The following is a 56,102-nucleotide window of genomic DNA, read 5'->3' as shown; positions in this document are numbered from 1 at the left end:
CGCAACCCTCGTGCTATCGGGGACCCGATCCTCGTGCTATCGGGGACCAGAATCAAGCCTAAGAGCTTGTTTCTCCGCGCTTTCCGGCCGCTCTAACTTTACTAACCAGAAATCCTTCGGATTTCTTCTAACGGACGAGACCACAAGCCGCATTCGAGGCGACTGGCAATGGCGGGCCGTCAGTCCTGTTCGCTTTCAGAAGTCGCACACGATCTCCACCAACCCCAAAGCTCACGGCTTCCGGTTCCAGCTTCACGGAGCGGCGGCATGAGCGATCTCACCGAAGTGGAAGTGTTGTGGCTCGAGAAGCGCATCGAAAATCGCATTCGGTTCGGTCGCGTTGTCGAAGAACGGAAGATTGATCGTCACCGGCGTGTCCTGTCATTTGCACCCGGCAGCATCTTTGCGTTCGTCCGTTGGACCTCCAATGACTTTGGCACGATCATTTCGCGGATCGACATATTGCGCGCGGTCGCGGCGGGACAGCGCTGCTCGACCGTGCCGTATGTGAAGCCCGGCGGAGCGATTTTGTTGCGACTCTCAGGTTGGCCAAAAGTAGAACGGGTGCTGCAGATGACCGACTCCATCGAGGCGCTGGGCATCGATCCGGCTGATGTCGCGCCTGATCATTGGCATCACGTTCACAACCGCCTGTCCGTCAACGAAAACCCGCGCACCTACACGAAAGCCCGCCACCAGGCATGGCTTCACCGGCAGAGGGTGATGCGATGACACCGCGGCTCAACACGTTGACCACGATGCTGTGCGGTGCCGTCGCACTTTTCGCACCAATCGTTCTGGAGATTACGCCGGCCTACATCTGGAATGCATCCGAGAGCGTACCGATCGGGCTCTATCGTGTGCAGCCGGCGGACAAACTATTCGTTACGGAACTCCTCGCGGTGCAGCCACCGGAGCCGCTCGCGATCTTCCTCGACCTGAACGGCTATCTGCCAGCCGGATTGCCGATGCTCAAACGCGTGCTGGCGCTTCACGGGCAGACCGTTTGTCGAAGTGGGCTCACCATTTCGGTTGACGCCATCGAAATGGGCGAAGCCCGAGATCGCGACGGCCGTGGTCGCCCCCTCCCGATCTGGCAGGGCTGCCGCGTCGTCGGAGACGGCGAACTCTTTGTCATGAACTGGCAGTCCACCAGCTCGCTGGATGGCCGCTATTTCGGGCTCCTGCCGGCATCGGCTGTCATTGGCCGAGCGCGGCCGGTGTGGACCTGGGAGGATTGATGGTGCCCGTATTGAGCTTCCGAGCAGCCATTCCTCCGTTCGGCCGAGTGCTGCACCATTCCTCCGTCCCGACCAACGCTTGCGCGGCCGTTGCGCGCAGCAGCGGTCCAGGGCGGCCGAATGGCCAGCGCGAAGCGGCTTTACCCTGGATGGGCGCGAGCACGGCGGCACGCATGCGTTTGTTCGGGGGGAGCCTGCGCGCTGTCGTATTGTTGTTCATTGCGCTGACCGTGAGTAACGCCGCCGCTGCCGCCGAGACGCGACCCGCGGAGCCTTCAGCGAGTCATCGAGCTGCCGATCCGTTTGCGGAGTTTGTCGAGCGAGCCTCGCGTCGCTTCGGCGTGCCGGTGCGCTGGATACGCGCAGTCCTGGACGTCGAAAGCGCCCAAGACGTGCGTGCCAGGTCACCGAAAGGTGCCATGGGGCTGATGCAGATAATGCCAAAGACATGGGCAGAGCTACGTCTGCGGTACGACCTTGGCGACGATGCCTACGATCCCCATGACAATATTCTTGCTGGGACAGCGTACCTTCGCGAGCTGCACGACCGGTACGGTTCACTGGGCTTCCTCGCGGCCTACAACGCAGGACCTACTCGCTACGAACAGCATCTCGCAGGCCGTCCATTGCCCGCTGAAACCCAGATCTATCTGCAGAAGCTAGTGCCGATCATCGGTGGCGCCATTGTAGGTTCCGGTGCAGTTGCAAGTCTGCGGCCATCGGGGGGAGCGCTCTTCGTTGCGCGGTCTGAAAGTTCAAGGACCGCGGCCCGGCTGCAGCTTGGGCGCCCAACGAACCGAGCTCCAACGGCCGCCTCCGTCCACGACATTTCGGCCATTGCGCCACAGACAACAGGATTGTTCGTCCTGAGATCTGACGCGGGAGGCTCGCGATGAGCGAATGCGCAAGCTCGCATGCATTAGCGCGGCCTGGAGAAGACTGGGCGGAAAGGCGCGCGCAGTGGGGAGGCATGGCAGTATGCGTCCGGGGGCTGCACATGACGTCGGGCCTTGACGTGCCTAACGGCCTCCGGCGGCAATGCACCGACTCAGATAACCCCTACTCCGTGCTGGACTTGGCTATGGCAGCTTCCGCCTTCGCGATCACTGCTTCGGCACGCTCAATCGCAGCACGGAATTCCTTGCTCTTCCAAGTATCAACCGAATGGCCGTCGTCAAACGACTCGTCTGTGGCGTCTTGTGCGCGTAAGACCAACTCACGAAGCGCCGCAATCGCCTCGGAGAGCAGCTTGGCATCCGCCCCGTCTCGGGAAGACTGCGTCACCTCTATAACCCCATCACATCGCAATTTTGGAACGTCATGTAATATCGTTACAAAGGACGACAATTGCAATTACCCGCGGTCTCGTCGTTTAGCGCGAGTCTGGCCTTGCTCAGACGTTGGCGGCGGGTCCCGCGGAGCTCCAGTTCCACGTCAGAAGTTCGCCGAGGCGGTTGATGGGATGTCCGTCGCCCATACGCTGCAGCACGTCGCGCAGGTATGCGTAAGGCTCAACGTCGTTGAACTTGCACGTCTCGATCAGCAAACAGAGGATTGCCCATCGTTCTCCGCCGCCGTCGCTACCGCCAAAGAGATGGTTCTTGCGGCCGAGCGCCACAGGTCGGATCGCCCGCTCGACAGGGTTCGTGTCGAGCTCGATGCGGCCGTCATGGAGGAAGCGGGTCAATCCATCCCAGCGCGACAGCGCATACCGGATCGCTTCGGCGAGACTGCCGCGGCCGGGCAGCTGCGGGAGCTGCACCTCGAGCCAAAGGCGAAGGCTGTCAACGATCGGCTTGGCGAGTGCGCGCCGCGTGGCCATCATCGGGCGCTCTCCCGCTCAATAACGCGGCGACGGACTGCATCCGGATCGCTGCCGATCGGTGCGAAGACGCGACGCCCTTCGTCCAATTCGATAACCGTCATGCCGTCGGGCGGCTGCAACAGATCGTTCAGGACGAGCGTTTCGGATTGCGCTCCGGCGACCTTCACAGCCGCCAACTTCGTCCGCACTCTTGTTGAACCCGAACTGGACCCGCCAGCGGAACAACATGCTGCTGACGATGCCGTGGCGCCGGCAAATCTCGGCGGCGGTGGCGCCAGGGAGCTGGGACTCGCGCATGATCGTGAGCTTTCCTCGTCACTGAAGCGACGGCGGTTGGCGCGTACATCGCTCGGCGGTTTCCCGATTGGCGCATCTGTCAAGTGCGTTCCGGTGACGGACTGCTTAGCAGCGCTGCTAGCACTAGTGCTTATTGGTGGGCGGGCACTCGGATGAAGATGCGCCCGCCAGTCGATTTCCACCTCATTCGAGTCGATCAGATCGCGCCACCGCCTCAGGCTGTGCTGCGATATGCCGTGAGCCCGGGCATAAGCCTGCATGCTCAGACCGCACCATCCCATCGCTTCAACATGCATCGCTCGGAACGCTTGGACGGCTCTGCAGCGCTGGTCCTTGGACACCGGACTCCGCTTCTTGCGGAGCCGCTCCCGACGTTCCTCGCGACGCAATTCCGCACGTATTTTCAGCGGTTCAGCATCGGTCCGCAGCCAACGATCGAATGTGCCGCCATTTAGACGATGCTGACGACAATTTTTGCGCTTGCTGAGACCGCTTCGCCGCCATGCTTCAACGTGTACCGACCAAAAAGAACGACGCGCTTCGTTCTTGAAATATTCCGTACCCACCGGAGATCCTCCAATGCAGCAAGGAACCCGATATGGAACGACAGCGCGCTCTCGGAAAGTCGTGCAGGATTCGGACGCTTACGGCACGACAGCACGACGGCGAGATAAAAGGGGCTCGCCGGTCGAACCGCAAGCCATTGACATGGCTTGGGTTCGGGCGTGCCGGTCGGTCGGGGCGCGTGCCGCGCCGCGCATTTTGACGAACACAATCAAAGGCGTTTTCGGCACCGTGAGCGCTTTTGATCTCTGGGGAGCTCTGCCATGACGGCAGGCGACAGCGACCTGCGTATTCGGCCTGGGCGCATCCGCAGTACTCGCGCGCCGAAGCCCAAGAGCTTCATCAACCAGGTGCTGCGGGCGGCGAATGAAGCGGGACACACGTCGGGGCAGACTCCGACTGGCAGGCGTTCGGCGGCCTATGGGCGCTCGACGTTCGGGCGTGGGCGCCTCGCCTTTAGCCGCGCCAGATTGTTCAGCCCGGCGCGGCGCGTTGTGGTGAAGGCGCGTGTGGTTCGGCACAAAGGACGTGCCTTTCGTTCAGCACCACTAACCGCTCACCTCTCATATCTGAAGCGCGACGGGGTGACCCGGAGTGGTGAGCGTGCCGAGATGTTCGATGCCAGCAGCGACCGAGCCGACAGTGCGGCTTTCGCAGAAAGGTGCAAGGACGACCGGCATCATTTCAGGTTCATCGTCTCACCCGAGGACGCCGGCGAGATAACTGACCTCAAGGCCTTCACCCGCGATCTCGCCCGGCAGATGGAGACCGATCTCGGTACGCGGCTCGATTGGGTGGCTGTCGATCATTGGAACACCGACAACCCTCATGTCCATCTTCTCCTTCGGGGAGTAGACGAGGAGGGGACGGATCTCGTGATCTCCCGCGACTACATCAGCCAGGGCCTGCGCTCACGCGCCGAGGAACTGGTCGCCATCGAACTGGGTCCAAAACCGGAGCACGAGATTCGCAATTCGCTGGAGAGGGAAGTTACGGCAGAACGATGGACGCGGCTCGATCGGGAGATCCGGCTGGCGGCAGATGAGACCGGCTATATCGATCTTCGTCCAGAGAATCCCGGCAAGTCTGATCCCGAGATCCGGCGCCTGATGGTCGGTCGCCTTCAACACCTGGAGAAGATGGGCCTTGCCGCATCCGCTGCAGCCGGGGAATGGATGGTCGGGCTCGAGGCCGAGCGTAGCTTGCGCGATCTCGGCATGCGCGGTGACATCATCAAGACCATGCACCGCGCCTTTACCGAGCGTGGGGACACGCGCGGCGTTGCCGACTTCGTCATCGAAGGTGGACAACCGACGTCCCAGATTATCGGACGACTGGTCGACCGTGGATTGCATGACGAACTGACTGGTGAGGCCTACGCCCTGATCGACGGAACAGATGGACGCGCGCATCACGTGCGCTTCCGAGGGGTCGAGGCTTTTGAACAGGCGCCACCGCTCGGCGGCATCGTCGAAGTGCGACGCTTCGGTCAAGCCGACGATCCTCATCCCACCGTGGTGCTCGCCACCCGTTCCGATCTCGATCTCCGTGAGCAGACCACTGCGAGAGGGGCGACCTGGCTCGACCATCGGCTGGTCGAACGCGACCCCATGCCGCTCGCCATCAGCGGATTCGGCCGCGAGACCCGCGACGCCATGGAAGCCCGTGCCGAGCATCTGATCCAGGAAGGCCTGGCGCGGAGGCAGGGCCAACGCATCACCTTGCAGCGCGACCTCCTGAACACATTGCGCCGACGTGAACTGGACGAGGTGGCCGCAAGAGTCTCGGCCGACACCGACCTGCCTTACGTGAAGCCTGACTCCGGGGAGCATTTGGCGGGCACGTATCGCCAGCGATTGACACTCACCTCGGGACGCTTCGCCATGATCGATAATGGGCTCGGCTTCCAGCTCGTGCCCTGGTCGCGCGAACTCGAAAAGAGGCTCGGCCAACACGTCACCGGCGTCGTGAAGGATGGCGGTGGCATTGAATGGGACTTTGGTCGCAAGCGCGACCTCGGCCTCTAGCAATCTCTCCAATTCTGTTGCGGAAGGGTGTTCGGGATGTCCGGAACCAAAATCCTCTGGGGACAGGTGATCGTTGTCGGTCTGATCGTTTTGCTGGCCATCTGGGGCGCAACCGAGTGGACGGCCTGGCGGCTCGCCTGGCAACCGGAGCTTGGGCGCCCCTGGTTCGAACTGTCGGGCTTCAAGGTTTATTACCCGCCCGTCTTCTTCTGGTGGTGGTTCGTCTATGACGCCTATGCACCCCACGTCTTTGTCGAAGGCGCCTTCATCGCGGCGTCGGGGACCGTCGTTTCGATCGCGGTGGCCATCGGCATGTCGGTTTGGCGCGCGCGTGAAGCCAAGAATGTCGAGACCTATGGTTCGGCGCGCTGGGCTGATCGGGAGGAGGTGAGGGCGGCTGGCCTACTCGGTCCGGACGGTGTGGTGCTGGGCAAGCTCGACCGCGACTACCTCCGCCATGACGGACCGGAGCACGTATTGTGTTTTGCACCAACCCGCTCCGGCAAAGGCGTCGGTCTTGTCGTCCCCTCATTGCTGGCTTGGCCCGGCTCGGCCATCGTTCACGACATCAAAGGCGAGAACTGGCAACTGACCGCTGGGTTTCGCTCGCGGCATGGCCGCGTCCTATTGTTCGACCCCACCAACCCGAAGTCCTCAGCCTACAATCCGCTCCTCGAAGTCCGGCGCGGGGAATGGGAGATCCGCGACGTTCAGAATGTGGCCGACGTTCTGGTCGACCCCGAAGGCTCGCTCGACAAGCGAAACCATTGGGAGAAGACCAGTCATTCGCTCCTGGTCGGCGCCATACTCCATGTTCTCTATGCCGAGGCCGACAAGACCTTGGCCGGCGTCGCAGCTTTCCTATCCGATCCGAAGCGGCCGATCGAGGCGACGCTGAAGGCGATGATGACCACACGGCACCTTGGCGAGCAGGGTGCTCATCCCGTGGTCGCCTCGACCGCGCGCGAACTCCTCAACAAATCCGAGAATGAACGGTCCGGCGTCCTGTCCACCGCGATGTCGTTCCTTGGGCTCTACCGCGATCCGGTGGTGGCCCAGGTGACCTGTCGCTGCGACTGGCGGATTGCCGATCTGATCGCAGATAGCCGCCCGACGACGCTTTACCTCGTGGTGCCACCGTCGGATATTTCTCGGACCAAGCCGCTGATCCGTCTGGTGCTGAACCAGATTGGTCGTCGCCTGACCGAAGATCTGCACGCCCGCGACCGTCGGCATCGCGTTCTGATGATGCTCGACGAGTTCCCCGCACTCGGGCGGCTTGATTTCTTCGAGTCTGCGCTCGCTTTCATGGCGGGGTACGGCATCAAGAGTTTTTTGATCGCGCAGTCGCTCAATCAAATCGAGAAGGCCTACGGGCCGAACAACGCCATTCTCGACAATTGTCACGTCCGCGTCAGCTTCGCGACCAACGACGAGCGGACCGCCAAGCGGGTGTCCGACGCGCTGGGCACGGCGACCGAGATGCGGGCGATGAAGAACTACGCCGGGCACAGGTTGAACCCTTGGCTGGGTCACCTTATGGTCTCGCGGCAGGAGACGGCCAGGCCGCTCTTGACCCCGGGCGAGGTCATGCAGCTTCCGCCGATGGACGAGATCGTCATGGTGGCGGGCTCGCCGCCGATCCGGGCGAAGAAGGTCCGCTACTACGAGGATCGGCGGTTCACCGAGCGGGTTTTGCCGCCGCCCGATCCGGCGAGCGCCGGCCGATCATCGCGAACGGACGGATGGTCAGCGCGCGGAACGCTGAAGCCGGCGCAGCCTCCAACCGACAGGGGGCAAGGAGAGGAGGACACGGCGAACAGCGGCCTGCGCCGCGAGCCCGAACTCCCTGATCACGTGGCGATCGTCAAGGAAACAACCGAGCCGACGCCCGCAGAGGAATTTGCCGCCGTGCTTGACGACGACGAAGATGCGGTCCGCCGGTCTCGACTTATGCGTCAGCAGATGCGCGGTGTCGCCCGTCAAGTCGCCATGGACCCGAATGACGGTATGGAGCTCTGAGGCGATATGCGCGACCGGATGAACGTCTATTTCCCGCCAGAGCTTCTGAAACAAATCGCGGAGCTCGCCGATCGCAAGAAGGTTTCCCGGTCTGCAATCGTGGAAGCGGCTGTCGTTTCGCTTCTATCGCCGGATGGAGCAGACAGGCGGGAGGCAGCGTTTACCCGTCGCCTGGATCGGCTGTCGCGTCAGATGCAGAGGCTGGAGCGTGACGTTGGTTTGACGGCGGAGACCTTGGCCCTCTTCATTCGCTTCTGGTTGACGATCACGCCGCCACTACCCAACGACGCACAGGCGGCCGCGCAGGCAAAGGGGCGGGAGCGCTTTGAAGGATTCGTCGAGGCGCTCGGGCGCCGTTTGCAAAAGGGGCAAAGCTTTCTGCGCGAGATTCCAGAAGATATCCGCCGTCAGGAACCGGCCGATGAGACCTGATTGAACCATGTAGGAGGCCCTTCCGCCGGCCCTTCTTTTTCTACGCCAGCCTACGACCGCAGCGATTTAGCCGAACTGACAAAAGCTGGACGCGCTATCGGCTCGAGCGACTGAGAGCAAAGGGGCCAGCATGCAAATCTCAACAGCATGGCGTCGAATCGCGCGCGTTTTTCTCCCGTTTGCTGCCGGATACTATCTTTCGTACCTGTTTCGGACGATCAACGCTTTGATCGCCAGTCATCTCAGCTCGGATACCGGGCTTGGGACTGCCGACCTCGGATTGCTTACCTCGGTCTATTTCCTGGTTTTCGCGGCGGCTCAGATCCCCATCGGAGTACTGCTGGACCGCTTTGGCCCGCGGCGCGTCCAAAGTGTCTTGCTCTTGCTCGCAGCAGTGGGCGCTGGTCTGTTCGCGGTATCGACTGACTTCCTGTCACTTTTGATCGCCCGTGCAATGATCGGGCTCGGCGTGGCGGCGGCGCTCACAGCAGGGCTGAAGTCCATCGTCCTTTGGTTCCCCAGGGAACGAGTTGCCTTGCTGAACGGCTACATGATCATGCTGGGATCGCTAGGAGCGGTGACCGCCACGGCTCCCGTCGAGCACCTGCTCGCCTGGATGGGCTGGCGGCAGCTCTTTGAGGTCCTGGCGGCCGCTACCGCTGCGACGGCCATTCTCATCTATGTCGTCGTGCCTGAGCGAGGCATCGCCCTGTCAACAGCGTCCACCAGCCTGAGCTCAGTTTTCAGCGATCGACGGTTCTGGCGAATGGCCCCGTTATCGGCGACTTGCATTGGATCATCTTGGTCTCTGCAAGGCTTGTGGGCGTCGCCGTGGTTGATAGAAGTAGAAGGGTTTGATCGCGCAAGTCTCGTCAGACAGCTTTTTATGATGTCTGTCGTACTGAGCGGCGGTGCCTGGTTGTTCGGTATGGCCGTCCATCACATCAAACGCAGAGGAATCGGCGCGGAGGTGATATTAGCGATGGTTGCAGTGCTGTTCATCGCAGCCGAGTCAGCCTTGATCCTGCGAGCGCCTCTCCCGTCCATCTTGCCCTGGTCCGTTGTCGCAATCGTCGGAACGGCAACCGTGGTCAGCTTCGCGGTGATAGCGGATTACTTTCCGCCGGAGCTTGCTGGTCGTGCCAACGGCGCTTTGAACGTCTTGCACTTTGGTTGGGCATTTCTGGCACAATACGCGACAGGCCTGATCTTGGAGCAATGGCCTGCAAATGATAGCCATAGGTCCATCCAAGCCTATCAAGTGGCGTTCGGTCTCAATGTAGCACTGCAGATCGCGGCGTTGGTCTGGATCGCGCTGCCTTGGCGTCGATACTTCGTTTCATGGATGAGTTCAATCCTCGTCTTCAAACCGGCTGATACTTCCTATGCTGTCGAGTCAGTTGGGTTGTATGAGGATTCGGACATCCTCCTGCCCGCGGCCGACGATGCGGATTGGTGAGCAGGCCACTTCTTGCGAACCGACACGATTGAGTAGGCCTCAAACATCAATTCTCAGTCCTTCTTTTTCTACGCCAGTCTACGATCACCGAAAGCGCTTGTTGCGCCGAGTCCATTGGTGCCTTTTCTAATTGTCCCCATCTGAGGGCGCTCTTTCGACGTCCTCATTCGGTGGGGATGAACGGTGGCAATCCATTCCATTCAATCGGACGCGAGTTCGCGCGGCGCGCGAATGCTGCGCAGCGCTCTTGGCGCGGCGATTGCGGGCTACCTCGAAGACGAAGCGATCATCGAGGTGATGCTCAACCCAGATGGGCGCCTGTGGATCGACCGGCTGTCGAATGGCCTGATCGACACAGGCGAAACTTTGTCGGCTGCGGATGGTGAGCGCATCGTTCGCCTGGTCGCGCATCACGTCGGTGCCGAGGTGCATGCCGGCTCGCCGCGGGTCTCGGCCGAATTGCCTGGGACCGGCGAGCGCTTCGAAGGACTGTTGCCTCCGGTCGTTGCGGCACCGGCCTTTGCTATCCGCAAACCGGCCGTGGCCGTGTTTACGCTCGACGACTACGTCGCCAGGGGGATCATGAGCTCGGAGCAGGCCAGGACCCTGAAGGACGCGGTCGCCGCACGGAAGAACATCCTCGTCGCCGGCGGGACATCGACCGGCAAGACAACCTTGACCAACGCGCTCCTGGCCGAGGTCGCGAAGAGCTCCGATCGGGTCGTGCTGATCGAAGATACGCGCGAACTCCAATGTAAGGCGCCCAATCTCGTAGCCTTGCGGACCAAAGACGGCGTGGCCACACTATCGGACCTCGTTCGCTCCTCCCTGCGACTGCGTCCGGATCGCATTCCGGTTGGCGAGGTTCGCGGTGCCGAAGCGCTCGACCTGCTCAAGGCCTGGGGCACCGGTCATCCTGGCGGCATCGGCACCATTCATGCGGGCACCGCGCTCGGCGCACTGCGGAGGCTCGAGCAACTCATCCAGGAAGCCGTCATCACGGTTCCGCGTGCCCTGATCGCCGAGACCATCAACCTCGTCGCCGTCCTTGCGGGGCGCGGCGCTGACCGTCGCCTCGCTGATCTCGCCCTCGTCACGGGGCTCGGCGGGGCCGGCGACTACAGCCTTTCATCAGCAGGAGACTGACATGCGTCTGAAACTTCGTGTTCTTTGGCAAACCGCGTCGCTGGCCGCCTCCGGTTCAGTTCTGTCGATGACGGCGCCGGCATGGGCTGCTGGCTCGAACATGCCGTGGGAGCAGCCACTCAATCAGATACTGCAATCGGTCGAGGGGCCGGTCGCCAAGATCATCGCCGTCATCATCATCGTCGTAACTGGGCTCACGCTCGCGTTCGGAGATTCGTCGGGTGGTTTCCGAAGGCTGATCCAGATTGTGTTCGGCCTGTCGATCGCGTTTGCCGCCTCAAGCTTCTTCCTGTCGTTCTTCTCCTTCGGCGGCGGCGTGGTGATCTGATGGATGATCAGGTGGCAGGCTTTGTGGTGCGCGTTCACCGCGCACTCACTGAGCCGATTCTGATGGGTGGCGCGCCGCGGTCCGTCGCGATCGTGAACGGCACACTGGCCGCGGCCCTTGGACTTGGATTGCGGCTCTGGATCGCGGGTCTCGTCCTCTGGTTCATCGGCCACATGGCCGCCGTCTGGGCCACCAAACGCGATCCCGCCTTTGTCGATGTGGTGCGCCGGCATCTGCGCATTCCCGCACATCTCAACACCTGAGTCCTCTGTCATGATGAACCTTGCCGAATATCGCCATTCCAGCGCGCGCCTCGCCGACTTCCTGCCCTGGGCAGCGCTCGTCGACGAAGGAATTGTCCTGAACAAGGATGGCTCGTTCCAACGGACGGCGAAGTTCCGAGGGCCTGACCTCGATAGCGCAGTGCCGGCCGAACTCGTCGCCGTCGCCGGTCGCCTGAACAACGCCCTGCGCCGTCTGGGATCCGGTTGGGCGGTCTTCGTTGAAGCGCAACGCCATTTTGCGGGTGCTTATCCGCCGAACACCTTTCCAGATGTCGCGTCTGCACTGGTCGACGCCGAGCGCAGAGCTCAATTCGAAGAGGCGGGCGCCCACTATGAGTCTAGCTACTTCTTGACCTTCCTCTATCTGCCGCCGGAGGAGGGAGCCGCTAGGGCAGAGCGATTGCTATATGAAGGTCGCGACCGCACAGTTGGAGCAGATGCCCGGGAGGTGTTGGGCGCGTTTGTCGATCAAACCAACCGCGTGCTTCAACTCGTCGAAGGGTTCATGCCCGAATGCGCCTGGCTCGATGATCAGGATACGCTGACTTACCTGCACTCGACGATCTCGATCAAGCGCCACCGCGTTCGAGTGCCCGAAATTCCCATGTACATCGATGCGCTGTTAGCCGACCAGCCGTTGACCGGCGGGTTAGAGCCGATGTTGGGCTCGGCCAATCTCCGGGTCCTGACGATTGTCGGCTTTCCGGGCGCGACGACGCCGGGAATCCTGGACGACCTGAATCGTCTGGCATTCTCGTATCGCTGGTCAACCCGAGCGATCATGCTCGACAAGACCGATGCCACCAAGCTGCTGACCAAAATCCGCCGGCAGTGGTTCGCGAAGAGAAAATCCATCGGCGCCATTCTCAAGGAGGTCATGACCAACGAGGCATCGACGCTGCTCGATACCGACGCTCACAACAAGGCGATAGATGCCGACTCGGCGTTGCAGGAACTGGGGTCGGATCAGATCGGACAAGCCTTTGTCACGACGACCATTACCGTCTGGGACCGCGATCCCAATACTGCCGATGAAAAGCTCCGTCTGGTCGAGAAGGTCATTCAGGGTCGCGATTTCACCTGCATGATCGAGACGGTGAACGCCGTCGAAGCCTGGCTCGGAAGTTTGCCCGGGCATGTCTACGCAAACGTACGGCAGCCACCGATATCGACCCTCAATCTTGCACATATGATTCCGATGTCGGCCGTGTGGGCGGGCGAGGCGAGGGACCTGCACTTCAAGGGTCCGCCGCTTCTGTTCGGCAAGACCGAGGGATCAACACCGTTCCGAGTCTCGCTCCACGTCGGCGACGTCGGCCATACGCTTGTGGTCGGACCGACGGGGGCTGGCAAGTCGGTGCTGCTCGCGCTGATGGCACTCCAATTCCGCCGTTACTCGAACTCTCAGGTCTTTGCATTCGACTTCGGTGGTTCGATCCGGGCGGCCGCGCTCGCCATGGGTGGTGATTGGCATGATCTCGGCGGTGCATTGTCTGACGGAGGTGAACAACTCGTCGCCCTGCAGCCGCTGGCCTGGATTGATGATCCTTGCGAGCGCGGATGGGCGACGGAATGGATCGGCGCGATCCTCGCACGAGAAAAGGTCGAGATCACTCCTGAGGTCAAGGATCATCTGTGGTCGGCGCTGGCATCTCTCGCCTCGGCGCCGAGGGAGGAGCGCACCCTGACGGGCCTGTCAGTCCTACTCCAATCGAATTCTCTGAAACGCGCCTTGCAACCTTATTGCCTGGGCGGTCCATCCGGGCGCCTGCTCGATGCTGAATTCGAGCGCCTTGGTGAGGCGTCGGTCCAGGCGTTTGAGACGGAAGGCTTGATCGGAACGAGTGCTGCGCCGGCCGTACTGGCGTATCTCTTCCATCGTATTGGAGACCGTCTCGATGGTCGGCCGACGCTCCTGATTGTCGATGAGGGTTGGCTTGCCCTCGATGATGAGGATTTCGCTGGTCAGCTCCGGGAATGGCTGAAGACACTTCGGAAGAAGAACGCGTCCGTCATCTTCGCCACCCAGTCGCTTTCGGACATTGATGGATCTGCGATCGCGCCGGCTATCATCGAAAGCTGCCCAACGCGATTGTTGCTGCCGAACGAACGGGCAATCGAACCGCAGATCACTGCCATCTACCGCCGCTTCGGCCTCAACGACCGCCAGATCGAGCTTCTGAGCCGGGCTACGCCAAAGCGCGACTACTACTGCCAGTCCCGTCGCGGCAACCGGATGTTCGAGCTTGGGCTTGGCGAGGTGGCACTCGCCTTCACCGCCGCCTCTTCAAAGACAGACCAGGCTGCCATCACGCAGTTCCTGGTTGAGCATGGACCTGACGGCTTCGTGTCGGCCTGGCTCCAGCACCGTGGCGTCGCCTGGGCCCTGGACCTGATTCCCAATCTTCTCAATCTGGAGAAATCCCTATGAGGCGTCTTGGCCTATTGGCGGCCGCTGGCACGGTCGTGCTGATGCTCGGCGTAACCATGCCCGCGCGAGCGCAGTGGATTGTCTTTGATCCCAACAATTACGTCCAGAATGTCCTGACCGCTGCGCGGGAGCTCCAGCAGATCAACAATCAGATCACCTCGTTGCAGAACGAGGCTCAGATGCTGATCAATCAGGCGAAGAATCTGGCAAGCCTGCCGTATTCGTCGCTGCAGCAACTGCAATCCTCGATTCAGCGGACCCAGCAATTGCTGGCGCAGGCCCAGCGCATTGCCTACGACGTCCAGCAGATCGATCGCGCGTTCTCGACGAGCTACGCGCCGGCCGCTGGCAACCAATCCAGCCAATTGCTGGTCACCAACGCTCAATCGCGGTGGCAAAATACTTACGCGGCAACACAAGATGCGCTTCGCGTCCAGGCCGGCATCGTTGGCAACCTCGACAGCAATCGTATCCAGACGTCCGCGCTCGTAACGTCCAGCCAAGGCGCCAGCGGCGCTCTGCAGGCAACGCAGGCTGGCAATCAGATTCTTGCGCTGAACGCGCAGCAGCTTGCCGACCTTACCGCTGTCGTGACGGCGCAGGGCAGGGCGCAGAGCCTCGAAGCGGCTCAGCGCGCCTCGGCCCAGGATCAAGGACGAGAGCAACTCAGGCGATTCCTGACGCCAGGACAGGGCTATCAATCCTCCAACGTGCAGATGTTCCACTGATGACCGACGTAAAGGCATTCAAGGCGCTGTCGCTGCTTACGACAATCGGCCTAGTGGCCGTCGCTGCCTGCACGATTCAGCTTCGTGGCGGAGACGATCCTCCTCCGCCGCCGAAGGCGGAGCAGACGACAGGAGCAACCAGCTCTGACCTCGCGCGCTGCCGCAGCGTCACTGCGGAGGAAGCAGCGGGCTATCAGCATTGCAAGCAAGTTTGGGCCGAAAACCGCCGTCGCTTCTTTGGCAAGAAAGACGGTGGCGCAGTTCCTGGCCACGACGATTCCGCCGCCGGCGTGGCGCTCGCTCCAAAGGATCAGAGCCGGATCCCGCAAGGATATCCGCAACCGGCGACGCCCGAGGCGAGCAAGCCATGACGGGTACGGGGGTCATCGACCAGTTTCTGGAAACGTTCACGCGTTATATCGACAACGGTTTCGGATTGCTCGGTAGCGACGTCGGGTATCTCGCAGCGACCCTTGCCGCGATCGACATCACGCTTGCTGCGTTGTTCTGGAGTTGGGGGCCGGACGAAGACATCATCGCGCGCCTCGTCAAGAAGACGCTCTTTGTAGGCGTTTTTGCCTACCTTATTGGCAACTGGAACAGCCTGGCGCGCATCGTCTTCGAGAGCTTCGCCGGTCTTGGGCTGAAAGCATCGGGTGCAAGCCTGTCCGCTGCAGATTTTCTGAGACCCGGAAAGATCGCTCAAGTCGGACTCGACGCCGGCCGACCGCTGCTCGATTCGATCTCCGACCTGATGGGCTACATCAGCTTCTTCGAGAATTTCGTCCAGATCGTCGTTCTCCTGTTCGCCTGGGTCGTGGTGTTGCTTGCCTTCTTCATTCTGGCGATCCAACTCTTCGTCACCCTGATCGAGTTCAAGCTCACGACGCTCGCCGGCTTCGTGCTCATTCCCTTCGGACTGTTCGGCAAGACCGCCTTCGCGGCGGAGCGGGTCTTGGGTAACGTCATCTCTTCAGGGATCAAGGTCCTGGTCCTGGCCGTCATCGTTGGGATCGGCTCGACCCTGTTTTCGCAGTTCACCGCAGGCTTCGGCCGCGCTCAGCCGACCATCGAAGACGCGATGACGCTGGTGCTCGCGGCGCTCTCCTTGCTGGGTCTCGGTATCTTCGGTCCGGGTATCGCAAACGGCCTGGTGTCCGGTGGACCCCAACTCGGCGCCGGCGCCGCAATTGGAACAGGCCTTGCTGCCGGCGGCATTGTTGCGGCGGGGGCGGGTCTTGCCGCCGGTGGTACTGGTCTCGCTGGCGGCGCGATGGCAGGCGCCTCGCGCGGTGGCGGCGCTGTCATGAGCGGAGCATCAGCCGCCTACCGAAGCGGCGGCCTTGCCGGCGTCGCGGACGCCGGCGCTTCCGCTGCTATGAGCCCGTTGCGTCGTGCAGCGGCTGCGCTCGGCGGAGGTGGGCAAGCCGGCGCGCAGGCCGCAAACACTTCTGCCGAAGGGCAGCCCAACTGGGCGCGGCGAATGAAGCGTGCCGAGACCATTCGGCACGGTGCATCGGCTGCCGGCCAGGCGGTCCGCTCAGGCGATCACGGTGGCAGCGGCTCTTCCGTCGATTTGTCTGAAGGAGAGCGCTGACACGAAACACTGCGCCTTCGCCACCGCGGCGGGGGTCTCAAACGCAGATACCGCACGACTAGAAACCGATCACTTGATCTTAGGGGCAATCATCGATGTTCAAACGACCATCAGTTCACTATGGGCGCATGCCCGAACCGGTCACACCGTATCAGAAAGCAGCGCAAGTCTGGGACGAACGCATTGGATCAGCGCGCCTGCAAGCCAAGAACTGGCGCCTGATGGCGTTCGGCTGCTTGATGCTTTCAGCCGGTCTCGCTGTTGGGCTTGTCTGGCAGTCAAATCAAGGATCGATCACGCCCTGGGTGGTCGAAGTCGACCATCTCGCCAGGCTCAAAGGGTTGCGCCGGCCAACATCGACTATCAGCCCACTGATGCGCAGATCGCCTACCATTTGGCGCGCTTTATCGAGGATGTCAGAGGTCTGCCGGCCGACGGCATCGTTCTGCGCCAGAATTGGCTCCGGGCCTATGATTTTACGACCGATCGCGGCGCCGCTGCGCTCAACGACTATGCGCGCAATAATGACCCCTTTGCCAAGCTGGGCAAGGCCCAAATCTCAGTGGACGTCTCGAGCGTCATTCGCGCGTCGTCGGAGAGCTTTCGCGTCGCGTGGACCCAGCGCGTCTACGACAACGGCTCGCTGAGCTCGTCTGAGCGCTGGACTGCGATTCTCTCGATCGTGATCGAGACACCCCGCGATGCCGAACGCCTGCGCAAGAATCCCCTTGGCGTCTATGTCCGCGCCATCAACTGGTCAAAGGAGTTAAGTCAGTGACCGAGACGCCGTCTGACATTCATTCGAAGCGTTCCCTCCCGCGCAGTAAGCTCAATTCGCCTCGGTCCGAGTTCGTGGGCTCAAAGCGAGCGCTCCTGTCCGTGCTCTTGCTTTGTTCATCGGCGCTCGGCGGGTGCGCGACTTATATACCGCCGGAGATCAGCTATGACGCGGAGGTCCCGGCGCTGCCGGCGGCGCCAGCGGCCCTGGACGACAGGTCGCGGCCGCTTCACGTTCCACCGCTCTGGAAGCCAACTCTCGGCGGCAAGTCGGCCGGAAAGGAAGAGCCCGAACCCGTGAGCCGGGTTGAGATGGCAAACAGCGCAGCGCGGGTCGAGCCGCGCAAACGCGGGTATTTCAATGCGGCGCAGATCTACGCTTACAGCCCCGGTGCGCTCTATCAGGTTTATGCCGCACCCGGGCAGATCACGGATATCGCACTCGAGGAAGGAGAGCAGTTGACGGGATCGGGGCCGATCGCGGCCGGAGATACCGTACGATGGGTCGTGGGCGATACCGAAAGTGGGAATGGCGACATGCGCCGCGTCCATATCCTGGTCAAGCCGACGCGCGCATCGATCGAGACCAATCTCGTCGTCAATACCGATCGGCGCACCTACCTGATCGAGCTCCGCTCCCGCGAACGGCCATACATGCCGTCTGTTGCCTGGTACTATCCAGAAACTGCACGGGAACGGTCGCGTTCGGTCGCTCTGAAGCCCGTTCTTCCGGAGCCGGCGCAGCGCATCTCCCGCTATGCTATCGAAGGGGACAGTCCTCCCTGGCGGCCACTCGCCGCATATGACGATGGCCGCAAGGTCTATGTCGAATTCCCGCAAGGCATCGTGCAGGGCGAGATGCCTCCGCTATTCGTCATTGGTGCAGACGGCAAGACCGAACTCGTCAACTATCGCGCTTACGGTAACGTATTGATCGTCGATCGGCTTTTTGCTGCCGCCGAACTGCGGCTTGGCGGCGAGCACCAGCAGAAGGTCCGTATTGTCAGGACCGACGGGAGGCCGTCGTCATGAACACTCGGAATGTAAACGATCACGAGCAAGCAGTTCCGCCGGAGACACAAGGGGAGCAGTCCGAAAGCTTCCGCTTGAGAGCAGAGCATCCGCGCGTGACGCGGTTGTCGCGGAAGGTCTTGGCCGGCGGCGGCGCGGTTGCCCTGCTTGTCATCGGCGGAGCGGTGTTGTGGTCGCTACAGAGCAATCGCTCCCGTAGTCAAGCGGCCGATGAGCTTTACAGTACCGACCACCACAATGTTGCCGACGGCATTACCACGCTGCCGAAGGACTATGCTGGCGTTCCGCGCCAGCCAATCCCGCAGCTTGGTCCGCCGCTCCCCGGGGACCTCGTCGACCGATACTTGCCGCTCAGGGCCAGTCCCCGGCGATCGGCACTGATCCGGACCAGCAGCGCCGGGATCAAGAGACGGAGGCAGCCCGTATCAGCCATCTCTTCGCTTCGACCAGTGGACGAGAAATGCGTCCGCCCACCGGTACGGCTGTTGGAAGCGAGCGTGTCCTGCCGGCGAGCGCAACGAGCGCTGGCGACGACGGATCTGGGCAGAATGGTCAGGACCACAAGCTTGCCTTCGTGAGCGCCTCGGTAGACCGTCGCACGGTCAGCCCTGACCGTGTCACCAGGCCGGCTTCACCATATATCGTGCAGGCTGGGACGGTCATTCCGGGAGCCTTGATCACGGGCATCAGGTCAGACCTGCCAGGCCAAATTACGGCCCAAGTGACCGAGAGCGTATATGACACCCCGACCGGCCGCTTTCTGCTTGTCCCTCAGGGGGCGCGTCTGATCGGCATCTACGATAGCCAGGTCACTTTCGGCCAGTCTCGCGTCCTGCTCGTCTGGACACGGCTGATTATGCCGAATGGACGTTCTATCGTTCTCGAGCGGCAGCCTGGCGCTGACACTGCCGGGTATGCAGGTCTCGAAGATCAGGTCGACAATCACTGGGGCGAGTTGTTCAAGGCTGCGGCACTATCGACGTTTCTGGCGATCGGGACCGAACTGGGTGCCGGCTCGGACACCAACAGCAACGACAGCGCAATCATCCAGGCATTGCGACACGGCGCCTCGGACTCACTAAACCAGACCGGGCAGCAGGTCGTTCGCCGCAGTCTCAGCATCCAGCCTACTCTGACCGTGCGACCTGGCTTCCCGGTTCGTGTTCTTGTCAATCATGACCTCATACTTACGCCGTATAGAGGGTGACAATATGCCAAAACTCAAAATAGGAGAGCTTCCAGACGACAAGCCCGTCAAAGTGAGTACGGAGCTGCCTGCGGCCGTGCATCGTGATCTCATTGCATATGCAGAAGCGCTTACGCGTCAGGGTGGTCAGGTGGTCGATCCGACTAAACTCATCGCCCTCATGTTGGCGCGCTTTATGGCCACGGATCGAGGATTTTCTAAACTGAAACGTGAAGGCCACGTACCGGCCGCTGGCGAAGGACAGTGATGCTCAAGGTTTCCTCGAAGCTGTTGGTCAACGCTAAATAGTTGCGTGCATCAACCTAGGCGCTGCCGAGTTGGCGCTAAGCGCTGAGATATCGTGTCGGAAAGTGTGTTCCCGCGTCTGCCCGAAACAACTCCGATTACCAGGTTTTCTCGTTTTCAGACGCGAGAGCGCTGGGCGTCGACGTGCAGTTATTCGGTCACCTTCAGGCGCGTTACACTGCTCCGGCCATCGACGCTGACAGGCACGTCACCCTCGATCGTGGCCCGACGTACGACGCGATGCTGGTCCCCGTAATCGTTGACCGCGTAATGCTGCGTTGCGCGGTTATCCCATATCGCAATATCGCCCTCTAACCAGTTCCAGCGCACAGTGTTTTCGGGCGCGGTGATGTGAGACTGGAACAGATCGAACAGCTTTTGTCCGTCGTATTTGGGGACCCCAACAAAGTGCTTCACCAAGGCGCCGAGCACTAGCGTCCGCTCGCCTGTTTCGGGGTGGACGCGTACGACGGGATGCTCGGTCTCAAAAACCGTTCTGGTGAACACCTCGTCAAAGTGTTTCTTGTCGACCTCGCGGACACGCGCAATCCCGGCGTAATCGAAAACGTTGCTGTGAACGGCCCATAGGCCCTCGGCAAGCCGTTGTAGCGGCGGCGGCAAACCAAGATAAGCGGCAGCTGTGTTCGACCACACGGTGTCGCCTCCGAACGTTGGCATTACAACCGCCCGCAGGACCAAAATCTTGGGATAGGCGTCGGCGAAGGTCCCATCCGCATGCCAAACGTCGGCGCGACCGCCGCCACGAGTGGAGTCCAGTTCGAGGAGCGACGCCATCCCCTTGGTAGCACCGAGCATCGGATGGGGCACTAGCTTTCCGAGACGAGCGGCAAAGCGCTCCTGCTCGGCGTCATTGAGATGTCCTTGATTGCGGAAGAAGATCACCTTGTGCTCGAGCAATAAGCTGTTGATCGCAGCGATCGCGTGATCCGGTAGATCGCCTGATAGCCTGATATTTTTGACTTCGGCACCGATGCGCGCTGCACGTTTCACAACATCGGTGCTCGGAATGACGCCACCGATCAAAGCCATTGTGCTCATGTTGCTTTTCCAAGTCCTTGCAGTTCTTCCTCGCCCTTGGAGCGAATGATCTTCAGCAAGCATCGTGCCAAGCGAAAGACGAGCATGTGCCCGACAAGGGGCACTGAACGAATCGTGCTATTTGGCGCGAGTCATCGAACTGAGCCGATGGTTGGGCCGAGTGACGAAAGAACTCGATCGCCGAGCTCACCCTTCGAATGTCGTATCGTGAAGACGAAGCGGATAGCAGGAGCGCGCCAACGGCAGATCTTCAGTTTTGCTTTCTAATCACTCAACTGCGTTGAAAAAAAGCAATGCTTCTATAGAATTGGTAATAATTCATGATGGTCATGAATTATGTAGTCGGACCCTGCCGCGCGCAAGCGCGCTTCGGAAACAAATCCTCCCACGATTGATACGTTGATAAGTCCGAGATTGCGGGCAATTTCCGTCTCAACTGGCATATCGCCCACGATGACGGTTCTTTCTGGGGATAAATCATTGCCCTGCATATACAAGCGCAGCCGCTCTTGCTTGCTCATGCTCCTAAATTGCTGGTCTAGATGTTTGGGGTGGTCATAGTGGATATGTCCGAACAGAATTGTCAGGGGTGCAACGCGCGTAAGTGAGCTGAATCGGCTGACCGTTCTTCAAGCGTGAGATGGGGTTTGGAGAGCGTGAGCATTGCTGCTTTTGTGGCTCTGTTTCTGGATCGATTTGTTTTAAACAATGGCCATGCCAGGCGGCGCTGAGCAAGCCACAACGCCGAATGGGTTTTCGAAAGTCCGCTTACTATGCGCGCTGTACTGGACCTGACACGAGATTTGTGCCTCTGTCGGAATACGGACAAGTGTCTACACAGTGTAGTAAGCCCGAGCAGACTGTTCCGTTAGTGGATTTCGCGAGGTAATTGATGGCCTGAGTTAATCTCTACTAATGCCGCTGGAGCCTGTGAGAGCTGCAGATGTAAGATCGCTCTCTGTCGAGCGGCGCTGTTGGCGGCAGTCATGCACATTATCGTCTCGGTCCTGAATCATGATAAGAGCTGCAACTTCCTGGTCCCGTGCCAGTTTGCTCGCCGCTAGGCCGGTGGCGACACCAATGCGATCAGGCGCGGGGCGGTTTTGGCTCATCTTGCGCTTGCCTTCGACCATGGTGATCGGGATGCGCACGCCGACGATTTCGCGCAACTGGGCGGCGATGAAATCCGCGGGAGCATCGCTGACGGCCCAGGGCGTCGCACGTGACGTCTCATGGATATTCGTCAGACGCGTCACGATCTCAAGCAGGCGATTGGGATCCTCGAGGAACTCAATCGGCCCATGGGCGTGGACCGCGATGTAATTCCATGTCGGCACCACATGTTCAGCTTGTCGCTTGCTAGGATACCAGGATGGCGTCACATAAGCCTCCGCGCCAGTAAAGATCGCCAGAGCTTCTCCGATCGGGGCCGTGCGCCATTGCGGATTGCCCTTCGCCAGGTGCCCGTACAGCGTGCCGTGTTCGCCTTCGCTCTCATCGAGGAAGAGCGGAAGAGGCGTCGCAAGTGGCCCATCTGATGTCGCTGTGATCAGGTTGGCCAATCGGGCGCAGCGGATTGTCGCTCGAATGTTCTCGAGGTCGTCATCTCGAAAGTGGGGTGGTATGTACATGAAGGCTCTCCGTTGGCGGTCGTCGAGATAAACCCAAGTCAATATGCTAGAAAACTGCCAGTTTCAGTCGCTCCCGTAGAGGTTCTCCGCTTACTCTTTTGACGTGACGATTTCGGATTTATCTGGGACGCGGGCGATTTCACTCAGCCGCTTCAATCCGTCGAGCTGCTGTTGGGTTGGTGTTTCCGTAGCTATTCTCCTGCGGGCTGAGCCTTTAGAGATCTCACCCCGGCGTCGCCTGTATGAGGCGATCCGGCAGCTCTCCTTCGACGCGCACCGAGTCGCGTTTGGCGAACTAGTCCTTGATCTCGGCAAGATCGACGCCGACCTCAAAAGACGTCTTCATCGTCTCGATGAACTGCGCCGATGGGTACAAGTCGGAGGTGATCGCAACGAACCCATCATTAAAACACGGTCGAGTTTCCACACGACCAGCATGTCGCCGGGCCGGACGAATTCGAGCGCCCGCGCCAAGCCGGTGCGGTCATCCTTCGCGCCCGAGGCGTGATCCTCGAACAGGTGACGCGGATCAACGCCGGCGGCGAGCAGCGCATCGCGCTGCAAGTCCGTGTTCTGGCGGTCGGAGTCCGGCGACACGCGCATGTAGCCAACCAACATAGGCGGATACCCATCGGAAATAGGTTTCCGTATGGTAGCGCGTGGCGACAGAGTTTTTCGCATATTTTTTCGCGCCACCAGGCGTTTAGCTTAGGGGGGCTACTACAAGATTCGGTAGATGGCTAAAGCCAACTTGAGCCCCTAGGATTCGGCCGCCTTCCCCGCCGATCATCATCGACGAACAGAAGTGAACGCAAGCGCACGTGAAGCCCCTGCCCGCAGCGACTGCGGGCACCTTCCGCCCTTCCATCGCCTAGAGAGTGAAGTGCCACCGTGTCCGAACAACCCCTGCCGGCGCTGCCGATGTGGCGCGTCGATCACATTGAGCCCTCGCCGGAGATGTTGGCGCTACGCGCCAACGGTCCGATCCACCGCGTGCGTTTCCCGTCCGGGCACGAAGGCTGGTGGGTGACAGGCTACGACGAGGCCAAGGCGGCGCTGTCCGACGCGGCGTTCCGGCCGGCGGGAATGCCGCCGACGGCGTTCACCCCGGATTCGGTGATTCTCGGTTCGCCGGGGTGGCTGGTCTCGCACGAGGGGGGCGAGCATGTTCGGTTACGCACGCTCGTGGCGCCGGCCTTCAGCAACCGCAGGGTGAAGCTGCTGGCGCCGCACGTCGAGGCGATCGCTGCGCAGTTGTTCGAGAACCTGGCGGCCCAGCGCCAGCCCGCCGACTTGCGGCGCCACCTCTCCTTTCCGCTTCCGGCCATGGTCATCAGCGCGCTGATGGGCGTGCTCTACGAGGATCACGCCTTTTTCGCGCGGCTGTCCGACGAGGTGATGACGCACCAGCAGGAAAGCGGCCCGCGCAGCGCGTCGCGCTTGGCCTGGGAAGAACTGCGCGCCTACATTCGCGGCAAGATGCGGGACAAGCGCCAGGATCCGGGCGACAACCTGCTGACGGATCTGCTCGCGGCGGTCGACCAGGGCAAGGCGACCGAGGAAGAAGCAATCGGCCTGGCGGCGGGCATGCTGGTGGCGGGGCACGAGAGCACCGTCGCCCAGATCGAATTCGGCCTGCTGGCGATGTTCCGCCATCCGCAACAACGCGAACGCCTGGTCGGCGATCCATCCCTGGTGGACAAGGCGGTGGAGGAAATCCTGCGCATGTACCCGCCGGGCGCGGGGTGGGACGGCATCATGCGTTATCCGAGGACCGACGTGACCATCGCGGGCGTGCATATTCCCGCGGAGAGCAAGGTGCTGGTCGGCCTGCCGGCAACGTCGTTCGATCCTCGCCATTTCGACGACCCGGAAATCTTCGACATCGGACGCCAGGAAAAGCCGCACCTGGCGTTCTCCTACGGGCCGCACTCCTGCATCGGCGGGGCGCTGGCCAGACTGGAATTCAAGGCGGTGTTCGGTTCGATCTTCCAGCGCTTTCCCGCGCTGCGCCTGGCGGTAGCGCCGGAAGAACTGAAGTTGCGCAAGGAGATCATCACTGGCGGGTTCGAGGAGTTCCCGGTGCTCTGGTGATGTGCGGACGCCGCTGGGGGATCGCGATCGTCTCCGCGGTTTGTCGGCGCGCCTGCCGCGCACCGGTCAGATCAGCCAGTCAACAGGTAACCAAATGGACGTGCAAGAAACCACGGCAGGATGCCGGGACGCCTTCGCCGAACTGGCGTCGCCGGCGTGGATCCACGATCCGTATCCGTTCATTCGGTGGTTGCGCGAGCACGATCCGGTGCATCGCGCGGCGTCGGGCCTCTTTCTGTTGAGCCGCCACGCCGACATCTACTGGGCGCTCAAGGCCACGGGCGATGCGTTTCGGGGACCTGCGCCGGGTGAACTGGCGCGCTATTTTCCGCATGCGGCGACCAGCTTGTCGCTCAATCTGCTGGCCTCCACGCTAGCGATGAAGGACCCACCGACGCATACGCGTCTGCGCCGGCTGATCTCGCGCGATTTCACCGTGCGCCAGATCGACAACCTGCGGCCGAGCATCGCGCGCATCGTCGCAGCGCGCCTGGATGGCATGGCGCCCGCGCTGGAGCGTGGGGAGGCCGTGGACCTGCATCGGGAATTCGCGCTGGCCTTGCCCATGCTGGTCTTCGCCGAACTGTTTGGCATGCCCCAGGACGACATGTTCGGGCTCGCCGCCGGCATCGGCGCCATTCTGGAAGGCCTGAGCCCGCACGCCAGCGATCCCCGGCTCGCCGCGGCGGACGCGGCCAGTGCCAGAGTGAAGGCCTACTTCGGCGGTCTCATACAGCGCAAGCGCACCGATCCCCGCCACGACATCGTGTCGATGCTGGTCGGCGCACACGACGATGATGCCGACACGCTGTCGGATGCGGAGTTGATCAGCATGTTGTGGGGCATGCTGCTGGGCGGCTTCGCCACCACTGCTGCGACCATCGACCATGCGGTCCTGGCGATGCTGGCGTATCCCGAACAGCGGCACTGGCTGGAGGGAGACGCCATGGGGGTGAAGGCATTCGTCGAAGAAGTCCTGCGCTGCGACGCGCCCGCCATGTTCAGCTCCATTCCGCGTATCGCCCAGCGTGACATCGAACTGGGCGGCGTGGTGATCCCGAAGAACGCGGACGTGCGCGTGCTGATCGCGTCCGGCAATCGCGACCCTGACGCCTTCGCCGATCCCGACCGCTTCGATCCCGCGCGGTTCTACGGCACCAGTCCTGGCATGTCGACCGACGGGAAGATCATGCTGAGCTTCGGCCACGGCATCCACTTCTGCCTCGGTGCGCAACTGGCCCGGGTGCAGTTGACCGAGAGCTTGCCGCGGATTCAGGCGCGCTTCCCCACGCTGGCATTGGCCAAGCAGCCGACCCGGGAGCCCTCCGCGTTCCTTAGGACGTTCCGCGCGCTGCCGGTGCGGCTGCGTGCGCAGGGGGCTGAGATGTGCGTCGTGGTCGACCAGGATCTGTGCGGAACCAGCGGGCAGTGCGTGCTGACGCTACCGGGCACCTTTCGCCAGCGCGAACCGGACGGCGTGGCCGAAGTGTGCGGGGCGACAGTCCCGCAGGCGCTGCACGCCGCCGTGCGGCTCGCAGCCAGCCAGTGCCCGGTCGCCGCCATTCGGGTCATCGAAAGCGAAGCTGGCGATGACGAGCGCGCCAGCGCCGACAGTGCGCCTTCTCCGGCGGAGGCCGAGCGGCATGCCGCGAGAGACCAACGCAATCCAGGAGGACACGATGGGACGGTTTGAAGGCAAGGTGGCCGTGGTGACCGGCGCCGGCGCCGGTATCGGCAAGGCATGCGCCCTCGCCATCGCGCGCGAGGGCGGCAGAGTGGTGGTCGCCGACATTGATGGCACGGCGGCCATCGCCTGCACCGCGCAAATCGCGGCCGAGGCGGCCCACGCGCTAGCCCTGGCCATCGACATCGCCGATGCGCAGGCGGTGGCAGCGCTGTTCGAGACGGCGGAGCGGCACTTCGGTGGGGTCGACCTGCTGGTGAACAACGCGAGCGCCATGCATCTGACGCCGCGCGACCGCGCGATCCTCGACCTGGACCTGGCGGTCTGGGATCAGACCATGGCGACCAATCTGCGCGGCACGTTGCTCTGCTGCCGGCAGGCCATCTCACGGATGATCGCCCGCGGCGGTGGCGCGATCGTCAACATGTCGTCGTGCCAGGGGCTCACCGGTGACACCGCGCAGACGTCCTACGCCGCGTCGAAGGCGGCGATGAACATGCTATCGGCCTCGCTCGCCACCCAGTACGGTCATGCGCAGATCCGCTGCAACGCGGTTGCGCCGGGTCTCATCATGACCGAGCGTCTCCTCGCCAAGCTGGACGAGTGCGTGCAACGGCATCTGCGCCGGCACCAGCTCCTGCCGCGCGTCGGCCGCCCCGAGGACGTGGCCGCGCTGGTGGCGTTCCTGCTCTCCGACGATGCTGCGTTCATCACCGGCCAGGTCGTGTGCATCGACGGCGGCATGCTGGCGCATGTGCCGACGTATGCCGACGGTGGCAACCGCCGCGCCGCGCGGCCTTCCGGCGAGGCCGCCGAAGCGGCCGCGTCGCCGCGCTGCTGATGGACATGCTGCTCAACCCGCTGAACCGTCGGCATCGGCTGCGGCACGACATCCCGGTCGTGCCCGGCGCTTTCCCCTTGGTCGGGCATCTTCCCGCCATCGTCTGCGACCTGCCGCGCCTGCTGCGGCGCGCGGAACGGACGCTGGGCAGCCACTTCTGGCTGGATTTCGGCCCTGCCGGACACCTGATGACCTGCGTGGATCCGGACGCGTTCGCACTGCTCCGGCACAAGGACGTGTCCTCGGCACTGATCGAAGAGATCGCGCCCGAATTGTTTGGCGGAACGTTGGTCGCCCAGGACGGAGGCGCGCACCGTCAGGCGCGCGATGCGATCCAGACGGCGTTTCTGCCCATGGGGCTGACCCAGGCCGGCATCGGCGAGCTGTTCGCGCCCGTCATCTGGGCGCGGGTGCAGAGGTGGCGCGACCGCGGCGACGTAACGATCCTGCGCGAAACCGGCGATCTGATGCTCAAGCTCATCTTCAGCCTCATGGGAATCCCCGCGCAGGACCTACCGGAATGGCGTCGCAAGTACCGGCAACTGCTGCAGTTGATCGTCGCGCCCCCCGTCGACCTGCCCGGACTGCCCTTGCGGCGCGGCCGCGCCGCCCGCGACTGGATCGATGCGCGGTTGCGCGAGTTCGTCCGCGACGCGCGCGAACATGCCGCGCGCACCGGGTTGATCAACGACATGGTGAGCGCCTTCGATCGCAGCGACGATGCGCTCGCCGACGAGGTCCTGGTCGCCAATATCCGCTTGCTGCTGCTTGGTGGTCACGACACCACCGCCTCGACGATGGCCTGGATGGTGATCGAGCTGGCGCGGCAGCCTGGGCTGTGGGACGCCCTGGTCGAGGAGGCGCAACGCGTGGGCGCGGTGCCGACCCAGCATGCGGACCTGGCGCAGTGTCCGGTCGCCGAGGCGCTGTTCCGCGAGACGCTGCGCATGCATCCGGCGACGCCGCTCCTGGTGCGTCGCGCACTGCGTGAATTGCGACTCGGCCAACGGCGCATTCCCGCGGGCACCGATCTGTGCATCCCGCTGCTGCATTTCTCGACCTCGGCGCTGCTACACGAGGCGCCTGATCAGTTTCGCTTGGCGCGGTGGTTGCAACGCACCGAGCCGATCCGGCCGGTGGACATGCTGCAGTTCGGTACCGGCCCACACGTCTGCATCGGCTACCACCTGGCATGGCTGGAACTGGTGCAGTTCTGCATCGCCTTGGCGCTGACCATGCACGAGGCCGGGGCGCGGCCGCGCTTGCTGAGCGGCGTCGAAAAAGGCCGGCGCTATTACCCGACCGCACATCCGTCCATGACTATCCGCATCGGATTCTCATGAGCTGGCATCGCATGCCCCTGTGGCGAGGCAGCGGCGCCGGCGACGCGCGGCATTGCTGCACTCGGCGCGCACGGTGCGACGCCGACAACACCGCGGCGCCCTGTCGGGGACAAGGACATGAACAGCATGCAGACCGGTTCCACGCTACAGGACGACAGAACTGGTGATTCCGCGCTCGGCGGATTGGGCGCGCAGGCGCGCGACGCATCCAGCGGGCTGCTGCCCGAGATCTGGATGCAGGACGGCGCAAAGCGGGTCGAACAGGTGCTGGCGCGTCTTCTCTGCGCCGAACGTGACGGTGAGACCGAGCTGATGGCGGCGATGCGCTACGCCACCCTGCATGGCGGGAAGCGCACCCGCGCCTTGCTCTGTCTGGCTGCCGGCGCACTGGCCGACACGCCGGCGCACATGCTCGACGACGTCGGCGCCGCCATCGAGATGATGCACGCCTGTACCCTGGTCCACGACGATCTGCCCGCGATGGACGACGACGTGCTTCGCCGCGGCCTTCCGACCGTGCACGTCAAGTTCGGCGAAGCTACTGCGATCCTGGTGGGCGATGCGCTGCAGGCGCACGCCTTCCTGACCCTGGCGAGCCTGGATGCGCCGGGCGACAACCGTATCGCGCTCGTGCGCGAACTGGCGCAGGCGGTGTCCGCCGAGGGGGCCGCAGGCGGGCAGGCCATGGATCTGTCGCTGGTTGGAAAGCACGTCGAGCTGGACAGGATCGTGGCGATGCACCGGATGAAGAGCGGAGCGCTAGTGCGCGCGTCCGTTCGCATGGGCGCGCTATGCGCTGTCGCGGAGGATGTCGCGCACGCTGCGCTGTACTGTGCGCTCGACCACTACAGCGCCTGTTTCGGCCTGGCGTTGCAGGTGATCGACGACATTCTCGACGTGACAGCGGATACCGCGACGCTGGGCAAGACCCCCGGCAAGGACGCTGCGGCACAGAAGCCGACCTGCGCGTCGATCATGGGACTGCAGGCAGCACACCAGTTCGCGCTGGATCTGTTGCGCGATGCCGGGGAGGCCATCGCGCCGCTGGGGCCGCGTGCGGAACGGTTGGCGCAACTCCTACAGCGGGCCAACGCGTATCTGTTCAAGCACGCGCCATGCGCATGAGCGCGCCCGTCCGCATGGAGTCGCCCCTGTGCCGCTGCGATCGGCCGGCGGCAGAGGTGCATGCTGCACTGTGTCCGAGTCCGCAGCGCCGATCGCAGCGGTAACCCGCCGCGGCGCACGCTGCGCGCTGCGCCCAAGGCTATGCGGCGGACCGGCGCCAGCATCGGGGGGCGTCGCCGCGCCGGAGCAGGGCGGCCGTCCGGCGCTGCCTATGCGACGGGCCTGCGGCGACATGCGCGGCGTCTGCCCAATCCCGGTTTCTCTTCAACCGTCTGCAAAAGGAACATCCCGCGTGAACGCGCTGTCCGAACAGATCCTTTCCGAATTGCGCCGCCTGCTGAGCGAAATGAGCGATGGCGGCAGCGTCGGTCCGTCCGTCTACGACACGGCGCGAGCGCTGCGCTTCCACGGCAACGTCACCGGTCGGCAGGACGCATACGCCTGGCTCATCGCGCAGCAACAGGCCGACGGCGGATGGGGAAGCGCGGACTTCCCGCTGTTCCGCCATGCGCCCACGTGGGCGGCGTTACTGGCATTGCAGCGTGCCGATCCTCTTCCCGGTGCTGCCGACGCGGTGCAGGCTGCAAGGCGGTTCCTCCAGCGCCAACCCGATCCCTACGCGCATGCGGTGCCGGAAGACGCGCCGATCGGCGCGGAGCTGATCCTGCCGCAGTTTTGCGGTGAGGCCGCATCCTTGCTGGGTGGCGCAGCGTTTCCGCGCCACCCGGCGCTGTTGCCGTTGCGGCAAGCGCGCCTGGTCAAGCTGGGGGCGGTGGCGACATTGCCGAGCGGCCATCCGTTGCTGCACTCCTGGGAAGCCTGGGGGACGTTGCCGAGCACCGCATGCCCGGATGAGGACGGCAGCATCGGCATCAGTCCGGCGGCCACCGCCGCGTGGCGTGCTCACTCCGTGACACAGGGGAGCACGCCGCAGGTCGGGCGCGCCGACGCGTATCTGCAGGCGGCATCGCGGGCGACGCGCAGCGGCATCGAAGGTGTCGTTCCCAACGTCTGGCCGATCAATGTGTTCGAGCCATGCTGGTCGCTGTACACCCTGCATCTGGCCGGGCTGTTCGCGCATCCCGCGCTCGCCGAGGCGGTCCGTGTGATCGTCGCGCAGCTCGACGCCCGCCTGGGCGTGCGCGGTCTGGGCCCGGCCTTGCACTTCGCGGCTGATGCGGACGACACCGCCGTTGCGTTGTGCGTCCTGCACCTTGCAGGCCGCGACCCGGCGGTCGATGCGTTGCGGCATTTCGAAATCGGCGAGCTGTTCGTCACCTTTCCCGACGAGCGCAATGCATCGGTGTCGACCAACATCCATGCCCTGCATGCGTTGCGACTGTTGGGAAAGCCCGCCGCGGGCACCAGCGCGTACGTCGAGGCCAATCGCAACCCGCACGGTCTATGGGACAACGAAAAATGGCACGTTTCGTGGCTGTATCCCACCGCGCATGCGGTCGCTGCGCTGGCGCAAGGCAAGCCCCAGTGGCGCGACGAGCGCGCGCTGGCGGCGCTGCTGCAGGCGCAGCGCGACGACGGCGGCTGGGGCGCCGGTCGCGCGTCCACATTCGAGGAAACCGCCTATGCGCTGTTCGCGTTGCGCGTGATGGACGGCAGCGAAGAACCGACAGGGCGCCGGCGCATCGCGCATGCGGTCGCGCGTGCGCTGGGGTGGATGCTCGCCCGCCATGCGGCGCATGCATTGCCGCAGACGCCGCTGTGGATCGGCAAGGAACTGTATTGCCCCACCCGGGTCGTGCGCGTGGCCGAACTCGCCGGGTTATGGCTGGCGCTTCGTTGGGGGCGGCATGTCCTGGCCGAGGGAGCAGGAGCGGCGCCATGATCCAGACCGAACGCGCGCTGCAGCAGGTGCTGGAGTGGGGGTATTCCCTGACCGGGTTCGCCGACGAGCATGCCGCGGAAGCGGTCAGGGGCGGCCAGTACATCCTGCAGCGCATACACCCGAGCCTGCGCGACACCAGCGCCTGCACCGGCCGCGATCCGCAGGACGAAACGCTGATCGTGGCGTTCTATCGCGAACTGGCGCTGCTGTTCTGGCTCGACGATTGCAACGACCTTGGCCTGATCGCGCCGGAGCAGCTCGCCGCGGTGGAGCAGGCGCTGGGGCAGGGCGAGCCGTGCGCGCTCCCCGGATTCGAGGGCTGCGCTGTGCTGCGCGCTTCGCTGGCCGCGCTTGCCTACGATCGTCGCGACTATGCTCAGCTTCTCGACGATACCCGGTGCTACTGCGCGGCGCTGCGCGCCCGACAGGCGCAGGCGGCAGGGGCGGAACGCTGGTCCTACGCCGAGTACCTGCACAACGGCATCAATTCGATCGCCTACGCGAACGTGTTCTGTTGCCTGTCGTTGCTGTGGGGGCTGGACATGGCGACCTTGCGCGCGCGTCCGGCGTTTCGCCAGGTCCTGCGGCTCATCTCCGCGATAGGGCGCCTGCAGAACGATCTGCATGGACGCGACAAGGACAGGTCGGCCGGCGAGGCCGACAACGCGGCGATCCTGCTGCTGCAGCGCTATCCGGCTATGCCTGTGGTGGAGTTCCTCAATGACGAGCTGGCCGGCCATACGCGCATGCTGCACCGGGTGATGGCGGAAGAACGCTTTCCCGCGCCGTGGGGACCGTTGATCGAGGCGATGGCGGCCATCCGCGCGCAGTACTACCAGACCTCGACCATCCGTTACCGCAGCGACGCTGCGGGGGAAAGTTAGCGTGCGCCGGCCTAAACGCGCGGGAGGCGGCGGCGTGCGCCGCGCTGCTGCCAGTGGGGACGCGTCGAACACATATGGTGCGATGGTCTGCTGTGGACCAACAAGTGACGATGGTCCATAATGCGGACGGTTTGCCGAAACATCCATCGCCCGCTATTGAAGCGTGTTCGACATACCCATGCCAATGTGGATCTCACACGGACGGCTTCTTCTTTGTCTGAGATTTTGCAACAACCTCATTCCGGCACACTGATGCCGTAGGGGCCGACCACCCAATCAGCCTCCGAGCGCGCTGAGATCGTCAAAGCCAATCGAGGATGACGAAGTTGCCCGTGTTTTTGACGGTCAGCCCTTCAGCCTCGAAACCCGCACTTGCTGACGTGCCTGATGGCGGCGAGGTCCATCAAGTCACCACGATTGGTGGAGACCAGATCGAAGACTGCCTGCGCGGCTTCGGGAAGCATAGTTGGCAGGAGCGGGAAGCGCTCGTACAACCAGTGGAGAACCAAGTTGGTGAGAGCCCCGCCGCAGAGGTGTGGCTCGCTCCGGGCTCGATGACCTCTGCCGATCCGAATCCCGCCGCGCTGCAGGAGCCAAGCTCACGATTAGCGCTTGCCGAAGAAAGCGCCTCTGTGCAAGACAATTGGTCCCAGAAGCCCAAAGGGAAACCCACTGTGACAGCCTCTCTTGATGGCGAAATTCGCGACGGCAACCATCATTTGCAGGTCCGCATATATTTCGAAGATACTGACGCTGGCCAGATTGTTTATCACGCGAATTTTTTGCGCTTCATGGAACGCGGCAGAACGAATTACTTGCGCCTGCTCGGAACCAATCAGCAAGCGCTGCTCGAAGCAACGGGGAACGATGCGCCCGGCTTTTCCTTCGTTGTCCGTTCGATGACAATCGATTTTCTAAAGCCGGCGGTCCTGGACGACCTGCTTGACGTGATCACGATCCCGCAAGAGGTAAGGGGCGCGTCAATTGCTTTGCTGCAGGAATGCAGGCGAGGTGACGATCTCCTAGTCACGGCGCGTGCACGCGTGGCGTTTATCTCGGGCGGAAAGGCTCGACGCATCCCCAAGTCGCTGCGGCTCGCCGTCGAAGGGCATAGGTAAGCTCTCCTTTTTATTCACGCTATCCAGCGCCCTAATGAAATCAAAGGGTCAGCGTTCTGTTGCGATATCGTCAAACCAGTGTTCGCCGCGTTCTTTCCACCACTCCCCGATCCTCCTCCGCAGCCGCCTCGTCCTCCCGACGATGAGGTCGCGCCGGACTATTCCAACGATCCGCTTGGCGACTTCGGCTATGCGGTCTGCCGAACCAACTGGATCGGCGCCGGACTCACCACGATTCCGTTCCAGCCGTCCGAGGTGAATAAGGACGGCTACTTCCAGGTCGACCCGATGCCGAGAATATCCGCCGCCTGCTCGCATGGCTGGAGGAACGCGCTGCATCCTTGATGACGGCCAATTTCGGGCTGCTCCCGCACGGCACCAGCGACGACGAGCTCAAAGCGTTCGAGGATGCGTTTGGCATCCGTAAGCTCAACTCGGGAGCGCAGCCTGACCAGTATCCATGGGTTGAAACGGCGACGCAATGGTACGTGGTCGCGCGGTTGGTTTCGGCGCTCGACAATCTCATCATCGCGTTCCTGAAGCCCGCCATCTCCAGCGGCGACACGGTCGGCGAAGGCGAGCTCGTTGCGCCGTTCGTGACTGCTCTGGCGACACGGATCGAGACGCAGCTTATCAATGCGAGGCTGCCGGTCGAGCCCGACCTCATGAAGGCTTCGCGTCTCACCGGCGCATTCCGAGACGTGCTCAGGAACAGCCCCTTGATGGCGACAAGCATCGTGGAGGCGCCATTCATCGGGGCCCTGCGCCACGTCTACGGCCTGTCTGCGCCGCCTGAGACGCTCGACGAGTCCGGGCTCGTCACCGCACTGCTCGAGGCCTTTCCGATGGGAACGAAGCGTCAGTCAACAACATGCCACCTACCTGAACTCGCTGGTCGGCAAGTCGGGACCTGTCATCTCGCGCAAGCTGATGGAGCTCGAGCAGACGCTGCACGATGAAGCCGGCACGGAAGCCGCGATCATGCGTCTGATCGAGACCGTCGAAACGATGGCCGACGGTTCGTCACCTCCCGCCAACAAACGTTTTCCTGCCCTGCTCGCAGACGCCATCACAACAGGCATGAACGCAGCAGACAAGACAAAGTATATGCCACCGGTACAGCTTGCCATCGATATGGCCTGGGCCGACTATCGAACCGTGCTCAAGGGCAACTTCAATGGCGCCGAAGCAATGCGACGCGCGGTCGGACATACATTCGTCCACGATCTGTTGACCTACGTGGAAGCCAACCCGCCCAAGAAAAAGCCGAGAAGGCTCCTCGGCTATCTGCTCAAACTGCTGCGAACCAGTTCGTTCTACGAGGCTCGCTTCTTTGAGAAGCCGAAACCGATTCCTGGCTTCGGAACAACCGTGCTGCGGCCCGAAATCGCCGGACTGCCTGTCGTCACGCAGTTTCCATTGCGGCTGCAATTGCGAAGAGCATTTTGGAACGCCATCCAGCCGCTGTACGCATACAACGATCCGAACGCCCGCTTCATTCCGACAGCGCGCCCTATCCGATTCCGATTCAGATCGCTGCAACCATCGACGGTAGCCGGATCGACAACTTCGGGAAGCATCTCAACGGCATTGCCGTGGCCATCCAGCGCTCCGATACGGGAACCTCCCCACCTGACCAATGGGCCTACGCAAATCTCGCCGATCTTGGCTGGACCGGCGACATCGACAAGCCGGGCACCGAGGTGCTGGGTGCGATCCTCCGATGTTGCCGGCGGCAAGCGATGGCCGCAGTCCCATGTTGATCGAGTACCAGGCTTCCCGTTTGCAGACCGGGCGCTCGAAGCCCACATCGCCGACAACGACGCCCAGCCAAGCGTCGAGATGCAACGCCCGTTCTACCGGCACGATCCGCATGCCCCGCTCGCGGTCAATGACTTCGCGCGAGTTCCCCGCATCGCCTGCGGCCGCAGCTTCAAGACCTTCAGCTTCGTGACCAGCAATGCTGGAACGCTGCCGCTTGCGTTGCAACGGGCGCCGACTTCACCATGGATGCCGGCGCTCGAACCATCGGCACCGGGACCTGACAAGTTGCCGCCTCTCGAGCCGGGCAAACCGCAGCCGCCTCTTCTGGTGGGGACGGCTGATTGCCAGCGTCGCACCGCGATTTCGCAGATGTCGCTGACCGAGAAGCCGGTGGAGCATCGGCCGCTGCGGTTAGGCGCAGCGATTGCCGGGGTGAAGCCGCTCGCCGAGAATTATCCGCGCATCGGACTGATGACTGGTCCTGACGACCAGAGTTCCGCGGAGCTCGCCGTGCGCGATATCATGCGCGAGGCCGACGGCGCAGGAACGATCATCGCCAGCCGGAATTTCGAGTGGCGGCTCAGCGATGTCGATTTCGGGGGCACGCCGCAGACACTCTTCCTCCGCTTCTTCGAGCGATCTGCGAACAATCCGGGCGACATGGGAGACGCCCGGTTCACGATCGATGAAGCGTCCGTGGGTTGAAACGGGAATCGCTGGAGCGATTCGTCTCAAGCGAGGGAGTGATTCCGAGGCAATTTTGAATGGCTACGGGGTGCAGGACCGCCATGGGCATCCCGCAGGCGCAGCACAGCAGTTGGATCAAGCTCAAGTCCTCTCGGCAACGAGTCGACCCAGCTCAGTAGCTTTCAGCCGCGCTAGCCACAGTAATTTCGAACAGGTTCAAGCCCAGCTTTGGCAACTCACTCCAGAACCGTTTCGAGAACACCGACAGCCAGCTTGCCACCAAGAACTATCGCCTAGTTCAATGTTTCAAACGCCGGTCGCGTGGCTACGGCTTGGAGCATCGTACATTTGGTATCAAGTCATACGCGCGCGTCCGAAGACGTAATCCGAGCGCATATGCTCGCAGCCGTTTACACTACCCAAGGCCTTCAAGTCGACGTTCTCTAGCGCCATACGTACTGGCCGCAAACAAGCTGATCACCCTTCAGCGTGCACCATCGTTGCCTAGTCGGCAAAAAGCTTGTCAAGAAGATGAGCGAGCCTCACGCCGGCCTTCAAGAGGCGCTCTCGCACGATGGGTGTGTTGGCCGCGATATAGGCCTCATCAATCTCGACCTGCGCGCCCTCGATTTTCGAGCATGCCCCCCCTTGCATGGCGCAGTAATGCGTCTGGACGGCTTCGGTGATGGCGAAGGATTCATTGGCCCAGTCGCGGGGCTCGGATTGGACCCATTCCCCTTCATGGCGGGGGTGAGCGTGTCGATAAGATCGGACGCGGCAGCGTCAACATCCTTGCCGACGGCCTTCATAACCAGACAGGTGTCCCAGGTTGCGTGCAGCACCCCAGAACACAGGCCACTTACGTCAATGCCGTTGCCGCCCTTGTCGTCCGCGAAGGATACGTGGAGCGGCTGATGAATGTCGCCAACCCAGTGCCCGAGGAATTTGAGGGCGATCAGCCGGTCCGCCGGCTTGCCTTTGGAGCCGAGTATCGTTGAGTCATTCTCGATTGCGCTCAGGACGCATGGGTTCTCTCCCGGGCAGCCTTCGGGCGGCAGCTCATGCGCCGTGCGCGGCAGGTTGACGAAATGCTCGGGAGCACGCCTGTGCGGATGATCCGGATAAATGCATGCCTCGCTGAATGTGTCATATTCCTGATCGTTACGCACCAGCTTGCGAATGGCGGCCCGGGTATCAACCGTCGCCAGCCGGTAAGCGATCTCGCAAACGATCTGATGTCCTTCGTCTCCCCACGCGAAGGCCCTGTCCGTTAACGCGATCATTCCGATGAACAGAATGGCAAATACGCGCATGGCTTGGTCCTCACTTGTCAACGCTTGCGGGCCGCTCGCATCTTCGTCTTCGTCGCCTTGGCCTTCGGGGCGGCCTTCTTGGCCTTCTTCTTTGCCTTTTTCGTCGCGGCGGCTTTCTTGCCGGCCTTGAGGCCCTTCTTTTTTTCCGCAGTCTTCTTTCTGGCGGCTGCCCGAGCAACTGGAACTGCGGCGCCATTTGCGGCCTTTTTGCCCTTACCACCGTGGACACCTTCACCAACGAAGACGTCGGCGTCCTTGGCGGCAGCCGCCTGCCAGGACTTGCTGGGATCGGCAAAGAACATCTCACGACGGTGGTTTTTCGCGTTCGTCTTGTCGAAATAGTCGTGCGCCCAGCCGTCGGTATCATCGAGCAGGCCAAACTTCGTTTGGCCGCCATGCTTGGCGATATTGTTGGCGGCGTCGCGCGAGTAGAAGTGCCGGAAAATCCGGTCGAACTCCGTGAGGTAAATGTCGGCCACCCGCGTATTACCCCGGATCAGCAGCATGTTCTCGTCGTTGGATTTGAGGGATTCGCCGGAGAAATTTGCCGAGCCGGTAAAGACGAGCGGATCATTCGATAACGGGTCGACCAGCAAGAACTTCGTGTGGATGAAGAAGACGAAGCCCTGACCATTCCTGCGCTCCAATTCCTCGCCCAGGAACCACTCTTCGATCTTGAAGTGGGGGATCGGCACCCATTTCTTGGTCTTCTTCCCGTCCTCATCATGGCCGTCGGCCTGCTGCAACTGCATCTTGCCGAGAATGGCACCATACGAAAACATCAGATCGGCCGGATTGTTGGCCTGCGCCTGGATAACTTCGTGGGTCGGAGGGCGCTCGATGAGGATGAATCGCATGGCGGGTGCCTGCTTTGCCAGCGGCCCCAGAATGTTGGGATCGACCGTGAAGGCACCCGTAAACATAGCGCTAGTTACTGCATCGCCGGCGCGAGCCCCGTACCAGTTAAGCATGCGGTCGCTGGGACGCGGCGAAAAAACGAGTGTCGTTCCCTTGTCGATGACGTTCTTCGGGTTTGGCGAGAGTCCAAAGGAATTCGCATGCTGCTCCTTTGACTCGGGGTTCATCGATAACTCGGTCCAAAGCTTCAGGTACGTTGCTGCGACGGTCTTGTCGGTCACGAGATGCCCGACATTGGTCTGGCCGAGAAACCCGGACGGCGTGAAATTCGTCGAGCCCGTCCAGACCGCAACAGGCGTTTTGTTCTTCTCCAGCCGCACGATGAACTTGTTGTGCGGCGTCTTCGGCCGGGTCCGCTCGAACAGGATCTGCTTGCTGCCTTTCTTCGCCGAAAGCCCCGATGTCTTGATCGCTTTTTTGTTTGCGCTGGTCGCGTGATAGATGATCTGGACATCAACTCCGCGCTTGAGGGCCTCGATCAACTCTTCGTGGACGCGCTGGTAGGTGAACTCGTAGGCGCAGACCCGCAAACCGTCACCAGCCGGTGTTTTCCGGATGTAGTCAAGACAAGCCTCGAGAAGACCGCGCGACAGCCATGCCACCTCCTTGTTGGCTGGATCGTTGTAGTCGTCATCGGTGAGGGACTTGTTGCCGAATTGATCGGCAAACGCCTGGCTGGCGATCGCGCCGCGATTGAACCAGATCCCCATGCTGCCCATCATCGGCAGCCTCGGTCTGAACCTCGAAGGTGACTGTCTCGCGGGGTTCAAGCGCACCCGGCTTGCCATACATCGCCGAAACTTCGAAATTGTACTTCGTTCCCGGTTGGGCCTCGTAGTCCGACCAGAGGAAGCTCTGCACAGGGCTCTCATCGGTCGAAAAATGCATGGCATGACCGGTCGGCTCCTTTGGAGCCAGGCTCGGGAAGGTCTTCATCCCCGTCAGCCATTCACCGGGCGCATTGCCGACTGACCGCTTGAAGGCAAAGCCCAGCAAGCCCTTGCGGTCGCTGTCGGACATATTCAAAGCAATAAGGATCGCGCGGGTCCCGGCGAACGCCGCCACCTGAAGCTTTCGCGACCTCGATGCTGCTCTTATGCGCATAACTCAACCCTCCAGCTCCGGACATTTTTGTCCGCCGGTCCCTGATTTTCAGTGTGAGTTCGTTCGACGCGATCTACCAGCGTCCAGGCAAGCCCTCTGGCTTAGTAATAAAATGCGGAAAATGACCTTAAGTTGTGGGCCAGTGTGAAGACATCACGCTCCAGAAGTCAACTAAGGCGCGAACAAAATTTTGACGGTCCGCGTTTGGCAGCGCGGACCGCGCGTGATCCCCGAGCTGGAAACTGGGCCAGTGGCATTCAGGTGATTGAAGCATTTCGCAAGATCCGGGCAAGGGAGAAAGCCAAGGCCGACCCGCCGACAAAAACAATCAAAGCTTCGCGCAATTTCCCCACATCTCCCCTCCTAGGTACGGACATCTTGTTCATTCGCCATCGCTATACTCTCCATGGACAGCGGTTGAGGTGGGCCACGGTCGCGCCGCTCAAAATCGTCTTCAATGAAGACCCGCAGAGCCAGAGCTGCGGACTCTAGGCAGGCTGGCTGCTAGTTGAAGTCGACTTGGTGAGCGGCTTAAATCGCAGTAGTGATTTCCCTTACTCGGGGCTGGGCTGGATTGCGCCAGGTCGCACCCAAGCCGCATCAGGTTATATTGCAGCCAGAGCCTCTGCTGTAAATCATGCTTGCTGCGCCGAAATAGGTTCCCGACATACGGCCCCATGCGGAGACGATACAAATGCTTAGCCATGTTCTGCTCCTGTGCAGCAATAGCCAAACTAGATGCGGCCAATTATTCCGTTGCCTTCCAGACCGCCGAAATTTCCTTCGTGAGGCACCTCGTTCAGCGCTGAAATTGTAGCGCTCAATGAAAATCGATTAATGCAACAAATCTCGGATTGGCGCCGAAATTCGGCGCCTTGTCGGCTCCTTTCGCGGTTTTTGTTGCAACGATTATCCGTTTGCGGCGGCAGAGCGATGCTCGAGCACCGCGCCTGCTGTGATCATCGATGAAAGCCCGCCATGTAGCGGATTGCGAAGAAAGTCACGGCGACGACTGCGGCCGTAGCAGCGAGTGAAAAAGCGACCCGCGCCAGGAATTGGCCGGGGCTAAGTCCGTCCCATGAACTCATTTTCGTGCTTGCGCCTCCTGGGCGTGGGGGCCATTTCAGACCCACCAATCCTCCTCCAAGTCCAATGTGTCAGCGATACGTTGACCAAGCTGACGCTCGATGTTGTTGTCGTAAGCTGATCGTGGGAGCGGGCCCTTACCTATCGGATTGGAAATTGAGTTTCCCAAGTCGGACGGATTGTCCTTTATGAACTTCGCGAAAGCAGGCACGCGCGCGAACTCCAGCACAAGTCTGTTGAAGGAAACGCCGTAGACTTCACGGGCTTGCAGGAACACCCTCATGCAGTCGGCGAGGGTCGCCTTGCCATCAGGAGACCCGAAAGCACCCCAGGCGCAGTTGCTACGCGGATCGACCTCACGACGAACGCGCGCCCATAGCTCTCGCTGACCACTTGCGATCACAAACCGATCATCCGCCCGTTCGAAGGCCTCGATGTCTAATCCATGCCCGCTGTCCGCTGCCCAATACCACTGCGGGGCATCGTCGAAATCAGAATCGGTCATATTAATCCTTCAAATCGCAAAAGTAGAATGAACGGTAACCAGCGTATGCCCTTCAGTTAGATGCGGGCCTTGATCCAGTCCCAGACCTTTTGGGACAACCAGCCTTGATGCTGACCATTCACCAGTTTCGTGACCATCAGCCTGTCGTTGTTATCCATGTATCGCCGGATGTCAGAATCCAGGGTGTCGGCTGTGGAGGCGGACTGGATGAACCATACCGAGTCGAGACCCTCATCTTTAATATGTGGGTAGCGCGACATGTGATCGATCAGGTTCTGTCGCGCCTGCGCATAGTTCGGCTTGTGTTTGTTTAAATCCCAAGTGACCAAATAGACGCCCATTGCCGATTTCCTTCAAGTAAGACTGTCAGAGCGCCGTACCACACGCGCACCGCGAGTCGCCGGCGGAATCCCGATTACAGACGCCTAAAATCATCGCGCGTGTTGAGTCGTGCGCCGAAATCGGCGAAAATAAGAGTGAGCTCGAACCAAGGACGAAACACGCGCGAATGTGTCACTTTTTGTAGCGGGCCACCGCTCGGCGCCCTTCGTCGGTCACGCCAATGGTGATGCCATTGTGGCCGCCATACATCACCGCAGACTCGACCTTATCGGTGGTCAATCCAAGATCGCGAGCGATCCCGTGCCAGAGGTACTGTTGCATTGGCGCCGGATCATTCGCTATGAGCGTGTTGAGGTGGTCGGCGACGCGTTGCGCCATCGCGTTGTGCTCAGCAACCTTGCGCTGCTTCTTCGGATCGGCGCCGCGGTAGTCCATCAGGCGGGGTTGAAGCGGGAGTTGCATTTCTTAGGCCGGCCAATTGCGTGCCCGATCGGCCGCCTCGTGGTCCTCGATGTACCGATCACCGTGCGCATCCTTCGAGGCTCGCCGGACGATCTCGAGGCGACCGCCGCGCCGGATCACCTCGCCGAAGGCGATGTCGACCCACTCCCCGACGAGCGGGATGTCCTGGTGCGTGGCGACCACCATGCCTATCACGTGGTCGACCTCCGCGGCTTGCTGCGTGTACGCCTGAAATCGAACTAGATCACCAGCACCAAACGATTGAACCATCATGAATTGCATCCCTTCGCGAATCGCTATGTTCGGCTGAGTTTAGCCAAAACCGCCGGAGATGATGAGCAGCACCCCAAGCCATCTGAGATTCGCTTCCGTGTCTGACCCCGGCACCGTTCCAGCGGAGAAGGGCGCCGCCGATCCCATCGGCAACGTCAGTACCATATCATCGTGACTGGCTACCAAGTGCAACAATTGCTCGGTACACATAGGGGCCGTTGACGTACGGCAGTTCGCGACAGCAATTCTGGAAGTAACAGCCGTTTTTTGCCAAGGCGTCGAGATCTATCATCGTTAGATTAAGCTCGAGCGCGCGATCCCGTATTGCGTCGATAATCGCAATGCCGGTCCTCTTGTAACGCTTCTTCTTCGAAATCCTCAGACGGTTTGCGACCGCTTGGACCTGCCGCTTTGTGAATGCCGGAAAGGCAGCAGCGAGATCTGCGTCCGTGCCGCTAGGGTATATTCGTCTCAATCGGCTGATGTCGGCAGCGGTCCACTGCAGGCGCTTCTGCGACACTCCGAGCTTAGAGGCCCGACAGACATAGCCATCTTTGTGCGCCGTCGAAGCACCTTCTTTAGCGCGGCGTAGTCCGGATAAAGCATGCGGACATTTTCGTCTTCGCGCTTGGTCCAGAGCACCGAGCCACTGGGAGTCCTTCCCTCGTACCTTATGCGTTCGCGCGAGCTTTCCGATCGAGCCGCACTTCGCGCTATTTGCCGCAACAGCATCGCCACCTCTCTGCCAAGAGGATGGAAGCGCCCGCAGGCGGCGAGAAGCCCGACGAGGACCGTTGTCCCCGAAAACCACCGTCCCCGGGGGGAGATTTTCGGCTCGCGTCCGATCGCCGGGTGAGCACAGCTCGGCACATCACGTTACGCTGTGCTCTGAAGGTCAGGTTTGCAGCGTCAACCTGGGTAGTTGCACAGGTATTCAAGCTGACACGAAAGCTGGAGCACGCATATAACAATGCAGAAACTGCGTTGTAGTCGCCCTTTGCCCGGATCTGAAGCGGCGCCGAAGCGCGGTCATCGCCGCTGCTTCAACAACCCCGCAAATGGCCACGTCCAAGCCCGGTCGCGCAGAAAAACCGCGCAGGATGCCCGCTCGACGATGCCGTCAGTCATGGCTGAAATGTTAGGAGTTGCCGGGGATTGAGGAACTCCCGCGATACTTGGGGGATGATGTGGAGTCTCATCGCGGGGCACAAGCGGCCGTACAGGCGCTGACCATCGCTGGCGTTTTGAGTTGGTGGCTGATACGAGCGTCGGTGCTCCTTGCTGCCTTCAGCATTGACCTAGTGGCGCGACCGGCCAAGCGCGGGCTGAGGGCTGCTAGGAGAGTGGACTGGGACGCGAGAACAGAGCAGGCCATCAGACATTTTATGGCCTTCGGCGCGACCTGCGGCATATTCACACTAATCGGAGCTGCGATTACGGCCGTCGTCATTTTGACCGAGCCTGAAAGGCCATATCCGCGAATAACCATCTCCGGCAGCGGGCGCAATCCTGGGCCGATCCTCATCGAGTTCGGACCGCGCTAGGCCGGCCCGCATGCAGCACAAGGTTCTCATCCCGGCGCTCAACGTCGCGCGCTGTCTAGGTTCTCAACGATTGAGATAATCGTTTCGCGCTCCATGCGCTGCCCCCTACTCAGCCGGGAATGTGCCTTGGAAACCTGTTCTTCGCCGTGGACCCTGGAATAAAGCTCGGACAGCTGGGGTATATTGCTCACCCATCAAGTCGTCGATTTTTGGGAAGCCGCGGTGTTCGAGCACCGGCGCGATGGCTTTCCCAGTAGCTAACAGCCCTCAGCCTGCTCGCCCTCGTCTATGCGCTAGTAGCCATGACGGCGTCGTTCCTGCTGTGCTTCGTCGTATCGGTCTCGCTGGTGCCGATCGTATCGAATGCGACGTGCCGCGCAGATCACGTGCAGCGTGCGCCTTTTGTCTTTGGGGACCTAGGCGCGTGGTGTTAGAACTTTCGAGATTGCTTGGCAGTAAGCATCGCAATTAGCAGGAGATATCAATGGAGGAAAAAGACAAGATCACCGTCCTCTTGGCCGAATACAACAGCTTGGGACAGGAGGTCATTGCGGCAAGAACTAACGTCGTTCAGGGAGCCGGTATCTTCTCTGCCGCATTCATGGCGAATATCGCCTTTGGTTTCTCCTATGCGCGAAACGCCAAACTCGGTTTGGACCGCGTAGTTTGACGGGGTAAATGCTGGGGATGGTCGCGTCACGCCGAACGGACTAGCCGCGGGAGGCCGGCGGAGCCGCCGCCGGCACGGCGGCGGATCGCTCAAGAGACGCGCTACGACGCTCGCGTGGGCTCAGGCGGCTACCCTGATGATCTCGAACCGTACCGCCTTTTCCGGGGGGCTATCAAAACGGACCCCCGCTACCAACTTTCCCTACACGTCTTTTGCTTGTCCTTGCGGGTCAAATCGCCTTGCGTCGAGTTCGGATGAGATCTGCGTGAGAGCCGCACTCGGCGACGTATTGATGCCGGCGCAGTGCCGAGCTGCCGGCTGCAGGCGCCAAGCCCAAGATCCTTGGCGCTTGCTCAGAAAAGCACGTGTGTGCAAAACAATCGGCTCCCGGAATCTTTAAGGGAAACCGCACCGTGACAGCCTCTCTTGACGGCGAAATTTGCGACGGACGCCACCACATGCGAGTCCGCGTCTATTTTGAAGATACCGATGCCGGTCAGATTGTTTATCACGCGAATTTTCTGCGCTTCATGGAACGTGGCAGAACGAATTACTTGCGTTTGCTCGGAACCAATCAGCAAGCGCTGCTCCAAGAAGCGAACGATGATGCGCCCGGCTTTGCATTCGTTGTTCGTTCGATGACAATCGATTTCCTAAAACCGGCGTCGTTGGATGACGTGCTTGACATCATCACGGTCCCGCAAGAGGTGAGGGGGGCGTCGATCGTCTTGCTGCAGGAATGCAGGCGAGGGGACGATCTCCTCGTCACGGCACGGGTCCGCGTGGCGTTTGTCTCCGGCGGAAAGGCTCAGCGAATCCCGAAGTCGCTCCGCCTTTCCATGGAAAGGGCATAGATTGAGCTGCCCCTTGTTCACTTTATGGCCTTGCAGCGCCCCAATGAAATCAAATAGTTAGGCTTCTGTTGCGATATCGACAAGTCAGTGTTTTCGGGCATCGTCTATCACGCCAACTATCTGCGCTACATGGAGCGCGGGCGCACCAATCATCTGCGGTTGATGGGCGCCGAGCAGCAGGCCCTGTTCGAACAGCCCGAGACCGAGGGCGCCGGCTTCGCCTTCGTGGTGCGCTCGATGCATCTGGACTTTTTGAAGCCCGCGCGGATGGACGACGTGCTCGACGTCGTGACCTGGCCGATCGCGGTGAAGGGCGCCTCCATCATGCTGGGGCAGGAGGTGAGGCGCGGCGAGGATGTGCTGGTGAAAGCGGAGGTGCGCGTCGCCTTCATCAGCGGCGGCCGCGCGCAACCGATTCCGAAATCGATCCGGACTTTGATGAAGGCCGATCTGATTTCGTGATCGCCCGATAAGTGATCGCCTGATTTGTAATGGCCTATCGACTCCGCCAATTGCAGCGATAGATTGCGGCCCCCGACCAACCGATGAGGCCATCATGTCGCGCCCGCCGCTTCCGCCCTTCACCCGAGAGACCGCTGCGCAAAAGGCGCGCATGGCCGAGGACGCCTGGAATTCGCGCGATCCGGCGCGCGTCGCGCTCGCCTATACCGAAGACAGCCGCTGGCGTAATCGCTCGGACGTTTTTCAGGGCCGCGATGCCATCGTCGCCTTCCTCACCCGCAAATGGGAGAAGGAGCAGGACTATCGCTTGATCAAGGATCTCTGGGCCTTCGACGGCAACCGCATCGCGGTGCGCTTCCAGTACGAATGGCACGATGCCGGCGGCCAGTGGTATCGCTCGTACGGCAACGAGCAGTGGGAGTTCGACGAGCACGGCCTGATGAAGCGGCGAGAGGCCTCGATCAACGACATCGCGATTGCCGAGAAGGATCGGCGTTTTCACTGGCCGGCACCGGGGCCGCGGCCGGCGGATGTGGCGGGACTGGGAAGCGATCCGTTCTGAGGTGCTTTCTCTCCCTCTCCCCGTTCTTACGGGGAGAGGGTTGGGGTGAGGGGCTGCTTCAGCAAATTCGATGGCAGACGGACTCGCGGAGAGTCCCCCTCACCCGGATTGCTCAGGCGCGCAATTGCGCGCCAAAGCAATCCGACCTCTCCCCGCAAGCGGGGCGAGGTGAATCACCGCCGCGCCAAGAACCTCGTAATCGCGCCGCCGAGCTTTGCATTGTCCATCGGCTGCGCCAGCGACTCCCGCGCTGTGGCCACGACATCATCCGGCGCCTTGCCGTCGCGCAGATCGCAGCAGACTTGCGCGAATTCCACGTCGAATTCCGGATGCGGCTGCACGGTCAACGTGGTGCCGTTGGCGTAGAGCAGGCCGGCATGCGGGGTAAATTCCGACGAGAGTATCGTCAGCGCATCGTTCGGCGGCTCGATCACCTGGTCCTGGTGCGAGGCGGCGATCGCGACCGCCTCGCCGTCGACCACGCCGTTCTCCGGCAGCACCTGATAGACGTGACGGCCGATGCCCCAGCCCTTCTCCGATTTGCGCACGGTGCCGCCGAGCGCCTGCGCGATCAGCTGATGGCCGAAGCAGACGCCAACCATCGGCGTCTTGTTGGCGTAAGCCGTGCGCACGAAATCTTCCAGCGGTGCGATCCAGTCGAGCCCGTCATAGACCCCGGCCGCCGCGCCGGTGATCAGCACGGCCTCCACGTCGCGCGGATCGGGCAGCGCATCACCATTCGGAATGCTGACGATGTCGACCGTAGCCGTCGGGTCCTCGGCGCGGATCATGCGCTCGAACATGTCCGGAAACGAGCCGTGGCGCTCGCGATGCTTTTGAGGAACGAGCCCGGTCTCGATGATGGTGATGCGTGCCATGTGCTGCCCTGCGGAGATAGGGAAGATACAGCAGGACCCGCTAGGCATCCAAGTCAGCCGGGCGCAAAGCCGTGTGCGGACTTGTCCTCGAGCTCGGTGAGCGCCTTGCGCATGGTCTCGACCAGATCCAGCGCCACCGGCGAGGGGCTGCGCTGCGCCGGGAAGACGGCCGAGAACTCGAAATCGATGCGCGGCAGGAAGCGGCGCACGACGACACCGCGCGTGGCAAATTCCTGCGCGGTGAAGGGATCGCAGATCGACACCCCAAGTCCCGACGACACCATGCCGCACATGATCTCCGACAGCGTGGTCTCGACCCTGAGCACGCGGCGGACATCGCTGCGGTGGAAGGCCTGGTCGACGAGGTGCCGGCTCGACGATCCCGCCGACAGCGAGATGAACGTCTCGCCGTCGAAATCGCGCGGCTGCAGCACTTCTTTCTCCGCCAGATGGTGCCCAGTCGGCAGCACCGCGACTCGCGCCAGCGCCGGCAGCCGCAGGCTTGGCAGCCCGGAATGGGCGATCGGCACCTCGGCAAAGCCGATGTCGCATTGATTGTTCAGCACCCAGTCGACCACGATCGGCGAGATCACGCCGAAGAAGGCGAGGTTGAGGTTGGGCCGCTCCTTCAAGAAGTGTCCGGCGAGCCGCGGCAAATAGCCGTTTGCCAATGCCGGCAGCGCGGCGATGCGCAGCGAGCCGGTGCGGCGACCTCGGATTTCTTCGGCGGCCGCGGTGATGCGTTCGAGGCCGACGAACGAGCGCTCGACTTCCGTGTAGAGCGCCATCGCCGCCGCGGTCGGCACGAGACCGGTGCCGCGCCGCTCGAACAGCTCCATCTTCAGCAGCGCCTGGAAGTCGCGCAGCAACCGGCTGACGGCGGGCTGCGTCACCACCATCAGCTTCGCCGCCTCGGTGACGCTGCCGGTCAGCATCGTCGCGCGGAAGGCCTCCACCTGCCGCGAATTGATCCGCGCCATCCCGCAATCCATTCATAACATTTTTGCATGCAGAGGGTGCCATTATTCATTGGACGATGGAAGTATGCGTCTGCGATCTTTTTCATCAGAGCTGGAGCCAGCCCGCTTTTTCGGCAGATTGGAGGGGTTCAAACCTCCAGATAGCGCCAAAACCCGCCGAGCAGGGGCCGGAGCCCTGATCGGAGAGGGATTGCGCGGAAGGAAATGCGGAAGGCGCTTCGGCCGGAGACTTGTCGGCACGTCACCTCATTCCGGTATGGAGATCGGTCCACATGAAGACTTTTCGCCTTCTGACTGCGCTCAGCATCGCGGCGCTCATCGCCGCCCCGTCGGCCGCTTCGGCCCAGCAAAAGACGCTCTACGTCGCCGGCTACGGCGGCTCGTTCGAGAAGACGATCCGCGATGAGGTGATCCCCGGTTTCGAAAAGGAAAACGGCGTCAAGGTCGAGTACGTCGCCGGCAACTCCACCGACACGCTGGCAAAACTCCAGGCGCAGAAGGGCAACCAACAGATCGACGTCGCCATCGTCGACGACGGCCCGATGTACCAGGCGATCCAGCTCGGCTTCTGCGGCAAGCTCGAGGGACTGCCGGCCGATCTCTACGACACCGCCCGCTTCAAGGACGATCGTGCGGTCGCGATCGGCATCGTCGCCACCGGCCTGATGTACAACACCAAGGTGTTCAAAGAGAAAGGCTGGGCTCCGCCGACCTCTTGGAACGACCTGAAAGATACGAAATACGCAAAACAGCTCGTGGTCCCGCCGATCAACAACACCTATGGCTTGGAAGCGCTGGTGATGCTGTCGAAGATGAATGGCGGCGGCGAGACCAGTGTCGATTCCGGCTTCAAGATCTTCAAGGAGCAGATCAATCCGAACGTGCTCGCCTATGAGCCGTCGCCCGGCAAGATGACCGAGCTGTTCCAGTCCGGCCAGGCCGTGATCGCGGTGTGGGGCACCGGCCGGGTGCAGAGCTTTGCCAACACCGGCTTCCCCGTCGACTTCGTGTATCCGAAGGAAGGCGCCGCGACGCTGCTGACGACGGCCTGTCCGATCAACAAGCCCAACGCTTCGCCGCTGGCCGCGAGCTTCGTCAAGATGCTGCTCGATCCCAAGATCCAGCTGGTGATGCTGAAGGACTATGGCTACGGCCCGGTGCTGAAATCTCTGGTGATCCCGCCGGAGCTCGGCAAGATGGCGCCGATCGGCGAGCGCGCGGCCAAGCTCTATAATCCGGACTGGACCGTCATCAACGAGAAGCGCGAGGAGTGGACCAAGCGCTGGAACCGCGAGGTCGAGCGCTGATCTGATCGTCACAGCGGAGACAGCGCATGGCCTATCTCGAGCTCGATCGGGTCGCAAAACAGTTCGGCGCGCAGACTGTGGTCGACGACTTCAGTCTGTCGGTGGGGAAGGGGGAGTTCATCTCCTTCCTTGGCCCGTCCGGCTGCGGCAAGACCACGACGTTGCAGATGATCGCGGGCTTCCTTGATCCCACGCGCGGCGCAATCCGCTTGGAGGACAAGGATCTGACCGCGGTCCATCCGGCCAAGCGCGGGCTCGGCATCGTGTTCCAGAGCTACGCGCTGTTTCCGCACATGACGGCGGCGGAGAACGTCGCGTTCGGCCTCGATATGCGCAAGGTGCCGCGCAATGAGCGAGCCGAGCGCGTCCGTGCCGCGCTCGCGATGGTCGGCCTTGCCGGCTATGAGGACCGTCACCCGCGCCGGATGTCCGGCGGCCAGCAGCAGCGCGTAGCGTTGGCCCGTGCGCTGGTGATCAAGCCGAGCGTGCTCCTGCTAGATGAGCCGCTGTCCAATCTCGACGCAAAACTGCGCGAGGAGATGCAGATCGAGCTGCGCCAGATCCAGCGCACCATCGGCACCACCACGATCCTGGTCACCCACGACCAGAACGAGGCGATGTCGCTGTCCGACCGCATCGTTGTGATGAGCCAGGGCCGCATCGAGCAGATCGGCACGCCGCAGGAGACCTATGAGAAGCCGGCCTCGGCCTTCGTCTCGCAGTTCCTCGGCAAGACCAACGACTTTGCGGCGACGATCGATCGGACCGTCACACCGGCGCGGCTGACAGCGGGCTCCTGGAGTGCGCCGGCACCGGCCGGCCTGAATGGCCCGGTGACCATCAGCATCCGCCCCGAGCGCATCGGTTTTGGCGATGCCGGCCTCAGCGCGAAGATCGTCACCCGCATCTTCCAGGGCAACCACTGGCTGTTCCAGTGCGACAGCGAATGCGGCCCTGCGATCGTGATCCGCCAGAATGACGGCAAGGCGCAGCCAACCGAAGGCGAGGCCGTTCATCTCGCCTGGCGGCTGGAGGACATGAGCGTGCGCGCGAGGGGCGTCGCATGAGCGCGGCCGCCGAGGAACGCAGCGCGCGTGCGCCATGGGCGCTGACGGCGCCCGCCCTGATGCTGTTCGTCGGCGTGCTGCTGATCCCGCTGGCGATGACCGTGATGCTGTCGTTCCACGATTGGGGCCAATACAAAGGCATCGAGCCGGTCTTCATCCTCAAGAATTGGCACGAGATCGCGACCGATCCCTATTACGCCGAGATGTTCTGGCGGACGTTTCGGATCGCGATCCTGACCACATTCCTCACCGCCGTGCTCGGCGCACCTGAAGCCTACATCCTCAACCGCATGAGCGGACGCTGGAAGAGCTTTTTCCTGCTGATCATCCTCGGCCCGCTGCTGATCTCCGTGGTGGCGCGCACGCTCGGCTGGGCGCTGCTGTTCGGCGGCAACAACGGCCTCGTCAACAAGCTCTTGATGTCGCTCGGTGTGATTCGTTCCCCCATTCCCTTCATGTTCACCGAAACAGGAATGGTCGTCGCGCTCGCGCATGTGATGATGCCATTCATGGTGCTGTCGGTATGGGCCGCGCTGCAGCGGCTCGATCCGCAGATCGAGAATGCCGCGATGTCGCTCGGCGCGAGCCCAGCGACCATCATCCGCCGCATCATCATGCCCCAGATCATGCCGGGCGTGCTCTCGGGCGCGATCATCGTGTTCTCGCTCTCGGCCAGCGCCTTTGCGACGCCGGCGATCATCGGCGGCCGCCGGCTCAAGGTCGCCGCGACGCTCGCCTATGACGAATTCCTCAACACGCTGAACTGGCCGCTCGGGGCTGCGGTCGCGACGCTCCTTCTCGTCGCGCTGGTCCTGATCGTCGTCGGCAGCAACGCGCTGATCGAGCGCCGCTATGCGGAGGTGTTCCGATGAGACGCAACGGTCCGCTCGCGCTGATCTTCCACACCCTCTTCGTCATCGTCATGGTGGCACCGATCCTGGTGGTCTGCCTCGTCGCGTTTACGCCCGAGGGCTTCCTGTCGCTGCCGACCAACGGTTTTTCGCTGCGCTGGTTCAGGACGATCGCGAACTACCCCGAATTCATCCATGCCTTCTGGGTCAGCCTCGGCCTCGGAGCGCTGTCGTCCTTGGCGGCGCTGCTGTTCGCAGTGCCGGCGGCGCTGGCGATCGCGCGCTACCGTTTCCGCGGCCGCGATGCGCTGGCGGCGCTGTTCCTGTCGCCGCTGATGATCCCGCATGTCGTGCTCGGCATCGCCTTCCTGCGCTTCTTCACCTCCGCCGGACTTGGCGGCAGCTTTGCGGCGCTGATCATCGCGCATGTCATCATCGTGTTTCCGTTCGCGCTGCGGCTAACGCTGGCGGCGGCGACAGGGATGGATCTCTCGGTCGAGATGGCGGCGGTCTCGCTCGGCGCGGGCGGCTGGACGCTGTTCCGTCGCGTGACGCTGCCGCTGATCCTGCCCGGCGTCATCAGCGGCTGGGCGCTCGCCTTCATCCAGTCCTTCGACGATCTCACCATGACCGTCTTCCTCGCGGCGCCTGGCACCGAGACGTTGCCGGTGCGCATGTTCCTTTATATCCAGGACAACATCGATCCGCTGGTGACGTCGGTCTCGGCCTGCGTGATCGCGATCACCATGACCGCCCTCGTTCTGCTCGACCGCTTCTACGGGCTCGACCGCGTGCTCGCCGGCAAGGGTGATACGGGACGATAGGAGAATCTATGTCTAAAGCGTTTTCGAGCGAAGTGGACGCCGGTTCGCGTAAAGAAAACGCGTCAAAACAAAAGTCTGAATACGACGTCGCCGTCGTCGGCGGCGGATTGCTCGGCTCCGCCATTGCCTGGGGCCTCGGCCGGCTCGGCAAGCGCGTGGCCGTGCTCGACGAAGGCGACATCACCAAGCGCGCCTCGCGCGCGAATTTTGCGCTGGTCTGGGTGCAGAGCAAGGGACTCGGCATGCCCGCCTATACGGTCTGGACCGTGCAGGCGTCGCAGGCGTGGGGCCGACTGGCGTCGGAGCTGAAGCAGCAGACCGGGCTCGACGTCTCGCTTCAGCAGAACGGCGGCTTCCATCTCACGCTCGGCGAGGACGAATTCGGCTTGCGCACCGAGCTGGTCAAGCGCATGCACAACCAGGTCGGCGCGGCCGACTACAAGATGGAGATGCTGTCCGCATCCGAGGTGAAGAAGTCGCTGCCGCTGATCGGCCCGGAAGTGTCCGGCGGCAGCTATTGCCCGCTCGACGGCCACGTCAATTCGCTGCGCACGTTCCGCGCCTTCCACACCGGCTTCATTGCGTTCGGCATCGACTATTTTCCGGAGCGGCCGGTCTCGGCGATCAGCAAGAGCGGCGGCGAATTCCGCCTGACCACGCCGAAGGGCGAGCTGCGCGCCGCGAAGGTCGTGCTCGCCGCCGGCAATGCCAACCAGACGCTGGCGCCGATGGTCGGGCTCTACGCGCCGATGGGCCCGACCCGCGGCCAGATCGTGGTGACCGAGCGCACCATGCCGTTCCTGCCGCATCCGCTGACCACGATCCGCCAGACCGACGAGGGCACGGTGATGATCGGCGACAGCAAGGAGGACGAGCTCGATGACCGCGCGCTGAAACATTCCATCAGCGCCGTGATGACCGATCGCGCGCAGCGGATGTTCCCGCATCTGTCGCGGCTCAATGTCGTCAGAAGCTGGGCCGGCATCCGCGTCATGCCGCAGGACGGCTTTCCGATCTACGACCAGTCGGAGACGCATCCCGGCGCCTTCGTCGCCTGCTGTCATTCCGGCGTGACGCTCGCCTCCAACCACGCCTTCGAGATCGCGCGCATGGTGGCGCAGGGCGCGCTCGAGCCCGAGCTGGTCGGCGCGTTCTCGGCCAGTCGGTTTGGCGGCGCCGGCGCTGCGAACAACAGCGGTTATTAGACAATAGGAGGCTCGATTTGAATCGATGCTGGCCCAGAGCTCAAATCACCTCTCCCGTAGGGAGAGGTCGGATCGCATCGAAAGATGCGATCCGGGTGAGGGGTTACAGTCTCACCGGGCGCTGCGGCCCCTCACCCGGATTGCTGCGCAATCCGACCTCTCCCCGTTGGGGAGAGGTGAACCCTCGCGCAGCCGAACCAGATTCCATCACGCTCTAGAAGTTCTTAAGGAGCCAAGAGGCATCCATGTTTAAGCGATCCGAACAGGACAAGCGTCCATCGGTGCAGATTTTCGTCGACGGCGTTGCCGTCGCGGCACGTCAGGGCGACACCGTCTCCGCGGCGCTGCTGGCCTCCGGCTGCGACGTGCGCAGATCGACCGCGGTCAGCGGCGCGCCGCGTCTGCCCTATTGCATGATGGGCGTGTGCTTCGATTGCCTCGTCACCATCGACGGTGTCGGCAACCGCCAGGGCTGTCTCGTGCCTGTCGCCGACGGCATGAGAATCGAGATCCAGAAGGGCAAGCGGGAGATCGGAAAATGACTGTGGCTCCCAAGCGCGAAGCCTATGACATCGTGGTGATCGGTGCTGGTCCCGCCGGCCTCGCCGCGGCTGCGACATCTGCCGAAGCCGGCCTGTCGACGCTGCTGCTCGACGAGAACACCGGTCCCGGCGGCCAGGTGTTCCGCGCCATCGCTTCGACGCCGGTGACAGAGCGCAATCAGCTCGGGGCCGACTATTGGGCCGGTGCCGATCTCGTGCAGGCATTGCGCGCCAGCAGCGCCGAGGTCATCCATCGCGCGACGGTCTGGAGCCTCGACCGCAATCTCGAGATTGCGGTCTCGATCGGCGGCGCCTCTGCCTTCGTCAAGGCGCAGCGTGTGATCCTCGCGACCGGCGCGCTGGAGCGGCCGTTTCCGATTCCCGGCTGGACGCTGCCGGGCGTGATGACCGCAGGCGCAGCGCAGACGATGCTGAAATCGTCGGCGCTGGTGCCTGACGGGCGCACGGTGATCGCGGGGCAGGGGCCACTGCTCTGGCTGCTCGCCGCGCAGATCCTGCGCCTCGGCGGTCGCATCGACCGCATTCTCGACACCACCGAGCGCGGCAATTACTTCGCCGCGCTGCCGCACGCCTTCGCCTTCCTGACCTCGCCCTATTTCGCCAAGGGCCTGTCGATGATGCGCGAAGTGAAAGCGAAGGTGCAGGTCGTATCAGGGGTGACGGAGCTCTCTGCGTCCGGCGACGGTCAGCTCGCGAGCGTGAGCTATGTCGCCGGCGGCAAGCGCGAGACCATTCCTGCGGATCTGTTGCTGCTGCACCAGGGCGTCGTGCCCAACGTCAATCTCGCCATGTCGGCCGGCGTCGAGCATCGCTGGGATGATCTTCAATTGTGCTGGTCGCCGGTGCTCGACGCGAACGGGGCTTCGTCGGTCGCCGGCATCGCGATCGCCGGCGATGGTGCCGGCATTGGCGGCGCGAATGCCGCCGTGGTGCGCGGTCGCATCGCGGCGCGCGCGGCGGTGGAAGCGCTGGCGCCAGCGGCTGCCGCGAAGCTCACATCGATGGCGGCGCTTCGTGCCGATCTTGCCAAGGCCGAGCGTGGCCGCGTCTTCCTCGATAGGCTGTTCCGCCCCGCGCAACAGTTCCGCATTCCCACAGGCGACACCATCGTCTGCCGCTGCGAGGAGGTCACCGCAAAGGACGTTCTCGACTCCGTCGCGATCGGCGCGACCGGGCCGAACCAGCTCAAGGCCTATCGCCGCACGGGCATGGGTCCGTGCCAAGGCCGGCTCTGCGGGCTCACCGTCACCGAGCTGATGGCGCAGGCGCGCGGGAAGACGCCGCAGGAGATCGGCTATTACCGGCTGCGCGCGCCGGTGAAGCCGATCACGCTCGCCGAGCTCGCCGCCGTCCCGAAGAGCGAGGCCGACGTCAAGGCGGTGGTGCGCGGATGACCAAAAACGTGGATGCGATCGTCGTCGGCGGCGGCATCCACGGATGCTCGACCGCGCTGCATCTGTGCCTTGCCGGCATGAAGCCGGTGCTGATCGAGAAGGATTATGCCGGCCGGCACGCCTCGGGCGTCAACGCCGGCGGCGTGCGCCAGCTCGCGCGGCACATCCCCGAAATCCCGCTCTCGATCCGTTCGATGGGGATTTGGGAGAAGATCTCGGAGCTCGTCGACGACGATTGCAGCTTTGAAAGCTACGGCCAGGTGCTGGTTGCGGAGAACGAGGAGGAGCTCGCGGTCTGCCGCGCGCGCGTGGCCGAGCTCAACGCGCTCGGCTTCACCCATGAAGAGCTGATCGATGCGGCCGAGCTGCGGCGCTTGGTGCCGGCCGTGGCCGAGACCTGTCCCGGCGGCGTCGTGTCGCGTCGTGACGGCGCAGCCAATCCGGCGCAGACAACGACGGCGTTCCGGCGCAAGGCCGAGCAGCTTGGCGCGACGGTGCGCGAAGGCGAGGCCGCCGGCAACATCCGGCGGAATGACGGTCTCTGGCATGTCGATGTCGGCTCGGACACCTATGCTGCGCCGGTGCTCGTCAACGCGGCGGGCGCCTGGGCCGGGAAGATTGCCGCCGCGCTCGGCGAGCCCGTTCCGGTCGAGACCGTGGCGCCGATGCTGATGATCACCTCGCGCGTGCCGCACTTCATCGATCCCGTCGTGATCCTGCGCGGCCGCAAATTGTCCTTCAAGCAGTTCTCCAACGGCACCGTGCTGATCGGCGGCGGCCATCTGGCAACGCCCTATCAGGACCGCAACGAGACGGTGCTGGACTGGAAGAGCCTGGCCGTCAGCGCGCGCACCGTGTTCGAGCTATTTCCGGTGATGCGCAGCGCGACGATCGTGCGGGCCTGGGCCGGCATCGAGGCCAGGATGAAGGACGATATCCCCGTGTTCGGCCCGAGTTCGCGTCACCAGGGCCTCTATCACCAGTTCGGCTTCTCGCTGCACGGCTTCCAGCTCGGCCCCGGCGCCGGCGCCGTGATGGCGGAGCTGATCGTCAACGGCGGCACCCAGACCCGCGTCAGTGATCTCGGCATCGACCGCTTTCATCCTTCCACGCTCTAGGAACAAGAAGTTGTCGTATCCGATCGATTGCCCCGAGCTCGCTCAACCTCTCCCGCAAGCGCTTG

At 62.4% G+C, this 56,102-nt stretch carries 52 protein-coding genes and 8 pseudogenes; 42 read left to right on the top strand and 18 right to left on the bottom strand.

Annotation, left to right across the window (positions count from 1 at the left end):
* Window positions 1-267 precede the first annotated feature (267 nt).
* The 3 genes from CWO91_RS04500 to CWO91_RS04490 are packed head-to-tail and all read left to right on the top strand — an operon-like array spanning window position 268 to window position 2,137.
* A complete protein-coding gene (locus CWO91_RS04500; protein ID WP_130212409.1) occupies window positions 268-732 on the top strand; it encodes a DUF2840 domain-containing protein in 465 nt (154 codons plus the stop codon).
* On the top strand, window positions 729-1,241 hold the full coding sequence (locus CWO91_RS04495; protein WP_208752982.1) for a S26 family signal peptidase: 513 nt from the start codon (window positions 729-731) through the stop codon (window positions 1,239-1,241). The genes CWO91_RS04500 and CWO91_RS04495 overlap by 4 nt, the downstream gene beginning before the upstream one ends.
* Window positions 1,241-2,137 carry a lytic transglycosylase domain-containing protein gene (locus CWO91_RS04490; protein ID WP_245471118.1) on the top strand — a complete coding sequence of 299 codons (897 nt, stop codon included), beginning with the start codon at window positions 1,241-1,243 and terminating at the stop codon, window positions 2,135-2,137. Before CWO91_RS04495 ends, CWO91_RS04490 begins: the two co-directional genes overlap by 1 nt.
* Window positions 2,138-2,300: 163 nt before the next feature.
* Here the strand turns inward: CWO91_RS04490 and CWO91_RS04485 are convergent, their stop codons facing one another.
* The 5 genes and pseudogenes from CWO91_RS04485 to tnpA all read right to left on the bottom strand — a co-directional run.
* Window positions 2,301-2,525 carry a hypothetical protein gene (locus CWO91_RS04485; RefSeq protein WP_130212408.1) on the bottom strand — a complete coding sequence of 75 codons (225 nt, stop codon included), beginning with the start codon at window positions 2,523-2,525 and terminating at the stop codon, window positions 2,301-2,303.
* A gap of 109 nt (window positions 2,526-2,634) precedes the next feature.
* Window positions 2,635-3,054: pseudogene (locus tag CWO91_RS04480) on the bottom strand (IS66 family transposase); the annotation flags it as partial.
* An 8-nt stretch (window positions 3,055-3,062) separates the two neighbouring features.
* Entirely contained in the window at window positions 3,063-3,242 is a 180-nt protein-coding gene (locus tag CWO91_RS44020) for a hypothetical protein (protein ID WP_245471123.1), read from the bottom strand.
* A 76-nt stretch (window positions 3,243-3,318) separates the two neighbouring features.
* Window positions 3,319-3,363, bottom strand: a pseudogene (locus CWO91_RS44015) (hypothetical protein); the annotation flags it as partial.
* Window positions 3,364-3,794: 431 nt separating this feature from the next.
* Window positions 3,795-3,929: pseudogene (gene tnpA / locus CWO91_RS45375) on the bottom strand (IS66 family insertion sequence element accessory protein TnpA); the annotation flags it as partial.
* A 261-nt stretch (window positions 3,930-4,190) separates the two neighbouring features.
* Between tnpA and CWO91_RS04470 the strand changes: the two are divergent.
* From CWO91_RS04470 to CWO91_RS04400, 15 genes and pseudogenes are all read left to right on the top strand, one after another.
* Window positions 4,191-5,954, top strand: coding sequence for a relaxase/mobilization nuclease domain-containing protein (locus tag CWO91_RS04470; RefSeq protein WP_130212407.1), 1,764 nt, complete (start codon window positions 4,191-4,193; stop codon window positions 5,952-5,954).
* A 36-nt stretch (window positions 5,955-5,990) separates the two neighbouring features.
* Complete coding sequence (locus tag CWO91_RS04465; RefSeq protein ID WP_130212406.1) at window positions 5,991-7,976, top strand: conjugal transfer protein TraG; 1,986 nt, start codon at window positions 5,991-5,993, stop codon at window positions 7,974-7,976.
* Window positions 7,977-7,982: 6 nt separating this feature from the next.
* Window positions 7,983-8,408 (top strand): CopG family transcriptional regulator, encoded by a 426-nt coding sequence (locus tag CWO91_RS04460; RefSeq protein WP_130212405.1) that lies wholly within the window; start codon window positions 7,983-7,985, stop codon window positions 8,406-8,408.
* A 130-nt stretch (window positions 8,409-8,538) separates the two neighbouring features.
* Window positions 8,539-9,867: an MFS transporter gene (locus CWO91_RS04455; protein WP_130212404.1), complete on the top strand. Its 1,329-nt coding sequence runs from the start codon at window positions 8,539-8,541 to the stop codon at window positions 9,865-9,867.
* 231 nt (window positions 9,868-10,098) lie between these two features.
* Window positions 10,099-11,013, top strand: a complete 915-nt coding sequence (trbB, locus tag CWO91_RS04450) for a P-type conjugative transfer ATPase TrbB (protein ID WP_208752981.1) — start codon at window positions 10,099-10,101, stop codon at window positions 11,011-11,013.
* Between the two features lies 1 nt (window position 11,014).
* The gene (locus CWO91_RS04445; RefSeq protein WP_026201896.1) at window positions 11,015-11,341 is read left to right on the top strand and encodes a TrbC/VirB2 family protein; all 327 of its coding nucleotides are present in this window, start codon (window positions 11,015-11,017) and stop codon (window positions 11,339-11,341) included.
* Entirely contained in the window at window positions 11,341-11,604 is a 264-nt protein-coding gene (locus CWO91_RS04440; protein ID WP_130212402.1) for a VirB3 family type IV secretion system protein, read from the top strand. Before CWO91_RS04445 ends, CWO91_RS04440 begins: the two co-directional genes overlap by 1 nt.
* A gap of 10 nt (window positions 11,605-11,614) precedes the next feature.
* Window positions 11,615-14,056, top strand: coding sequence for a conjugal transfer protein TrbE (gene trbE / locus CWO91_RS04435; RefSeq protein ID WP_130212401.1), 2,442 nt, complete (start codon window positions 11,615-11,617; stop codon window positions 14,054-14,056).
* The gene (gene trbJ, locus CWO91_RS04430; protein WP_130212400.1) at window positions 14,053-14,784 is read left to right on the top strand and encodes a P-type conjugative transfer protein TrbJ; all 732 of its coding nucleotides are present in this window, start codon (window positions 14,053-14,055) and stop codon (window positions 14,782-14,784) included. The genes trbE and trbJ overlap by 4 nt, the downstream gene beginning before the upstream one ends.
* Window positions 14,784-15,155, top strand: a complete 372-nt coding sequence (trbK-alt, locus tag CWO91_RS04425; RefSeq protein ID WP_018317697.1) for a putative entry exclusion protein TrbK-alt — start codon at window positions 14,784-14,786, stop codon at window positions 15,153-15,155. The genes trbJ and trbK-alt overlap by 1 nt, the downstream gene beginning before the upstream one ends.
* Window positions 15,152-16,381 (top strand): P-type conjugative transfer protein TrbL, encoded by a 1,230-nt coding sequence (trbL, locus tag CWO91_RS04420; RefSeq protein ID WP_130212399.1) that lies wholly within the window; start codon window positions 15,152-15,154, stop codon window positions 16,379-16,381. Before trbK-alt ends, trbL begins: the two co-directional genes overlap by 4 nt.
* 95 nt (window positions 16,382-16,476) lie before the next feature.
* Window positions 16,477-17,159 (top strand): annotated as a pseudogene (gene trbF / locus CWO91_RS04415) (conjugal transfer protein TrbF).
* Entirely contained in the window at window positions 17,156-18,190 is a 1,035-nt protein-coding gene (gene trbG / locus CWO91_RS04410; RefSeq protein WP_165405222.1) for a P-type conjugative transfer protein TrbG, read from the top strand. Before trbF ends, trbG begins: the two are co-directional and overlap by 4 nt.
* Window positions 18,187-19,397: pseudogene (locus CWO91_RS04405) on the top strand (TrbI/VirB10 family protein). The gene trbG and the pseudogene CWO91_RS04405 overlap by 4 nt, the downstream one beginning before the upstream one ends.
* Window positions 19,398-19,401: 4 nt before the next feature.
* Entirely contained in the window at window positions 19,402-19,644 is a 243-nt protein-coding gene (locus CWO91_RS04400; RefSeq protein ID WP_018317702.1) for a DUF2274 domain-containing protein, read from the top strand.
* 188 nt (window positions 19,645-19,832) lie between these two features.
* Here CWO91_RS04400 and CWO91_RS04395 read toward each other — a convergent pair whose 3' ends face one another.
* The 4 genes and pseudogenes from CWO91_RS04395 to CWO91_RS04380 all read right to left on the bottom strand — a co-directional run bounded on the left by CWO91_RS04395 (window position 19,833) and on the right by CWO91_RS04380 (window position 22,975).
* Window positions 19,833-20,741 (bottom strand): TauD/TfdA dioxygenase family protein, encoded by a 909-nt coding sequence (locus CWO91_RS04395; protein WP_130212398.1) that lies wholly within the window; start codon window positions 20,739-20,741, stop codon window positions 19,833-19,835.
* Window positions 20,742-21,040: 299 nt separating this feature from the next.
* Window positions 21,041-21,262 (bottom strand): HAD family hydrolase, encoded by a 222-nt coding sequence (locus CWO91_RS04390; protein WP_245283188.1) that lies wholly within the window; start codon window positions 21,260-21,262, stop codon window positions 21,041-21,043.
* A 495-nt stretch (window positions 21,263-21,757) separates the two neighbouring features.
* Window positions 21,758-22,372 (bottom strand): annotated as a pseudogene (locus CWO91_RS04385) (FMN-binding negative transcriptional regulator); the annotation flags it as partial.
* Window positions 22,373-22,714: 342 nt separating this feature from the next.
* Window positions 22,715-22,975 (bottom strand): recombinase family protein, encoded by a 261-nt coding sequence (locus CWO91_RS04380; RefSeq protein ID WP_433995546.1) that lies wholly within the window; start codon window positions 22,973-22,975, stop codon window positions 22,715-22,717.
* Window positions 22,976-23,263: 288 nt separating this feature from the next.
* On the opposite strand from CWO91_RS04380, the gene CWO91_RS04375 reads away from it, so the two are divergent.
* The 12 genes and pseudogenes from CWO91_RS04375 to CWO91_RS04325 all read left to right on the top strand — a co-directional run bounded on the left by CWO91_RS04375 (window position 23,264) and on the right by CWO91_RS04325 (window position 35,773).
* A complete protein-coding gene (locus CWO91_RS04375) occupies window positions 23,264-24,466 on the top strand; it encodes a cytochrome P450 (RefSeq protein WP_130212397.1) in 1,203 nt (400 codons plus the stop codon).
* A gap of 94 nt (window positions 24,467-24,560) precedes the next feature.
* Window positions 24,561-25,844: pseudogene (locus CWO91_RS45185) on the top strand (cytochrome P450); the annotation flags it as partial.
* A 6-nt stretch (window positions 25,845-25,850) separates the two neighbouring features.
* A complete protein-coding gene (locus CWO91_RS44005; protein ID WP_167563631.1) occupies window positions 25,851-26,159 on the top strand; it encodes a ferredoxin in 309 nt (102 codons plus the stop codon).
* Window positions 26,146-26,991 carry an SDR family oxidoreductase gene (locus tag CWO91_RS04365; RefSeq protein ID WP_130212395.1) on the top strand — a complete coding sequence of 282 codons (846 nt, stop codon included), beginning with the start codon at window positions 26,146-26,148 and terminating at the stop codon, window positions 26,989-26,991. The genes CWO91_RS44005 and CWO91_RS04365 overlap by 14 nt, the downstream gene beginning before the upstream one ends.
* The gene (locus CWO91_RS04360) at window positions 26,991-28,334 is read left to right on the top strand and encodes a cytochrome P450 (RefSeq protein WP_130212394.1); all 1,344 of its coding nucleotides are present in this window, start codon (window positions 26,991-26,993) and stop codon (window positions 28,332-28,334) included. Before CWO91_RS04365 ends, CWO91_RS04360 begins: the two co-directional genes overlap by 1 nt.
* 126 nt (window positions 28,335-28,460) lie before the next feature.
* Window positions 28,461-29,459, top strand: coding sequence for a polyprenyl synthetase family protein (locus CWO91_RS04355; RefSeq protein WP_130212438.1), 999 nt, complete (start codon window positions 28,461-28,463; stop codon window positions 29,457-29,459).
* Window positions 29,460-29,751: 292 nt separating this feature from the next.
* The gene (locus tag CWO91_RS04350; RefSeq protein ID WP_130212393.1) at window positions 29,752-31,302 is read left to right on the top strand and encodes a hypothetical protein; all 1,551 of its coding nucleotides are present in this window, start codon (window positions 29,752-29,754) and stop codon (window positions 31,300-31,302) included.
* Window positions 31,299-32,186, top strand: a complete 888-nt coding sequence (locus CWO91_RS04345) for a terpene synthase family protein (protein WP_130212392.1) — start codon at window positions 31,299-31,301, stop codon at window positions 32,184-32,186. The genes CWO91_RS04350 and CWO91_RS04345 overlap by 4 nt, the downstream gene beginning before the upstream one ends.
* Before the next feature lie 674 nt (window positions 32,187-32,860).
* The gene (locus CWO91_RS04340) at window positions 32,861-33,304 is read left to right on the top strand and encodes a YbgC/FadM family acyl-CoA thioesterase (RefSeq protein WP_091881170.1); all 444 of its coding nucleotides are present in this window, start codon (window positions 32,861-32,863) and stop codon (window positions 33,302-33,304) included.
* Window positions 33,305-33,382: 78 nt separating this feature from the next.
* A complete protein-coding gene (locus tag CWO91_RS04335) occupies window positions 33,383-33,649 on the top strand; it encodes a hypothetical protein (RefSeq protein ID WP_130212391.1) in 267 nt (88 codons plus the stop codon).
* Entirely contained in the window at window positions 33,649-34,263 is a 615-nt protein-coding gene (locus tag CWO91_RS04330; RefSeq protein ID WP_130212390.1) for a hypothetical protein, read from the top strand. The genes CWO91_RS04335 and CWO91_RS04330 overlap by 1 nt, the downstream gene beginning before the upstream one ends.
* The gene (locus tag CWO91_RS04325; RefSeq protein ID WP_130212389.1) at window positions 34,235-35,773 is read left to right on the top strand and encodes a hypothetical protein; all 1,539 of its coding nucleotides are present in this window, start codon (window positions 34,235-34,237) and stop codon (window positions 35,771-35,773) included. Before CWO91_RS04330 ends, CWO91_RS04325 begins: the two co-directional genes overlap by 29 nt.
* 486 nt (window positions 35,774-36,259) lie before the next feature.
* On the opposite strand, the pseudogene CWO91_RS04320 reads toward CWO91_RS04325, so the two are convergent.
* The 7 genes and pseudogenes from CWO91_RS04320 to CWO91_RS04295 all read right to left on the bottom strand — a co-directional run bounded on the left by CWO91_RS04320 (window position 36,260) and on the right by CWO91_RS04295 (window position 41,758).
* Window positions 36,260-37,038 (bottom strand): annotated as a pseudogene (locus tag CWO91_RS04320) (S1/P1 nuclease).
* Window positions 37,039-37,085: 47 nt separating this feature from the next.
* Window positions 37,086-38,708 (bottom strand): phospholipase D-like domain-containing protein, encoded by a 1,623-nt coding sequence (locus CWO91_RS04315; RefSeq protein WP_165405221.1) that lies wholly within the window; start codon window positions 38,706-38,708, stop codon window positions 37,086-37,088.
* Complete coding sequence (locus tag CWO91_RS42685) at window positions 38,617-39,051, bottom strand: hypothetical protein (RefSeq protein WP_165405220.1); 435 nt, start codon at window positions 39,049-39,051, stop codon at window positions 38,617-38,619. The genes CWO91_RS04315 and CWO91_RS42685 overlap by 92 nt, the downstream gene beginning before the upstream one ends.
* A 1,162-nt stretch (window positions 39,052-40,213) precedes the next feature.
* Window positions 40,214-40,681, bottom strand: a complete 468-nt coding sequence (locus tag CWO91_RS04310; RefSeq protein ID WP_130212386.1) for a hypothetical protein — start codon at window positions 40,679-40,681, stop codon at window positions 40,214-40,216.
* A gap of 56 nt (window positions 40,682-40,737) precedes the next feature.
* Entirely contained in the window at window positions 40,738-41,022 is a 285-nt protein-coding gene (locus CWO91_RS04305) for a hypothetical protein (RefSeq protein WP_130212385.1), read from the bottom strand.
* Window positions 41,023-41,194: 172 nt separating this feature from the next.
* The gene (locus CWO91_RS04300) at window positions 41,195-41,458 is read right to left on the bottom strand and encodes a hypothetical protein (RefSeq protein WP_130212384.1); all 264 of its coding nucleotides are present in this window, start codon (window positions 41,456-41,458) and stop codon (window positions 41,195-41,197) included.
* Between the two features lie 30 nt (window positions 41,459-41,488).
* Entirely contained in the window at window positions 41,489-41,758 is a 270-nt protein-coding gene (locus CWO91_RS04295; protein ID WP_130212383.1) for a hypothetical protein, read from the bottom strand.
* Between the two features lie 2,028 nt (window positions 41,759-43,786).
* On the opposite strand from CWO91_RS04295, the gene CWO91_RS04290 reads away from it, so the two are divergent.
* The 4 genes from CWO91_RS04290 (at window position 43,787) to CWO91_RS04275 (ending at window position 45,850) form a co-directional block, all read left to right on the top strand.
* Entirely contained in the window at window positions 43,787-43,972 is a 186-nt protein-coding gene (locus tag CWO91_RS04290; RefSeq protein WP_130212382.1) for a hypothetical protein, read from the top strand.
* A gap of 413 nt (window positions 43,973-44,385) precedes the next feature.
* The gene (gene ybgC / locus CWO91_RS04285) at window positions 44,386-44,826 is read left to right on the top strand and encodes a tol-pal system-associated acyl-CoA thioesterase (protein WP_130212381.1); all 441 of its coding nucleotides are present in this window, start codon (window positions 44,386-44,388) and stop codon (window positions 44,824-44,826) included.
* A 129-nt stretch (window positions 44,827-44,955) separates the two neighbouring features.
* On the top strand, window positions 44,956-45,288 hold the full coding sequence (locus CWO91_RS04280) for an acyl-CoA thioesterase (RefSeq protein ID WP_433995547.1): 333 nt from the start codon (window positions 44,956-44,958) through the stop codon (window positions 45,286-45,288).
* 94 nt (window positions 45,289-45,382) lie between these two features.
* A complete protein-coding gene (locus CWO91_RS04275) occupies window positions 45,383-45,850 on the top strand; it encodes a DUF1348 family protein (RefSeq protein ID WP_130212380.1) in 468 nt (155 codons plus the stop codon).
* Window positions 45,851-46,023: 173 nt separating this feature from the next.
* Here the strand turns inward: CWO91_RS04275 and CWO91_RS04270 are convergent, their stop codons facing one another.
* Window positions 46,024-46,728 (bottom strand): type 1 glutamine amidotransferase, encoded by a 705-nt coding sequence (locus CWO91_RS04270; RefSeq protein ID WP_130212379.1) that lies wholly within the window; start codon window positions 46,726-46,728, stop codon window positions 46,024-46,026.
* Between the two features lie 53 nt (window positions 46,729-46,781).
* Window positions 46,782-47,708, bottom strand: a complete 927-nt coding sequence (locus CWO91_RS04265) for a LysR substrate-binding domain-containing protein (RefSeq protein WP_130212378.1) — start codon at window positions 47,706-47,708, stop codon at window positions 46,782-46,784.
* A gap of 272 nt (window positions 47,709-47,980) precedes the next feature.
* Between CWO91_RS04265 and CWO91_RS04260 the strand changes: the two genes are divergently transcribed.
* The 8 genes from CWO91_RS04260 to CWO91_RS04225 all read left to right on the top strand — a co-directional run bounded on the left by CWO91_RS04260 (window position 47,981) and on the right by CWO91_RS04225 (window position 56,037).
* The gene (locus tag CWO91_RS04260; RefSeq protein WP_130212377.1) at window positions 47,981-49,015 is read left to right on the top strand and encodes an ABC transporter substrate-binding protein; all 1,035 of its coding nucleotides are present in this window, start codon (window positions 47,981-47,983) and stop codon (window positions 49,013-49,015) included.
* A 26-nt stretch (window positions 49,016-49,041) separates the two neighbouring features.
* On the top strand, window positions 49,042-50,082 hold the full coding sequence (locus tag CWO91_RS04255) for an ABC transporter ATP-binding protein (protein WP_130212376.1): 1,041 nt from the start codon (window positions 49,042-49,044) through the stop codon (window positions 50,080-50,082).
* Window positions 50,079-50,954: an ABC transporter permease gene (locus CWO91_RS04250; RefSeq protein WP_130212375.1), complete on the top strand. Its 876-nt coding sequence runs from the start codon at window positions 50,079-50,081 to the stop codon at window positions 50,952-50,954. Before CWO91_RS04255 ends, CWO91_RS04250 begins: the two co-directional genes overlap by 4 nt.
* Window positions 50,951-51,757: an ABC transporter permease gene (locus CWO91_RS04245; RefSeq protein ID WP_130212374.1), complete on the top strand. Its 807-nt coding sequence runs from the start codon at window positions 50,951-50,953 to the stop codon at window positions 51,755-51,757. The genes CWO91_RS04250 and CWO91_RS04245 overlap by 4 nt, the downstream gene beginning before the upstream one ends.
* Before the next feature lie 8 nt (window positions 51,758-51,765).
* The gene (locus tag CWO91_RS04240; RefSeq protein WP_245471117.1) at window positions 51,766-52,962 is read left to right on the top strand and encodes an NAD(P)/FAD-dependent oxidoreductase; all 1,197 of its coding nucleotides are present in this window, start codon (window positions 51,766-51,768) and stop codon (window positions 52,960-52,962) included.
* A 245-nt stretch (window positions 52,963-53,207) separates the two neighbouring features.
* Window positions 53,208-53,504, top strand: a complete 297-nt coding sequence (locus tag CWO91_RS04235; protein WP_130212373.1) for a (2Fe-2S)-binding protein — start codon at window positions 53,208-53,210, stop codon at window positions 53,502-53,504.
* Window positions 53,501-54,919 carry an NAD(P)/FAD-dependent oxidoreductase gene (locus tag CWO91_RS04230; protein WP_130212372.1) on the top strand — a complete coding sequence of 473 codons (1,419 nt, stop codon included), beginning with the start codon at window positions 53,501-53,503 and terminating at the stop codon, window positions 54,917-54,919. The genes CWO91_RS04235 and CWO91_RS04230 overlap by 4 nt, the downstream gene beginning before the upstream one ends.
* Entirely contained in the window at window positions 54,916-56,037 is a 1,122-nt protein-coding gene (locus CWO91_RS04225) for an NAD(P)/FAD-dependent oxidoreductase (RefSeq protein WP_130212371.1), read from the top strand. The genes CWO91_RS04230 and CWO91_RS04225 overlap by 4 nt, the downstream gene beginning before the upstream one ends.
* Window positions 56,038-56,102: the final 65 nt, after the last annotated feature.

It is taken from the genome of Bradyrhizobium genosp. SA-3 (assembly GCF_004212635.1).
Taxonomy (GTDB): Bacteria; Pseudomonadota; Alphaproteobacteria; order Rhizobiales; family Xanthobacteraceae; genus Bradyrhizobium.
Note: the sequence above shows the minus strand (reverse complement) of the source record. Positions and strands in the feature narration are given on the sequence as shown.

Excerpts from the sequence above, each read along its gene's own strand:
- CWO91_RS04355 (WP_130212438.1), top strand. The coding sequence starts at position 28,461 with ATGCAGACCGGTTCCACGCTACAGGACGACAGAACTGGTGATTCCGCG.
- CWO91_RS04315 (WP_165405221.1), bottom strand. The coding sequence starts at position 38,708 with ATGATGGGCAGCATGGGGATCTGGTTCAATCGCGGCGCGATCGCCAGC.
- CWO91_RS04330 (WP_130212390.1), top strand. The coding sequence starts at position 33,649 with ATGACGGCCAATTTCGGGCTGCTCCCGCACGGCACCAGCGACGACGAG.
- CWO91_RS04305 (WP_130212385.1), bottom strand. The coding sequence starts at position 41,022 with ATGGGCGTCTATTTGGTCACTTGGGATTTAAACAAACACAAGCCGAAC.
- trbJ (WP_130212400.1), top strand. The coding sequence starts at position 14,053 with ATGAGGCGTCTTGGCCTATTGGCGGCCGCTGGCACGGTCGTGCTGATG.
- CWO91_RS04360 (WP_130212394.1), top strand. The coding sequence starts at position 26,991 with ATGGACATGCTGCTCAACCCGCTGAACCGTCGGCATCGGCTGCGGCAC.
- trbL (WP_130212399.1), top strand. The coding sequence starts at position 15,152 with ATGACGGGTACGGGGGTCATCGACCAGTTTCTGGAAACGTTCACGCGT.
- CWO91_RS04280 (WP_433995547.1), top strand. The coding sequence starts at position 44,956 with ATGGAGCGCGGGCGCACCAATCATCTGCGGTTGATGGGCGCCGAGCAG.
- CWO91_RS04395 (WP_130212398.1), bottom strand. The coding sequence starts at position 20,741 with ATGAGCACAATGGCTTTGATCGGTGGCGTCATTCCGAGCACCGATGTT.
- CWO91_RS04265 (WP_130212378.1), bottom strand. The coding sequence starts at position 47,708 with ATGGCGCGGATCAATTCGCGGCAGGTGGAGGCCTTCCGCGCGACGATG.
- CWO91_RS04390 (WP_245283188.1), bottom strand. The coding sequence starts at position 21,262 with ATGAGCAAGCAAGAGCGGCTGCGCTTGTATATGCAGGGCAATGATTTA.
- CWO91_RS04230 (WP_130212372.1), top strand. The coding sequence starts at position 53,501 with ATGACTGTGGCTCCCAAGCGCGAAGCCTATGACATCGTGGTGATCGGT.
- CWO91_RS04460 (WP_130212405.1), top strand. The coding sequence starts at position 7,983 with ATGCGCGACCGGATGAACGTCTATTTCCCGCCAGAGCTTCTGAAACAA.
- trbE (WP_130212401.1), top strand. The coding sequence starts at position 11,615 with ATGATGAACCTTGCCGAATATCGCCATTCCAGCGCGCGCCTCGCCGAC.
- CWO91_RS04290 (WP_130212382.1), top strand. The coding sequence starts at position 43,787 with ATGGAGGAAAAAGACAAGATCACCGTCCTCTTGGCCGAATACAACAGC.
- CWO91_RS04380 (WP_433995546.1), bottom strand. The coding sequence starts at position 22,975 with ATGCGCGTGTCGCCGGACTCCGACCGCCAGAACACGGACTTGCAGCGC.
- CWO91_RS04365 (WP_130212395.1), top strand. The coding sequence starts at position 26,146 with ATGGGACGGTTTGAAGGCAAGGTGGCCGTGGTGACCGGCGCCGGCGCC.
- trbB (WP_208752981.1), top strand. The coding sequence starts at position 10,099 with ATGCTGCGCAGCGCTCTTGGCGCGGCGATTGCGGGCTACCTCGAAGAC.
- trbK-alt (WP_018317697.1), top strand. The coding sequence starts at position 14,784 with ATGACCGACGTAAAGGCATTCAAGGCGCTGTCGCTGCTTACGACAATC.
- CWO91_RS04295 (WP_130212383.1), bottom strand. The coding sequence starts at position 41,758 with ATGATGGTTCAATCGTTTGGTGCTGGTGATCTAGTTCGATTTCAGGCG.
- CWO91_RS04270 (WP_130212379.1), bottom strand. The coding sequence starts at position 46,728 with ATGGCACGCATCACCATCATCGAGACCGGGCTCGTTCCTCAAAAGCAT.
- CWO91_RS04260 (WP_130212377.1), top strand. The coding sequence starts at position 47,981 with ATGAAGACTTTTCGCCTTCTGACTGCGCTCAGCATCGCGGCGCTCATC.
- CWO91_RS04250 (WP_130212375.1), top strand. The coding sequence starts at position 50,079 with ATGAGCGCGGCCGCCGAGGAACGCAGCGCGCGTGCGCCATGGGCGCTG.
- CWO91_RS04490 (WP_245471118.1), top strand. The coding sequence starts at position 1,241 with ATGGTGCCCGTATTGAGCTTCCGAGCAGCCATTCCTCCGTTCGGCCGA.
- CWO91_RS04275 (WP_130212380.1), top strand. The coding sequence starts at position 45,383 with ATGTCGCGCCCGCCGCTTCCGCCCTTCACCCGAGAGACCGCTGCGCAA.
- CWO91_RS04245 (WP_130212374.1), top strand. The coding sequence starts at position 50,951 with ATGAGACGCAACGGTCCGCTCGCGCTGATCTTCCACACCCTCTTCGTC.
- CWO91_RS04445 (WP_026201896.1), top strand. The coding sequence starts at position 11,015 with ATGCGTCTGAAACTTCGTGTTCTTTGGCAAACCGCGTCGCTGGCCGCC.
- CWO91_RS04400 (WP_018317702.1), top strand. The coding sequence starts at position 19,402 with ATGCCAAAACTCAAAATAGGAGAGCTTCCAGACGACAAGCCCGTCAAA.
- CWO91_RS04225 (WP_130212371.1), top strand. The coding sequence starts at position 54,916 with ATGACCAAAAACGTGGATGCGATCGTCGTCGGCGGCGGCATCCACGGA.
- CWO91_RS04500 (WP_130212409.1), top strand. The coding sequence starts at position 268 with ATGAGCGATCTCACCGAAGTGGAAGTGTTGTGGCTCGAGAAGCGCATC.
- CWO91_RS04440 (WP_130212402.1), top strand. The coding sequence starts at position 11,341 with ATGGATGATCAGGTGGCAGGCTTTGTGGTGCGCGTTCACCGCGCACTC.
- CWO91_RS04465 (WP_130212406.1), top strand. The coding sequence starts at position 5,991 with ATGTCCGGAACCAAAATCCTCTGGGGACAGGTGATCGTTGTCGGTCTG.
- CWO91_RS04300 (WP_130212384.1), bottom strand. The coding sequence starts at position 41,458 with ATGGACTACCGCGGCGCCGATCCGAAGAAGCAGCGCAAGGTTGCTGAG.
- CWO91_RS04310 (WP_130212386.1), bottom strand. The coding sequence starts at position 40,681 with ATGACCGATTCTGATTTCGACGATGCCCCGCAGTGGTATTGGGCAGCG.
- CWO91_RS04255 (WP_130212376.1), top strand. The coding sequence starts at position 49,042 with ATGGCCTATCTCGAGCTCGATCGGGTCGCAAAACAGTTCGGCGCGCAG.
- CWO91_RS04470 (WP_130212407.1), top strand. The coding sequence starts at position 4,191 with ATGACGGCAGGCGACAGCGACCTGCGTATTCGGCCTGGGCGCATCCGC.
- CWO91_RS04495 (WP_208752982.1), top strand. The coding sequence starts at position 729 with ATGACACCGCGGCTCAACACGTTGACCACGATGCTGTGCGGTGCCGTC.
- CWO91_RS04345 (WP_130212392.1), top strand. The coding sequence starts at position 31,299 with ATGATCCAGACCGAACGCGCGCTGCAGCAGGTGCTGGAGTGGGGGTAT.
- CWO91_RS04455 (WP_130212404.1), top strand. The coding sequence starts at position 8,539 with ATGCAAATCTCAACAGCATGGCGTCGAATCGCGCGCGTTTTTCTCCCG.
- CWO91_RS04235 (WP_130212373.1), top strand. The coding sequence starts at position 53,208 with ATGTTTAAGCGATCCGAACAGGACAAGCGTCCATCGGTGCAGATTTTC.
- CWO91_RS04240 (WP_245471117.1), top strand. The coding sequence starts at position 51,766 with ATGTCTAAAGCGTTTTCGAGCGAAGTGGACGCCGGTTCGCGTAAAGAA.
- CWO91_RS04325 (WP_130212389.1), top strand. The coding sequence starts at position 34,235 with ATGGAGCTCGAGCAGACGCTGCACGATGAAGCCGGCACGGAAGCCGCG.
- CWO91_RS44005 (WP_167563631.1), top strand. The coding sequence starts at position 25,851 with ATGTGCGTCGTGGTCGACCAGGATCTGTGCGGAACCAGCGGGCAGTGC.